The organism is Bacillus sp. SRB3LM (assembly GCF_015712745.1).
Lineage (GTDB): Bacteria > Bacillota > Bacilli > Bacillales > Bacillaceae_G > Bacillus_A > Bacillus_A thuringiensis_K.
On the sequence record NZ_VWVQ01000114.1, the window covers coordinates 115344 to 173014 of the forward strand.

The window sequence follows — 57671 nt, forward strand, 5'->3', positions numbered from 1 at the left end:
TGGAACAATATATTGGAGAATCCAAATTACTAACAAGACAAGAATTCGAGAGACGCCAAGCGTTATTAACGACTGCAATGAATCGTCGTAATGAAACAGGCATTATTGTTTACTTTGATTTCACTTCCTTTAGTAAATATACAAAGGAAAGTGTTATGGACCGTGTAGCTTCTTTATTAGTTGAAACGGTAAGGAATGATTTTGACCTTACTGCTGAATATGATAATAATACGCTAGTTATTTTATTACAAAACACAAATGAAGCTGGTGCTGACATTGTAATGAACCGCCTAAAACCAAAAATGGAGCAATGGCTTGCTGCTGAAGCAATCAAAGATATAAAAATTTCACGCGAGCAAATTGGAAACAAAGGACAGACACTGTTATGATGACTCTCGTTATACTTCTTTTATTCCTTCTGTTTTGCGTACTCGTTTTTTGGATTAGTATCACATTTTCAATTAAATATGTACTTATTTTTACGGCCTTTCTATTCTCTGGCTTACTCGTTTACTACTCTTTCTTAACAATCGCGGGCTTAATTCACCGAAATAGTAAACGAAAAGATCGTACGCTAGAACATTATCCGAGCGTCGATATTTTCATACCTGCCCATAATGAAGGCGTCGTTATTAAAGATACTTTAGAGGCGATGGCAAAGATTGAATATCCAGGAAAGCTAACTATTTATTTATTAAATGATAACTCTCAAGATGAAACACCTGAAATCGGAGATGATTTCGACAAAGCTTATGCTCATATTCGTCATATTCGTGTTCCTCCCGGTGAACCGAAGGGTAAATCACGTGTACTAAACTATGGGCTTAGTATTTCAGATGGTGAGTACTTCTGTGTTTACGATGCAGATAACCAACCTGAACCACACGCACTGCGAATGCTTGTAGAACACGCTGAAACAACTGAAGATGCTGTTGGAGCTGTTGGACACGTTCGTACAGTAAACGAAAAAAGAAACTGGTTAACGCGAATGATTTCGCTAGAATTCCAAATCTTTCAGCTCCTTATGCAATCTGGACGCTGGTTACTATTCCAAACGGGCTCGCTGACAGGAACAAACATGCTTCTTCGTCGCTCCGCACTAGAAGAGCTTGGTGGCTATGACCCTTACGCAATTGCAGAAGATGCTGAATTAACATTACGAATTACACAAAAAGGTTATCTCTTACCAATCGTCCCAGAATCAGTTACTTGGGAACAAGAACCAGAGCATTTAAAAATTCTTATTAAACAACGTACACGTTGGCTCCAGGGAAATTTATATATTTTAGAAAAAATGTTCTCATCATTAAGTTTCTTTAAAGGAAAGCTGCTTGTTCATTCCTTACAACAAGTTCTAGTGTATGTTGTATTTTGGCTATTCCTAATCATTTCGAACGTTTGGTTTGTAATTGGGCTACTCGGGATATTCCAAATTCAATATAGCATTCCGCTACTATTTATGTGGTATGTCGCATATATTACATATGTTTCTCAATTATTTAGTGCCCAGAGTGTCGAACGAACCTTTACACCGACTAATATTTTTATTAGCGTTATTATGTACTTTACGTACGCACAGCTCTTTACGTACTTATTTATTCGTAGCTTAATCTTATACTTACGTGCAAAGAGCAAGAAACAAGTCATTGGCTGGGATAAAACAGTTCGATTCAAAAAAGATAAATAATAAAAATAAGCACAGAGCGCCATATGCTCTGTGCTTATTTATTGCCGTATAAATTATATATCAGACAATACCCCTTAGCTGAAAGTAATTTCACGTCCATCCCCCAACGAACGATCGACCTTCATTTATATACGAAAAAGTGATTGCTATTTTTGTAGAACCAATTGCTTCTCTTGCTGTTCTTTGCGCGTTTCAGTCTTAGGTTCCGTGCTTTCTTGGACACTACGATGTGCCACACGTTTCAAACAAATATGCTTCCACTTTCTTTCGTAACGTTTCATTATTCTAGATGTCCCCCTTGAATGCGCTTTAAAACTATTTGAAATCGCTTACAGGAAATAATATAGCACATATATATAAACGTGACAACACATTTCCGACAATTTTTTGTCAAAAATATGAATAGAATTTGAAAGATATCGAAAATTGTCGAAACTAATCGATTTCCCTTCGTATAAAAGGCATACTACTTATATGATAAAGTATTTTATTTCCCCTACCCGCATTTCAAATTCCTTCTATATAAAGTGAAACTTTAATTAGCCATCACCAATCGGGCTTTTACAAGTAGCTCGACTTATTTGCTTTTGCTGAATTTTGAGGTGGTGTTCTTACTGCTCGGCAAATAGAGGTATAAAAAAAGAGCTGATATGAAATCAGCTCTTTTCCTTCTATTATTAATGACGCTTCCTACGTCCTTCTTTTTGTAACTCTTTAAATAATGCTGCCATCATAAAGAAAATAACAAAGACGAACGGGAATGCTGCAATGATAGCTGCCGTTTGTAAGGCTTCTAATCCACCAACATATAATAAGATAGAAGCTAGCGCGGCTAGAACGATACCCCAAATCATTTTAATGCGATTTGGTGGGTTTAAACTACCATGTGTCGTTAACATCCCTAAAACGAATGTCGCAGAATCTGCAGATGTAATAAAGAATGTAGAAATAAGAAGAATCGCTAGAACAGATAAAGCTGATCCAAAGCTTCCCATCTGATCAAACATAGCAAACAATCCTACTTCTGTTCCCATCTCTTTAATTTTTTCAAAGATATGTGCATCACCAAACAGCTCCATATGAATACCTGTTCCGCCGAAAACAGAGAACCAAAGGGCACCAATTATTGTCGGTACGAGTAACACACCGATTACAAACTCACGAATGGTACGTCCTCGTGAAACACGAGCAATAAACGTACCTACGAACGGTGACCATGCAATCCACCATGCCCAATAGAAAATTGTCCACGATTGAATCCATTGGTTTCCACCTTCGTCTAATGGACTTAAACGGAAGCTCATGCTTGGCAATTCTTGAATGTAAGAACCGATTGTTGAAGTGAAGTAATTCATAATAAAGTTTGTTGGACCCGCAAATAATACAATAATCATAAGTGCAAACGCAAAAATAATGTTCGTATTACTTAAATATTTAATTCCTTTATCAAGACCTGTTTGCGCAGATAACATAAATAATACTGTTACGATTGCAATAATAACTAACTGAGTCGTTAATGAGTTCGGGATAGATGTTAAATAACTAACACCACCTGCAATTTGTTTCGCCCCGAGACCTAATGACGTTGCAACACCAAACACAGTTGCGAAAACAGCTAACACATCAAATGAATGAGCAATACGCCCGTGTTCCCCGCCCTTAAATAACGGACCTACTGTCGCACTAATCGTACTTGCTTTTCCTTTTCTAAAGGTAAAGTAAGCAATACATAACGCTACAAACGCATATAGTCCCCAAGGATGTAATCCCCAATGGAAAAATGAAAAACGCAGTGCAAGGCGCGCACTTTCCTCAGTTGCACCTTCTCCAAACGGAGGTGCGTATAAATGATTTAATGGTTCGGCAACGCCCCAGAAGACTAAGCCGATACCCATACCAGCACTAAATAACATAGCAAACCATGTCATATAACTATAATCAGGTTCGTCATCATCTTTACCTAAACGAATAGAACCGTATTTCGAAACAATTAAAAAGATAGACACACCTAAAATAATAGAAACGGAAATAATATAAAACCACCCGAACTTACTAACTAATGCAGTTTGAATTGCGGTTGTTACATTTCCTAAGCTACCTTTTCCAATAATAGATTCGGGAATAATCCCCCAAATTGTAAATGCAATACATAATGTTAATGAAACGATGAATGTTTTTGTCAGTTTCCTCATCAAATCCCCCTTCGTAGGTTTCGTTTTTGTAAATAACATAAATTCCGATATGTAAAATCGGATAGAAAACTATAATTTTGCGGTGATTTTCTTACTTTCACCTTCACCAATTCGAATTCTTATGGACAGCCTTACCTTTCGTATAACCTTTTCACTCTGCAAGAGCTACAAGTTAGAAATACTACTGTCAAATTGTGTGAGAAAAACGCGGATAGGAATGTATTTTCCTAAAAAAGGATGTGTTACATATGTAAAAAAGGGCAAAGTTCTTCCTTGCAACCCTTTCGTTTTGTAACAATTATGCGGTTTTTTTGCTAGTATATAGCACGTGTTTCTAGCTTCACAAACAAAATGTTTATGTTTATATAACTATATTACCCATAAAACGGTAAAATACTCAAGGAATGTAATCGTTTAGTAAACATCATGTAACACCCTTGTAATATTTTTATTTACGTCGAAAAAAACATGTTGTATTAAATATTTCGAATATAACTAGAAACCTATGAGTCATATAGAATGAAAAACGCTTTCCTATATTTTTTGTTATATTACAGGATATTAACGACTGATTACGAATGGTTTGTAATTGTGTGTTTTCCCCAAATCCGAAAAAATCTGTTGCTATAATGAGGACACGAAAACAAACGCAATGGAGGCTATCATGAAAAAATTAATTGGTATAGCAACAGCAGCAGTTTTTGGTCTTGGGATTTTCACATCATCTGCTAATGCAGAAACTGTTGTAACAACAGACGTACTAAACGTACGCGAAAACCCTACTACGGAATCAAAAGTTGTCGGTAAATTACTAAACGGTAATAAAATAGATGTTCAAAATACAGAAAACGGATGGTCAAAAGTTACTTTAGACGGTAAAGACGCATTCGTAAGTGCAGAGTTCACAAAAAGCATCTACTACGTAACAGCTAACGTATTAAACGTACGTGCTGAAGCGAACACAAACTCAGAAATTCTTGGAAAGTTGAAGAAAGACGATGTAATCGAAACAACGAACCAAGTACAAAATGAGTGGTTACAATTTGAATATAACGGGAAAACAGCTTATGTTCATGTTCCTTTCTTAACAGGTACAGCACCTGTGATTGAGAAACAAGAAACAACTGCCCCTGCTAAAGCTGAAGCACCAGCTAAGGCTCAAACACCTGCAGCACAAGCAAAACCAGCTGCTAAGCCTGCTGTGAAAGCTGCTGAAACTAGCACACCATCTGGTGGTCGTGAGTTAACTGTGGTAGCTACAGCATATACAGCTCACCCGAGCGAAAACGGTGGCACATATGGCGGCCGTGTATTAACTGCAATGGGTCATGATTTAACTGCGAATCCAAACATGAAAATGATCGCTGTTGACCCGAAAGTAATCCCATTAGGATCTAAAGTATGGGTAGAAGGTTACGGAGAAGCTATCGCTGGAGATACTGGTGGTGCAATTAAAGGTAACCGTATCGACATCCTGCTTGGATCAGATAGTGCTGCTCAAAAATGGGGACGCAAAACTGTTAAAGTGAAAATTTTAAAATAACCAATGACTGCTGAAGCCAGTTCTCCTTGTTGAGAGCTGGCTTTTATTTTTTTATAATACATATAAGGAGGTTATATCCATGAATGTAGAAGCAAAAGTAGACTGGATCGGTACACCAAAACCGTATATATATAAAGATGAAGTAGCATACGACGCTACTTCCATTGACTTTTCACTCGCTGGTGATGACAATCGGTATAAATTAATTATGCTCAAGTCTGAAGAAAATACACATCACAAATTTGTCCGATATGGAATCAAACCTGGCTCACAAAAGCCATTTCCTATCGACATTCCATTTGAACAAAACATGTTACCAATTATAGAGCAAATATTACATGATCCGTATGTACAAGCGATATTAAAGGAAACGCACTCATAATTGTAAAAAAAGATATCAACGATTTTTCAATTATATCTATCATAACTTACGATATATCAACGGTTTGGCACGAAATATTGATTTAGCTACAAAATAAAGAGGCTGTTCAATATTGAACAGCCTCTCTCATATTAACGAGTTGGACCAGATACATCTTCTGATTTCAACGTATTATTTGCACCAAGAGAATGATACAACATCTTTCCATTTCCATTCACAGTTACAATATGTTCGTTATTAAAACTTTTGAACTTCACAGATCCATCACCGTAACGAATATGATACTCTTCATATGTCGTTACTTTATATTTCGTAGCACTTTGACGCTCTACATTACGAACTTCCATCGTTAATAAGTCTTCTGTAATTCCTTTTTTGTGTAAATACTGTATATAATCACGGTCTTCCTTATACGATTTCCCGCTCTTATCATAATTATTTTCAATTAAACTAAAATCATTTAATGAAATTGCACGTACGTTATCATAAATATGATTTCTTACAAATTCGCCCACTGTTGAACTTGATGTTTCTTTCGGGAATTTTAAGTAATACGTGCTTTGGTCTCCAATTTTAACACTTTCAGATTTCATCACACCAAAATCAGTAGTTTTCTCTAAATGTACTTCTACTGTTTCATCTGTGGATACAGGGCCAAGCTTATAACTTCCATAATTTAATTTTCCACGTTTTTTCCCATTCACAAATACAGTTGCATCACTTTCATCAGAAGAAATACTTACATGCTTGCCTTCAAGCGATAAATCCACTTTCACCTTCTCGCTCTGTTCATCCGCTAAATCTACTTCTTTCTCTGTTTCTAATTCAGTAAGTTCTGTCTTCGCCGTTGCCTTTACAACATATGTACCTGGGAAGTATGGCCCCAACTCTTTCGAAGTTTTATCACTAGAAAGCTCTGTTTCTTTTTTGTCATTCACATATATTTCTGCGTTTTTTGCAGTTGTACTAACGCTCATATAATAAGATTTCATGCTGAACTTATACTTTGGATATAAGAACCACTCTTTTCCCTCTTCTACTATTTCCCCGTCCTTAAATGAAGGTTTATCTTTTGTTAACTTTTGATCTACTGTCTCTTTCTGTAAATAAGAAAGTAATTGTTTGTTGTAAGAAGGATTCTCTTTTAAATAACGCATGTACGCTTTAATATCCTCTGTCTTAATCTTTAAGCTTGAATCATTCGCTTTTACAAACTCATCAATTGCATTAATATCTTTCTTTTGGAATGCTTCAATCATTACATTTACTTGCTTTTCTTTTGAAAACTTATATGCTCCAAATTTATATGCCCCAAATAATAATGCAGCAATAATGGCAAAACCAATGATTAAAAATAAATTTTTCTTACTTTTCACTGGTTTTGTCTCGCTTTGTAATTCTGTATATGAAGCAGCAGTGTTATCAACGATTACTTCTACTTTACTCCCACACTCAGGACAAAAGTTCAAATGGTCTGCAACATTCTTTTTACATGTTCCACAAAACTTCAACGTGCTCTCCTCCTATTTTTTAGCTAATTTCATTCCAGCAAATGCCGCTACATATGTCACAATAAGACTAAACAAAGTTAAATATATAAATGAATTTTGCATAGATAGTACTGTTCCACTGGTTCCAAATAAACTTGTTACAGTTCCTGAAACATTAATTTGGAACTTAGAAATCATATTCATTACAATCATCATAATTGTGTAAGAACCACTGCATACCGCTAATGTAATATATATATTGGCAGTCGGTAATTTAGCTAACTTTCTTCCCGCTCTAAACATAAAGAACAACGGAATAATAAGCAGTAATAAACCGTAATGGAATACGTTATTCACTTTATCAAATTCTGCAAGGCTTTCCTCATTTGCTCCTTTTGAAATCAATATCTCTCTAAGCTCTACGCCATTTACAGAGACGCCTGATATAAATGAAAACGATAGTGTGCTCTCATATGTATTTGATTTCTTACCAATTCTAGTAAATTCCTTACTAAGTGCTGGACTTGATACTTCTAACGGCGCAAAATGAGCCATACTCCATAATTGAGGTGTTAACTCTAATGCTAATAATGTACTTTCAGATTTTAAAGTTGTTATTTCTTTTAATGGTTCAATACCATCTTCCTTACTTACTAACGCCATAATACAAACCGCTACTGCTGTTACTAAAAGTCCTTTTATCATAGCTGAAACACCGTAATAAACAGACGCTCCATATGGCATTAACTCTTGAAATGCTGCTGCCATATTGTTTTTGCTTGTATGAGCAATAAATCCTAATAAGGTAAATAATGTCCCACATACAAAACCACTCAATAAACTCTTAATCGCTGAATAGCCAACCGTAATCTTACCTGCTTCTGAGAATGGAATTGCAAAAGATTGTGATGCTATAAAACTTATAATGAATAAAAAGACTCCATAAATAATACCAACTGTTGCTGCCATAAAGATTTGATCTTTAATCGTTTTCGCAACATGCTGTTTCCCTAACCAAATTCCTGTACCAGCAAAAATAATAAATGGAATGATTAATAATAATGTAAATGGAGTATGCCAAGATAAAGAAAATATCAATCCACTATCATCGTTAGCTGTAAAACCAAGTAAATGATAACTTAACATCGTAGAAGTTGCACTCGAATAAAAACTTGGCAACATTTCTAATTCTTTCGCAAATTTGCTAAACATCTCACTTAACATAGAGGCAAATAATAAACTACCAATCCAACCAGCAATTAACATGAGAATACTTGCAACAGCCCCACCAATCAAACCTTTTTGTAAAACGGCTTTATCTGCTTTAAATTCAACTTTAGGAGCACCATCCATTGTAGGCAATTTTACAGATTGTTCTTTTTTCTTCACAACAGATAAAGAATACCCACACTTTTTACAATATAAATTTTTTTGGGCATTTTCACTGCCACAACCTTTGCAGTATTTTGCAGTATCTTTTTCTAATGTTACTGCATCTATAGCTCCTGCAATCTCCATACTACCTTCATTTGGGCAATAATTTACTTCTTCACCATGTTGTTTTCCACATGTGCGACAATACATTTAATTCACTCCCCACTTTGCTTAATTCCACAAACTGGACAGTAAGTAGATTTTTTATCGATATGCTCATTACATGAAATACAATTTACCGTTTCACCTTCATTTTCTACTGCTAACATCGGATTAGGCTTTCCACATGAACCACAAAACTTATCATTTATTGATAAAGGTCCACCACATTCACATGTAGCTTTTTCACCTTGTTGTTTTTGCAATTCAACAATGCGCTTTCTTGCTTGATAAATAGCTACATCAAATTCTTGAACTGGAGCAATCATTTCTTTTAAGCTCGCTTCATTTACTCCACTTCCTCTTAATTGAACATACACTTGCTGTCCAACCTCTAATAGAACCTCTGCTTTTTTCTGAATTTGCACTTGCATTCCCTTTTTCAATTGAGCAATTTCTTGTGCAACTTGCAACTTCATTTTCCCTTGTTCTATTCCTTCTTGTAACTTATTCATTCCACTACCTAACTTCGTCTGTAAATCTGACAAATTATTTCTCCTCCTATACGTATATATTAATATACGAAATTAACATTTTATATATTACCATGATTTTCAAGTTATGTAATCCAAATTTCATTTTTTCTGTTTTGAGCATTTTTTGTTTATAATGGTAAAGGAAAGAAATATGTGTACGGAGGAATATTATGCTGCAACACTCAATTACGAAAGATGAAATTATGATGATTGCGAATGAGTTCGTTCAAGGACTAGATCCACAGCAAACAGCTGATCAGGAACATGTCGCTACAGCTCGGCACCTATATCGTAGTGGTGTTGTCTATAACGTTGACTTTGATGGTTATACACTATCAGGAACTGTAGATGCGGAAGGCAACGTATATAGCGTTCATATTCCGATTCGTAACGTCGCTGAAAGTTATTGTGATTGCTTCGCACCAACACAATGTGAGCATATGCTCGCTGTATTACTATCTGCAGCGTCTAGTTTCGGGCAAGTAGGAGATGTATTAACTTTATTTAAAAATAATACGAAACCTTCCCTTCCTCCTATTCGAACTGCAAGACAAGTATTGCAATCATCAGCTTTTGAAGAAACGGATTATAAAAGTTGGGAATCTTATTTTGAAAAAGAATATGAATCATTTAAAAAAGAACAAGCTCGCCTTACTTATAAACAAATGTATTTTCTTATGAGTATCTTTACAGATTTCTATACGAAACTTGAGCGGAAAGCTCCGCGCGTCATCGCCATACATGAATTATTCAGGTTACACGCAGCACTGTACTGCTTTCAAAAATTATTAGAAGAAATTCAGGCATTCGAAGCTAACAAAACGTATTCTTATCACCAACCTGTTAATGTCATTCGCCTATTTGTAGACAAAGTGGAATCCATCGTTCGGGACTTACAATCAGAAGCGATTCCTTCAGAGTCTGAAATAATTTTGCAAGAAACAGCTCGTCTTGTTCATGAAGTATTCTTCTCTACCGACGCTTATACGCAAGAACGATTTTTCATTTATCGCCACATATGGAGTGAACTTTTAAACAATAAAGAGAAAATACAAGAAGAAGAAAAACGAATCGATACGAAAATCAATCCACTATCCAAAGCGTTAGCGTCTTCTCATCTTCTCTTTTTAAATGACGAAGATCTACTAGCGATGGACTTACTAAAAAAACAGCCTGCTTCTGTTGTGAGTCTATACTTCTATTGGTTAGAAGAACTATTAAGTGCCATGCATTGGGATCGTGCAAAAAACTGGCTTTCCTTTACGTATAAACAAGTAAAGAAAACGATCCAAGATCACGAAAATACGATTTTCATAAAAGATGTCGTTCGGCTATTTGTAATCATGTATGAAACATATGCAACACATACAAATGAACAAGCTGGTTTCGAAATGATCTTACAAGAACTATTACCGTATAGTTTCACAAACTATGAACAGTACGTACTCGCGAAAAAACAGTATCGTACATGGGCAGAGCTTCATCTCCTATATGGATTTGAAGCAATTGAGCTGTTGAAAGAGCCACTGAAAGATATTGAAAAAGAAGCGCCAGAAGTGGCACTTCCTCTTTATCATCTTGCTGCTGTAGAGGCGATTGAAGAACGAAATCGTAAATCATATAAACGCGCAGTTCGTTACTTAAAGAAATTACGTACATTGTATAAACGATTAAAACGTACCGATGAATGGGATGCTTTCATTATTCACATCGCCAATCTCCATTCACGTCTGCGTGCACTACAAGAGGAATTACGGAAAGGAAAATTAATCGATGATCAATCAAACTGAAGTAACAATTAGGCTCCAGCATGTTAGTCAAGGTTGGTTCCTTTGGGGAGAAGATGACAGCGGTACTCCATTATCCGTAACAAGTTGGAAACGAAATGCATTCACATGGCACTCCACTTCTTTCTACGGTACTTCTCTAAAAGAAGCAACCTTCGAAGGAAAACAAGGTGTGCTACTAACAAATGCACAAGCCTTTGAATACATTGCAAACAAACCAATGAATTCATTTGCACATATGCACATAAACGGACCTATTACAGCACTTACAAAAGATGCAAATGAATTATGGAACGCCTTTACAAGTGGTAGCTTCGTACCAGATATGAATCATTGGCCTAAACAGCCATCTTGGAAAGTTCAAAATACACCAATTGAAGATGACACATTAGCATCTCTTTTCTCAGCAGCAGTTAATGAAAGCATATTACAAGATAATCGCTCAAATGACGGCTGGGAAGATGCTAAAAGGCTATATGAACATTACGACTTTACGAAAAGACAATTGGAAACAGCACTACATGAAGAAGATTGGCTTCGAAAAATTGGTTATATTGAAGATGATCTTCCGTTTACAATCGGACTAAGACTACAAGAACCACAAGAAGAATTTGAAATGTGGAAGCTTGAAACAATTGTGACACCAAAGCGCGGGGCTCATCGCATATATGTATATGAAAACATCGATTCCTTACCGAAAAGATGGCACGATTACGAAGAACGGATTACAGAAACACAAGAAGGTTTTAGTAAGCTCATACCGTGGTTAAAAGAAGGAGATACATTCCGAAATGAGCTCTTTGAAACAGAAGCTTGGAACTTCTTAACAGATGCAAGCAACGAATTACTTGCAGCCGGCATTACAATTTTACTACCATCATGGTGGCAAAATTTAAAAGCAACAAAACCGAAATTACGTGTCCAGTTGAAGCAAAATACAGCACAAACACAATCGTTCTTCGGTATGAATACGCTCGTTAATTTTGACTGGCGCATTTCGACGAACGGCATTGATTTATCAGAAAGCGAATTTTTCGAGCTCGTTGAACAAAACAAACGTCTATTTAATATAAACGGTCAATGGATGCGACTAGATCCAGCCTTTATCGAAGAAGTAAGGAAACTCATGAACCGTGCCGATAAGTACGGACTAGAGATGAAAGATGTCCTGCAGCAACATTTATCAAATACGGCTGAAACAGAAATTGTAGAAGATGATAGTCCGTTTACTGATATTGAAATCGAACTAGATGGATATTACGAGGAATTATTCCAAAAGTTGCTTCATATTGGAGATATTCCAAAGGTAGATGTCCCTACTTCACTAAACGCAACACTTCGTCCGTATCAACAACACGGTATTGAATGGTTATTATATTTACGAAAGCTTGGATTTGGAGCATTGCTAGCTGACGATATGGGACTCGGGAAAAGTATTCAAACAATCTCTTACTTACTATATATAAAAGAAAACAATCTCAAAACAGGCCCTGCATTAATCGTAGCGCCGACATCTGTTCTTGGAAATTGGCAAAAGGAATTTGAGCGTTTCGCACCAAATTTACGTGTCCAATTACATTACGGAAGTAATAGAGATAAGGGCAATTCATTTGAAGATTTCCTTCAATCAGCAGATGTTGTATTAACATCTTATGCATTGGCTCAACTCGATGAGGAAGAACTGACTTCATTATGCTGGGATGCTGTTATTTTGGATGAAGCACAAAATATTAAGAACCCACATACGAAACAGTCGAAAGCAGTACGAAACTTGCAGGCAAATCACAAAATCGCTTTAACTGGTACACCAATGGAAAATCGCCTCGCTGAACTTTGGTCCATTTTCGACTTTATTAATCATGGATATCTCGGAAGCTTAGGACAATTCCAACGCCGCTTCGTCACACCGATTGAAAAAGATCGTGATGAAGGAAAAATCCAGCAAGTTCAACGGTTTATCTCACCATTTTTACTGCGCCGAACAAAGAAAGATCAAACAGTCGCATTAAATTTACCAGATAAACAAGAACAAAAAGCTTACTGTCCTCTTACTGGTGAACAAGCTTCCTTATATGAACAACTTGTTCAAGATACACTGCAAAATGTAGAAGGATTAAGCGGAATTGAAAGACGCGGCTTTATATTACTTATGTTGAACAAGCTAAAACAAATTTGTAATCATCCTGCTCTTTATTTAAAAGAAGAAGAACCACAAAATGTCGTTGAACGCTCTATGAAAACAAAAACGTTAATGGAGCTCATCGAAAATATAAAAGATCAAAATGAAAGTTGCCTCATCTTCACTCAGTACATCGGCATGGGAAACATGCTAAAACGTGTGCTAGAAGAAAAATTCGGCCAGCGTGTTCTCTTCTTAAACGGTAGTGTACCGAAAAAAGATCGCGACAAGATGATTGAGGAGTTCCAAAACGGAACGTATGACATTTTCATCTTATCCTTAAAAGCTGGCGGAACAGGATTAAACTTAACCGCTGCCAACCATGTCATTCACTACGATCGTTGGTGGAACCCAGCTGTGGAAAATCAAGCAACAGACCGCGCATATCGTATTGGTCAAAAACGATTTGTTCATGTTCACAAACTTATTACAACAGGAACATTAGAAGAAAAAATTGATGAAATGCTAGAAAGAAAACAATCTCTAAACAATGCAGTCATCACAAGCGATAGTTGGATGACTGAACTATCAACAGACGAACTAAAAGAATTACTTGGTGTATAAAGTGAAACTTTAATTAGGCTAATTACGTAGAGTTTTACTACCCGCAAAAAAAGCGCTAATCTCGAAATGAGATTAGCGCTTTTTTCTATTCCAAAACCAATTACTTATTATAATCCCCGTTAACCCGCCGCACGTATCAAGCAATGAATCTTGCCACATTGGTGTACGGTCTCCCGTATACCATTGGTGAATTTCATCAAATGTTGCATAACCCGCAACGAAAAGAAGGGCATATATAAAACATCTTTTCCTCGAATAACCTGATCGATGAAAAGCGTAATAAATCAATGAACCTAGCATAAAGAACACCATAAAATGAGCACCTTTACGAAGGAAAAACTCAATAAATCCGCCTACACCTTTATTCGCAATACTAACCGGGGTTCCTCCACCATAATCGATAGATACCCATGAAAAATGCTCTTTCACAAATTCAACATTTACATATTGTTCAATATCTGAACGCATATCCTGCTTTTTATATGGTTGTGCCGAAGAATAGAAAATCAGCCCCATCCATAGTAATACAGGAATCCAAAATAACCATTTACGATTCATTATCCAGAATTCTCCTCTCTTAATCTTTTAAGGGTACCAAAAAAAAGAAAAAATTTCACGCCAAAACATGACATTCACGCCCTATTTATAAAGTGAAAGGAGGTGATACACATGGCAATTGAAACAATCGTAATGGATTTAACTTTACGTCTAGTATTAAACAACGGATTAGATAAGAACGGCAAAACAGTTTTCAAGAGCAAACAATTTAAACGTGTTAAAACAAATGCGAGCTTAGATCAAGTACACAACGTAGCTCATGCTCTAGCTTCCTTACAAGCATCACCACTTCACGCTGTACAACTTGTAAGCACATCAGATCTTTCTAAACTATAAAGTAAAACTCAGATCAATGGGGATTTTATTCATCCCCATTGATTATTAGCCCGCAATTTAACCGGCAGACCCGAATCCCGTAAATAGCGGGATAAATACAAAGGAGGGAATAACACATGCAAGTACTAGAGTTGATTTTCGCGAAAGAAGATGGAAAAACAGTCGTTTTTTCTATCGATACGCCCATCACACCAATTGATGCACAAGTCGTAAATCAAGTAATGGATACAATCCTTGCCTCATCTGTATTTTCATCCATTGATGAAAATACAAGAAAAAAGGGAGCTCGCCTTATAGAAAAAAATGTATCTGAAGTTCCAATTACTCTATAAAATGAAAAAGACGAATCTGCATCATTTTGCAGATTCGTCTTTTTTCTTCGGCATTTCAATCGGAATAAAAATCTTTGAGAAACCGACGCATACGTACTTATAATGTTCTTCACCTATATCAAACTCAGTCGTATATGTTGAGAAGAATATATAATCATTTCGCTTCGTATAATGATCAATTAATAACCCAACTTGTGGCTCAACATACTTTTTAGCTAACTTTTTACCGGCCGATGCCAAGTCGCCAAGGAGACCCTCTTCATTCTCTTTTTGAACTTCATCTAGCTTCTTACTCACATCATTACGCTTCATAAACTGCTTCGCTGCCCATTCTGTATATTCTCCCTTACTCGGATTACTGTTTGCTAAATATACTAGGAGAACGACAACTAAAGCCATAATAATATACTTTTTCTTCATACTATATCACCGCCTACTCTTTTCTATTTTCATATATATGTACAAGCGATGCAAATTAGAAAGACTATCACCTATTGATTGTAAACGAATAGCCAAAATTTACAATATGAAATAGAATATTCACAATTAATTTACTTAATTTATATATAATTATATTCAGAATGAAAATTATAAGGGAGGATATAGAATTATGGATAATGAAAACAACATTTTTATTTCTAGTTCTACAATGATGCTTGAACCATGTAAACACCCTTATTACCGTACAAAAATTATCGACAGTAGCGGAAACCATCTTTACTCCTGTCAAACTGCTCTCCAACTTATACAGAAATCTTGTCTAACAAATATTCATTCTACTTATCAAGGGAGACGTAATGCCGTAAAAACAAAATTTAAATTTAAACAAAACGTTCCAATTCCGATCAATCATAGAGAATATATTTGTGCTTTCCCAACAGAATCTCCTGCTTCTCCAAATTGTATTTGGCTTTTCTTCAAACATGTTCATACAATAGAGTTTTTCAAAAAAGCTAAACAAGCTAAAATTCATTTTTCAAACGGAACTACCGTAACGATACAAATTAGTTCCCATAAGTTAAGTCAGCAATTATGGAAAGCTGGATATGTATTATCCCAAATGAACATGCAAGATTCATCACCTTAATAACAAGTAGAATGGAAGGTAGTATCTCCTTACCTTCCATTCTATTTGCTATTTTTATCCTCTTACACTATCTCGCATTTTCTCGATTGCTTGCCGATACATCCATCTTACTTGATAATATGTCATTTCCGTCTCTAAAGCGATTTCCCCCATCGTCTTCCCTACAAAAAAGCGTTCAAAAATAATATACTTCTCCTTCTCATCTAACACGCTCATAAAATCCTTCACTCTTATTTCAACATCCTCAAAATGAAAGATATCCTCATACTCTCCTACACATACACATCTCTCCTGCACTGCGAACTCTTTCTTCAATCTCTCTAATATATAACCTCGCACCGTTACAACTGCATATGCAGGGAAACATCCCTTCTTTGCATCAAATCTTTCATACGCATGCCAAAGACCAATTAAACCACATTGATAATACTCTTCATAATCTTTACGAATACCTAATTTCTTTATTTGATTTACAATCATCCCTTCATACAAAACAACTGCCTCTTTAAAAGTCGCTGGCTTCACACAGTACCCGTTTCTAAAAGGTATACCTTTCTAGTATTCCGCGGTACCTTCACAATATAAAAATAAAGAAAAGCTTTCACTGTGAGTAATTTCAAATACTACCGACGGAATTTGAAATTACACTATGTAGTATTTGAAATTTTGTTGGTGGTATTTGAAGTAAGGGTAAAAATAAAGAAGGTGACTCCTTTGAAGAGTCACCTTTTTCTAAAAGAATAAATTATGCACCAAATTTTGGAGCTAGACCACTTAAACTAGTAAATCCAACTGAAAGAATAAAGAAAATAACAATTAAAATCGTTGCTTGTTTTTTACTTAGTCCAGCCGTAATATGTAATCCTAATCCCATTACAACTAATGCCCAAATATTGAAAACTTCGAATGATGAAGCAGCACCATGAGCAACTGTACCTGGCTCAAATAAAGTTGCTAAACTTGTATAAGAAGTTTCAATATCTCCACCAAGAATCATTCTAATAATAAAGTTCACAATTGCACCTAAAATTGAAATCGTATATGTGTAGACATAAATAGATAATAATTTCATGTATGAAGTATCATTACTCATAAACATCATAATCACTTTATAAATAGCTGCCGCAATGAAGAACCAAATCGCAGTACCAAATAGTCCACCAACAATACCTGCTCCTATTCCGAAGTAACCAACAACTTTAGCCGCTTCGGCATCAGGTACCTCACTCATTACATCAGGATGATTCATTACTTGATACATGCTAATCCCTGCAATTACAGCTGTTAATATAATGAAAAGGAAAAATGCCCCCCAAACCGGACTTTTCGTCTTCATTCTCTCAAACTGCTCACCTGGAGAAGTAATCATTCCTAATAATGATGGCTTCTTCGCACCTACATCTTGCGTATTAATATTTGCTTCCATTATAACGCCTCCTTCTATTTATATAACCCGTTCTAACGGGCGGTTCACTTCCTCATATAGAGGCTACGAACCGCCCACTAGAACGGTAATGTGTAGTTCTACTACACTATTAATTACTCATAACGCAATGCTTCAATTGGATCTAATTTCGCAGCTTTGTTTGCTGGAATTAATCCAAAAATAATACCGAGTGTCATTGAGAACAGTACGCCTCCAACGACAACTTCCCATGAAACGAGTGGTGGCCATTTTGCGAATGTAGAAACGATATATGCTCCGCCATACCCAAGACCAATTCCGATTAAACCACCTAGAAGTGTTAACATAACGGCTTCAATTAAAAACTGTAATAAAATTTTACTACGTGTTGCTCCAAGTGCTTTACGTACACCAATTTCACGTGTACGCTCCGTTACAGATACAAGCATGATGTTCATAACACCAATTCCACCAACGACTAATGAAATACCAGCGATACCACCGATGATCATTGTCATAATACCGGTCATTTTCGAAATACCTTCTTGAATTTCTTTTAAATTCATAACTTCATATTTACCAGTTGCATCAGTCGGTTTACGACTATTTAAAACATCTGCAGCTTTTTTACCTGCTTTTTCTAGATTATCTACATTTTTTGCTTGAACAGAAATATTTTGAATTTCATCTTTCCCATACAATGTCGGCCATAATGAAATTGGAACTAGTGCTTCTGATGGTCCCATTCCCATAAACTCATTATCTGATTTGTAAACACCAATAATTTGCATCGGTTGACCTTTCATTTCAATAATTTTACCGACTGGATTGGCATCCTTAAACACCTTTTCTTCCATTTGTTTACTAATCATAACAACGTTATTACCTTGATCCACATCTGATTCTTGTAAAGAACGTCCCTTTAACAACTTTACTTTATTTACTGCAAAATACTCGCTATCTAATCCAGTAATACTCACCATTTCTTTTTTATCTTCAATATCAAGTGGTTCCATGCTGGAATTTGTTGTTACCACATGTGAAATTTCTGGAATTTTTTTAATTTCAAAAATGTCTTCTTCAGTTATCTTCGGTGCTTCTACCATTCCCATACCGAAAGGATCGTTTATATCTGCACTATAATGAATCGGAACCGTTTGATTACCTGCCCCAACGAACTGCGATTTCAATGCAGCTTCCCCGCCTTGCCCAATCGCAACGACAGTAATAATTGAACCTACCCCGATAATAATACCGAGCATCGTAAGAGCTGAACGCAATTTATGAGCTAAAATAGAAGAGAGGGCAATTTTTATACTATCTAGTAAACTCATACCGCACACCTTCTATCTTCTGTAACTTTCCCGTCCCGCAGTACAATGCGGCGGGAAGAATACGCTGCTACTTCCTCTTCATGCGTAACCATAACAATCGTCGTGCCTTCTGCATTAAGCTTCGTGAAAATATCCATAACTTGTTCACCAGACTTCGTATCAAGTGCACCAGTCGGTTCATCGGCCATAATGAACGTTGGATTATTTGCAATCGCTCTTGCAATCGCTACACGCTGCTTCTGTCCACCTGATAACTCATTTGGTAAATGATGCACGCGATCTGCCAATCCAACTTTACCTAGCGCCTCCAAAGCACGCTTGCGACGCTCTGCTTTCTTCACGCCACCATATACGAGCGGAAGCTCAACATTTTCCACTGCTGAAAGACGAGGTAGTAAATTAAAATGCTGGAATACAAAGCCAATGTATTCATTACGAATTAAAGCAAGCTTTGACTCGTCTGCTGTTAAGATATTCACGTCATTCAGCATATATTCACCTTCTGTTGGACGATCTAAACAACCGATAATATTCATAAGCGTCGACTTACCAGAACCAGACGGTCCCATAATCGAAACGAACTCACCGCTCTGAATTGTTAAACTAATACCATGCAAAATCGGCACCGCCAATTTTCCTTGATAATACGTTTTAGCAATATTATTTAACGTAATCATTTCTCTTTCACTTCCATTCCGTCATACACATCGTCGGAAGGATTTTTAACCACCTTTTGCCCCACTGTTACGCCTTCTACAACCTCTGTCCAGTCTCCATCAGTAGAACCTTTTTTCACATTTTGTTTACGAAGCTTTCCTTTTTCCTCAACATAAACAAATGCATCATCGCCTTTTTCTACAATGCTTTTACTTGGAACAGCAATCATCGTCTTATTCTCTAAGTTTACTTGCAGAGAAACGTGGTAACCTGGAGATAAACCATCTTGACTATCAAGGCTAGCTTTATATGTATATTGGGACATATTTTGAGTTGCTTCACCCATGCCGCCAGCTTGCGCCATCTCTGCACTTGTTGGGAACTCACTTACCTCTGTAATCTTACCTGTCCACTTCTTCTTATTATTTGCTTTTGCAGTTACAGTGAATGTTTGATCCTTTTGAATTTGTGACTTTTGAAGCTCAGTTAACGTACCTTGAACTTGGAATGGATCTTTAGAAGCTACTTGTAAAAACGCTTTTCCTTGACCACCTAACGCTTGAGGTGAACTTTGTGCCGCATCTTTATCTAACTTTTGAACAACACCAGCAAAATTACTATAAATCGTAAGTTCTTTCTGCTTCTTACTTAACTCTTCTTTCTGCAACTTCCCTTTTTCTTTCTCAAGATCAGTTGTCTTTTGAGCTATCTCTAACTCGTTTACTTGCTCGTCCATCGGATCCGTTACTTCTTTCCCAGCTCCGCTATCTTTCGCCTTCTTAATTTCTTTCTTCAATGAATCAATCTTCTTTTTCCCTTGATCATAACGCATATCCGCCATCTTCTGATCAAGCTCAGCTTGCTTCATTTGAAGATTAATCTCTTCATTGTCATAAGAGAATAATTTTGTACCTTTTTCTACCTCTTGCCCTTCTTTTACCTCAATATCTTTCACTTTCCCTTTGGTCGGATCTGCATAGAAGCTTTCAATATTACCAGGCTTCACCTGACCAGAAATTAACTTCGTATTATTCAGCTTACGCTCTGTCACTTTCTCAAAACTTACAGCATCAGCATTTGTTGATGCACCCTTCTTCTTACCTTGCATAACAAAAATATTAATTGCCGCTACAATAACAATTAGTGCAATAACCCCAATAATAATCCATTTCTTCTTCTTGTTTGGAGTACGAACCGTATTTGGTAACATAGTCTCTCTCCCTTTTATGACTTAATAGTTTAATATAAAAATTGTATAAAACTTTCTGAAAATATATTACATATTATTTCAATGTTTTTACAAAGTTTTACACATCCATTTATATTGTAACAAAAATTCCAATGATTAGAAATATGACATTATATCTTTTAAGATAGATTTAAGGAAAGATTATATTATATAGAAAAAGCCATCCAAAATAATAATTGGATAGCTTTTTCAAACAAAATATTACGCTACTTTAGGATCTTTTCTCTCATGTCCACGTTGAACAATAAATAAGAAGATTGTTGATAAAACCGCTCCTGTTAATAGTAAGATGAAACAACCATCCCAGCCAGAACTATCAACAATAACACCAATTGCTGCGTTAGCTACAAGACTTCCGCCTACATAACCGAATAGACCACACATACCAACTGTCGTACCAACTGCAAATTTCGGTACTAATTCCATCGCACTTAAACCGATTAAGAACTGTGGTACATAAATTAAACAACCGATAATAGAAACTGCAATACTTACAACAAGTACGCTAGTTGCTTGCCAATATATAAACGTACCAATAACAACTCCAACCATACTAATAATACATAATGGCATACGTTTTCCTTTAAATAATTTATCACTTAAAAAACCAACGATTAATGAACTTGGAATTGCCATACCTTCAAAGATTGCATATGCCGCATGCGCTTCTGCTTTTGAAAATCCTTTAACTGTCGTTAAATAAAGTGGAACCCAGTTAATAACACCGAAACGAATTAAATAAACAAAAGCATTCGCAATACATAAGAACCATACAAATTTATTTTTCACTACATACTTCATTAAAATTTCTTTTGGTGACATCTTGTTAGCATTATCTGCTTTTTCAAGATTTTCATAGTCATTACGATACTCATCAATTGGAGGAAGACCTTCAGATTCTGGTGTATCCTTCGCATTGATCCAAACAAGAACTGCAATTACCATTGCGATAATCGCAGGGAAAATAAACACGCCGCCTTGCCAATGATTTTCACCGAAAATACCTACACCAATTCCGACAAGTGGTGGCACAAGCATTCCACCAACGTTATGTGAAATATTCCAAAGGCCTGTTTTCGTACCGCGTTCTTTCTTCGAGAACCATTTCGTCATAACAATACTACAAGGTGGTGCTCCCATACCTTGTACAATACCGTTAACAACAAGTAATGTAACAATCATCCCAAATGATGATGCAAAGCCGAAACAAATATTTACAAGCCCTGATAAGAATAAACCGACTGCGATAAAGCGCTGGGCGAAAGCTTTATCTGATAAATTACCCATAAAGAACTTACTAAATCCATAAACAATTGCCATTACTGAGCCTAGTAGACCAATTTCAGCTGTACTAAAACCATATTCTTGTACTAAATACGTACTTGATAACGTAAAGTTACTACGAACTAAATAATAAGCAGCATATCCAACTGAAATCCCGATTAACACACGAATACGTAGTAATCGATATACACGGTCGATCATATCCGCTGGCAATCTTTCAATTGCAGGTGCTGGCTTGAGCCATTTAAACATATATTTTCGTCTCCTTTTCTCACTTCAGAGAGAGACGCTGTCTATTCCATATCTCGATTATTCCGCTATTTGATATATTTTGGTTCGTCCTTCTAACCGGCTGTCCTTCTATTTCTTTCTCATTCTTCGCAAACATCGTTGGTACGCCAAACGACACTTTTTCTAAAATGTGACCCGCTTCTTCTGATAAACAATAATCAATAAATAAATCCGCAATAATACCACTCGGTGCACGTTTTAGTTTAGAAATCGCATTAACGGATAACCCTGTTTGTTCAGGTTCGTTACTTAAAATAGGAAAGCCTTGTTTTTGAAGCATTCTCTGATCTCCCATAAAGTTGATGCCTATCATATATTCACCGCTCGCAACAAGTTCTGCTGGGATGTAACCATTCACTGTTACTTCTCCAACTTGTTCTGCCAGATTCTTCACATATTCCTTCGCTTCCTCTTCACCTAACGTATCAATAAGTGATTGAAAAAACGTATATGCTGTACCTGAAACATTTGGATCGGGCATGACAATCTTTCCTTTATATACTGGATTCAATAAATCTTTCCATCTTAACGGATACGAGAGACCGAGCGGCGCTATTTCCTCGTTCCACCGCTCTTTATTAATCGCAATTGCCAGCTTCTCCACTTCATAACCGTACCAATAACCATCTTTATCTTTAACAGTTTTTGAAATACGATTTGCATGTTGGCTTATCACAGGAATAGAAAGATTTTTTTGCTTCATCATTTGATGCGCATCTACTGTACCGCCAATAATAATATCCGCCTTCGGATTTCCAGCTTCTTCTTCCACTCTACGAAGAAGTTCTTCTGTTGAAAGACGAATAAATTCATACGTACATCCGCGCGGCTTACAAAATGATGAAAGTAACGCTTCACCAACTTCCTCACGAGCCGCTACATACGCAACAATATGACGATCATCCAAAATAGGGAGACCATTTTTACTATATTTAATAGAGGTTGTATCTCGAGAGCAACTAGACATCGCTCCTCCAATTACTAGCAAAAAGAAGAAAAAGGCTATCTTTCTCATGACGCATTCTCCTTTACGAATAACTCTGCTAGAGAGCCTTTCATATACATGACATTCCCGTTATTATCACCGAGATATTGCACAACAAAGTACGATGGATACACAGAAATCGTAAGAATATCTTCATGATCATTCTTTACACGCTTACCTGTTTTATAAGCTGTAATATAAGCAATCGGTTCATTCTGTGATTGTAATAACTTCTGAATTTCTCCGTAATCTGTAATTTGCTTTGCGTATCGAATAGAATCAAGTATGTGCGTAAGATTGATAGTACGTACCACATCACCTTGACGTACTACGACATCCTTTGCTGAAGCAAAGAAATCACTAATACGCTCTGGCGTGTAATACAGGCTTAATAAATACGTTTGAAGTGCTGAAATCATCGGATCCATGCCATTCTTTCCATATACATTTTCCCCATACTGGAACAAGTCACCTACTGCAAAAGTACGCTTATGTCCATTCAAGTACGTTACTTCTCCAGTAAATACTTGTTCTTGGCTCTTAACGTCCCCAGGCTCTATTCGAATTCGGTCAAAGAATGAAATAATCGTATGCAAACGAACTTCATCCGTTACAACGATTTCTCCCCACTTTTCATGTCTTACTTTCACTTCAATTGGAAGAGATTCATTCACCCTTTGTAAAACGGCTTGTTTATCATTTACAATGTTGATTCGATTATATATTTGCTTCTCCATAACATAAAACAAAACAAGAGAAACAATCATACAAATGACAAACATAAGAATTTGAAATGATAGCCTTTTCATTTCTGCCTACCTCCAAGATAAAAAAACGTTGTTTCGAAAATACCGCATAATTGTTTCATAAATGTATCATTTAACCGCTTTCAAGTTTTTTATGTCTTCCATCCTTCTCGGAAGCAAAAATGTAATGAATATTGTAGTACCTATTTCTTCACTACTCTCAATCCGCATGCTTCCGCCCTGCTTACTCATAATCTCCTGACAAATATACAAACCATAACCATTCCCGTAACTAGAAGGAAGTGCCTTTCCTTTCGGAGACTCATTCCACTCTGCAAGCACCACTTCATCTATACCGATGCCATCATCATGAACAAAGACCTTCGCCTCATGCTCATTTATAATTACATTCATACGAATGTGCGAAGCATCACTATACTTAATTGCATTATCAAGCACATTTAAGAAAATTTGCTTCGTCTTATCAAAATCCGCAACAACATGTACATCCGTTAACTCATTTATCACTGCAATTTCAAACTGATTTAGACGAGGCTTCACAATTGAAACTGCTTCTTCTGCCAATTCCTTTATGTTCACAACTGTAGGTGATACTTCAAACGTACTCGTTCCATATTTCGAGGACTTAAGCAATTCCTCTACAAGTGATAATAAACGCTCACTTTCCACAGCCACATAACGAAGACTTTCCTGTACATCTTCTTTCGATTGTAACTTCGGAATTAAATCAACATAACCGATAATTGCCGTTAGCGGTGTTTTTAGCTCATGTGTAATGCGGTCTAGGAAATCTTTCTGCTTCTCTTTCTCCTCCTGCAATTGCTTAATATGCAGCTCAATTCCATCAGCCATCGCGTTAAAAGATGCTGAAAGCTGAGCGATTTCCACGTACTCATTTAACTCAATCTTACTCTTATAATCACCATTCGCGAGCCGCTGTGCCATTTGTCTCAACTGATCAATTGGTTTATGAAGAGACTTCGCCAAACGAATCGCAAAGAAAATACCGGTAGCTACTAAACAAAGAGACGTCATTAAGAAAGTCCAGCTCACATTTGTTAAAACTTCCTTCTCACCCGTTAACTCATTTATAAAACGAATACTTCCAATGACATCGTTTCCATAATAAACCGGGCTTGAAAACAAAAGAATAGGAGCTGGATCCGCCTCCTCAAAAACATAAGACTTCTTTCCCTTCAAGGAACTCTCAATATCGATGTTACGGTGAAGCAATGCTCCTTTTTGTGTATCTGCAACAACATCGCCATTCTTCCCGATCATCTGCACACGGACATCCATACGCTTCGCTAAATACGACGCAATTAAAAGTGAATTAGGACCAAGCGTATCCACTTCTGCTTCCTTCTCTAAATAATTCATCGTATAAATTTGTGCTTCTACACTTAACTTTTCTAAAGAATCTGCTGCGTTATGATACATATTCTTTTCTAACGTAATATAAACAACTGCATATAAAAGAACAAAAATCGGAATTAACAGCCCAACTATTCCGAACACCATATTTCGCTTTAAAGACATACCATCACCACTTAACAATCCAGTTTATAGCCAACGCCATAAATTGTCTTAATATATTCCCCGCTCGTCCCAAGCTTCTTTCGAAGTCTCTGCACCATAATATCAACTGCTCTCGTATTTCCGATATACTCAAACCCCCATACTTTCTCAAGCAACTCATCCCTCATAAACACACGCTGCGGATTTGAAACAAATAACTGACATAAATTAAACTCTCGGTACGTTAACTGAATCTCTTGTCCACTCACATGTACCTTTCTTTCCTTAGGACAAATCACTATCTCTCCAGCCTCAATTACTTCATGGCTTACAGCGGTCTCCGTCTTCTTTACACGCCGCGCCATATTCTTAACCCGAAGAATAAGCTCCGCATAATTAAACGGCTTCGTCACATAATCATCAGCACCAAGCTGCAATCCAAGCAACTTATCATTCATCTGACTCTTTGCTGTTAACATAAGCACCGGAATATCCCTATCCCTCTCACGGAACAAACGAAGCAACTCATACCCATCCGTATCCGGAAGCATAACATCCAAAATCAATACATCCGGCCCTTCATTCCATCGCTCTAAAGCTTCTCTCCCATCAGCCGCTGCCAATACTTCATAACCTTCCATCTCCAACTGCATCCGAATCAAATTACGAATACTCGATTCATCATCAACCACAAGTATTTTCATCATTCTCCTCCTTCCATCATGTATTATAGTACAGTTTAGTATAGCAAAAATCTTATAAAAAAAGAGAGGGTATTGTCGAACATATTTTGTCGACGATACCCTCTCCCCTTTTATTATTTAGCTACAAAATAATCCGTTACATATTGTGCCCAAACTTCATGACCTTTAGCAGTTGGGAAACCGAATTCTTCTTTTAAATATGGTAAGATAGCCTTTGTCGATGCATCCGGCCATGCTCCCCAATGATCAATGTATGTATAATTATTTTGCGTTGCAAATTGTTTTAATGCTTCAATTGCTTTCGGATAATTCTTCGCACCATACACTGGATTTGATGGTTGAATCATAATCGTAGCACCCTTTGCACTAGTAGAAAGTGCTTGAACGAACTTCTGTGTATTTGCGACAGAGTTCCCATTACCAGTTTTACCGTTATCAGTAATAAATGGTGGCTCAAATAAAATCACATCTGGATTCTCTTTCGCAATCTCTTTATCACGCTTATTCGCGATTAACTCTTCTGTGCTTTCACCCTTATATTCCTTTACAGTCACATTCCATAAACCTTTACCGTAAGCAGTTTCTAAATTAGACGTTAACTTAGCTGCCCAAGCACCTTTTTCAGATGAAGAAGCTTCATCACCAACAATAATAAGGTTTACTGCCTTTTTATCCTCAGTAGCTTTCTTTAACTTCTCTTTCACTGCATCTGGCAAGTTCTTCGCATATGCTTCATTAAAAGATAACTTCTTATCTTGTTTCTTCTCTTCCTTTTTCTCTTCTTTTTTCGCTCCGCTATCTTTCACTTCAGCTTTTGTTTTCGTTACTTCACTCGTTTGTCCCGTTGCATTTGCAACTTTCTTATTCCAGTACAATTTACCGCTCACAATCGAAGCAACAAACAATACAAAAACAACAAGGACAAGTACTGCTTTCTTATTCATCGATTCACCTCATCTATTAATCTCACAATATATAATACTAATATAAATCCACGCAAAAATAAACCCAACTCCTTCCAAAGGAGTTGGGTTATTACATACTACTTAGTCACTTCAAGATGCGCTCTTAATTTATTCGTTAAATCTTGTTTTGCAGCATCTGGAACATAGTAGTACCAAATACCATCAGCCGCTATGTGGCCGTCACCTGGGATTTGGATATCTTCACTATTCTGCAGACAATCTTTATAATTCTTTTGCATATCAAACATTTGATCTTGCGTTAAATTTGTTTTCACGTTCTTTTGGATTGCTGTTAACACATCACCATAACTTGCTAGCGAAGAGAAGCTTGCGCCTTTCTTAATAACAGCTTGCATTACTTGGCGTTGGCGCATTTGACGACCAAAATCGCCTCGTGGGTCTTCTTTACGCATACGAGTAAAATCCAAAGCTTCGTCACCATTTAAATGAATATTTCCCTTTACAAAATGATGCTTACCCTGTGTAAATTCCAAATCATTATTTACATCTACGCCACCGACTGCATCAACAATATCTTTAAACCCTTCCATATTCACTTCAATATAATAGTTAATAGGAACATTTAAGAACTTTTCTACGGTTGCTACAGACATGTCTACGCCACCAAATGCATAAGCATGATTAATTTTATCACTTTTGCCTTTTCCGACAATCTCTGTATATGTATCTCGAGGGATACTTACTGTTTTCATTGAATTGTTTTTAGGATTTAATGTAATAACCATTAAAGAATCTGAACGCCCTTTGTCTTCACCACGCTCATCGGCTCCCAATAATAAGATAGATACAGGCTCAGATTTGTTAATTTTTTCTTCTTGTTTATTAACTTGATCACGTTTTAATGGCTTATGAACTTCATCTAATGTTTTTGAGACTTTTGAATATACATTATAGGCATATACTCCACCACCTATAATCATTACTACTATAATCCCTAGTATCCATAATAGGATTTTCTTTTTCATAGTTTTAACCTTCTTTCTTCAGGCACTACTATCAAATTATTATGATGTCAAAATACATTATACATGTAATTGAATTTTGAATCCAAGCTATATTGATAGCTGGATGAAATTTTTAACACCCTTTAACAAACCTTCTTGCTAATAACCTTTTAATATCCACTCTTATTCTCAGATTGCCATCTCCAAGAATCTGCACACATTTCTTCTAATCCGCGTGTTGATTCCCAGCCTAATTCACGCTTTGCTTTCGACGCATCAGCAAAACATACTGCTACATCACCTGAGCGACGCTCTGTGATTTTATAAGGAACTTTCTTGCCCGAAACTTTTTCAAACGCTTCAACCATCTCTAGTACACTATAGCCCATGCCTGTGCCCAGGTTATAAGCATCTACTCCTGTTGTACTCAGTACTTTCTCAAGCGCCTTTACGTGACCATTTGCTAAGTCCACAACATGGATGTAATCACGGACTCCCGTTCCATCTTTCGTTGGATAGTCATTTCCGAATACACTTAATTCTTTTAACTTACCTATTGCTACTTGCGTTACATATGGCATTAAGTTATTTGGGATTCCATTTGGATCTTCTCCGATACGCCCACTCTCGTGTGCACCAAATGGATTGAAATAACGAAGTAGTGCGATACTCCATTCTGCATCTGCAAATGCTACATCACGCATAATTTGCTCAATCATTAATTTCGTTTGACCATACGGATTTGTTGCACTTAATGGAAACTCCTCCGTAATCGGTGACGTTTCCGGGATACCATATACAGTTGCAGATGAACTAAAGATTATCTTCTTTACATTATGTTTCTGCATTACTTCACATAGCACTAACGTGCTTGTAATATTGTTATGATAATATGTTAATGGAATCGCTACTGACTCCCCTACAGCTTTAAATCCTGCAAAGTGAATAACTGCTTCAATTGCATTTTCTTCAAAAATTGCGTCAAGCGCTTCGCGATTTAAAACATCTTCTTTATAAAACTTAAATTGTTTTCCTGTTATTTCTTTCACTCGATTTATAGATTCTACCGAGCTATTCGAAAGGTTATCCACTACTATAATTTCGTAACCACTATTTAGTAATTCTACACATGTATGACTACCAATATATCCTGCTCCACCTGTTACAAGTATAGACATCATGAAGCCCCCTCTCTCAGAGCCTATTTCCTTACTCTTTTATGAATTCCTTAATCATTTGCTCTCAAAAACCTTAATGTTCATTAGAATATCTATTACATATCACAAAATTTATCTAGTTCTAACTATTGAAGTTATTCTTCTAGTTATATTTTTCATTTCAGATTTTTCAAAGATATAGCCACTACACAATATTACAAGAACACCGTAAATAGCTACCATCATTGCATATAAAAACCAAGTTATATACCCGCTAGGTTCCATCTCAATAAAATAAAACGGTACACAAATAATTATTAATGAACACATTATATTGATCCATCTAAAAATTGTAGATTTTACAGGCAAACTTGTTATTTTTTTTGGCACAAAAAATAGCAAATCAATATCTCTATACACATTGGAAAGTATCGCCGCCACTAATACCCCAATAATTCCCCAGTAAAAAGATAAAATAATACCACCAATTAAAATAAGACACGCTTGTATTGTCACCTGTACCCTTGTTTCCTTATACATTCCAGCAGATATAACAAGCATACCTTGTGGAACCTTAAGATTATAAAACAAACCATTTAATACCATCAAAAAACCTATAATAGTGTTATCGTATACTGCATCTGTAATCCCTTCTGTATATATCCGGATAAAAGGCATAATAGTTACAAAAGCGACTCCATATACTATAGTTATCAACCCATAATATACAAATTCAAACTCTCTAAAAGCACGTTGCAATGTACCTTTTTCTTTTCTTGCAATTACATCTCCAAAAGAAGCGGATAATCCACTCATAAATATCTCAAGTATCCCGCCGATTCCTAACATTATTATATTAAAAATGGTATAGATACTTACTAATGTCAAATCTTTAACAAAAAGTGTAAGAATTATTACCGGGCTACTTTTGTATATAATGCCTAGTATCTGTTGATATAAGGCATCCCATCTTTTATCTAAAACAGCAGTATTTGGTTCCACTTTATAATCTATATACTTATATTTTATTTTGACATAAACCATAAGTATAATTGACCGCAAGAATATTGATAATAATGCTATTGTTTGAAGTAGCACTATGCCAACACCTAAACGGGCTAGAATAACAATGATGCTTGTATTTATAATTATATAGGCAATTGTTGCATAAGAAATCACATATGCCCTCTGATCAGCTGAAATAATTGCTCTGTATTTTGATAGAGTAAAAAACTCCAATGCCCCATTTACACCTAAAACTAAAACAAGAATTCCAATATTAATAGGGGTTAAAGCCTCCGTCTTTACCAACATTGGATAAATTATTGCTAACCCCAATGTTAAGGAAACAAATATATATCCAGCTTGCGTATAAAACTTATTCGCTGCAGAAACTACGGCATTAATTGCATTATGATTATTTTCGGCTAATGGTTTATACAACGCATATACAGTAGCAGCAGATAATCCCATCTCTACCAAATAAAAATAAGACACAAATTGATTAATTGAAGACACTAATCCATTAACTTCCGATCCATAATAATGCAACATAACTTTTGGTGTAATAAAACCCGCTAACATAACGATTAGCTGACATAATGCCATTGAAACAGAATTCGCAAAAAATTTCCTTGTTCTATTCATTAGTTATCTCCACGAAGAGATCTCTCAATAAATTTTATAGATATATTTCTTTCAGATTCTAATAATGCATTAGCTTGATCAAATTCAATCTTTTCACTGCATAAAGTTTCTTGAAACACCTCAGTTAATCTATGCTCCAAATTTAGTTTTTGTAATAAACCTAACATTCTTCCTCCTCGAGTTTTATGCGGTATTGTAACAAACTGTTTATTAAAATTAACTGAAAAGGCTGTACCATGGAAGGAATCTGTAACCACAAACTCTGCATTTTTTATAAGAGATAAAAATTCAATTGGCCCAGCATTATACAATACAGTATGACTATATTTATGCTTTATATTCTTTCTTTTTCCTGAGATTTCAATTACTTTTATCCCCTTGTACTCAGCTATTTTCTTAGCCATTTCTCTAGTTTCTTTATAATCAGCTAAAGTGTATAACAGCACATATTCCCCGTAATTCGCATTACTTGGAATTACATTCCACTCTTCCTTACTTAGCAATAACGTTGGGTCTAAAACGACCTCAATATTTTTGTCAGTGCACTGAGTCAAAAGATTTGCAGCCTCTCTCTCTCTAACTGATATTGAATCGACATTCCTTAAGGCCTCTTCAAAAATAGTAATTTCCCCTTGGGACAGAGTACCTTTACCTAAACTAGCCGCATAAGATATCACTTTACTAGCTTTACTTTCTTTAATTCTTCCAAAATATACTGGATCAAACCCATCTGTTATTTCAAAATTCCAGACTTGATCACTGCCTAAAAATACATAATCAGCATCTAATCCAACAATATCTTTACTAACTTCATATCGATTTTTAGATAGATTTAAATATTCTTTTTCAAATAAACGAAACTTACTTCTTTTGTTTAAATAGCTTGGTAAGGAAAGTATTGTACTTATCAGCGATTTAATAGTGTTAGTATTAATAGGAGCATAAGTTGAATTAATTGCCTTTGGTCTGTAATCTAAAATTTCCACATTATCAACATACTGACGTAATATTTTCTGTAACGCATATACTTGTAAAACTGCTCCATAGTTTGGTACAAAATGATATGTTATTATTTCTGCCTTTTTCATTTTTTCCTCCAGTATTTTAGATAATAAAAGAAATAGTACACTCTCGCTGAGAATGCTGTCATAATTATATACATCTTTTGTCTTTTTAAAAGATGTTTTGATTTTAAAGACTTCTTGAAGTTCCTTCTAATTATCTCTGTAAATAATTTATTATATTTTTCTTCTGTTGTATCAGCATTAGCAGCAACTACTAGTAAATGTAAAACTAATCTAGTTTCTATATCTGAAACATAATCGGTTAACCCTGGTATTTTTTCACTTACATATTTTTCAGTAATTGGTGCAATTTTAAGAGCCGTTAATTTTCTATCATTTATACGAGATTTACTAGCACTTCCCTCGTGTAACATATAATGATACAAAGTCTTATGACATATAGAAATAGTATTGGATTTATCAATTATTCTAAACAAATATTCCCAATCTTCCATTGCATGAATATGAGTATTCAAATATAAATCCGTTAATACTTCTTTCTTAAACATGCAAAAGCAAAGTGAAGCAATAAATGAAAACTTCAAATGCATTTCTAAGGCTTCTTCTTTCGTTAACACATTATTCTCTTGTAAGATAGTACCATTAGAATATACAATTCCATCACTAAAGTATGAATCACATACACATATATCAGATTGATATTCTATTATATTTTGTAACATCATATCGAATGCATTTGCTTCTATAATATCGTCTCCATCAATAAATACAATAAAATCTCCTGTCGCTCTCTTCAGACCTTCATTTCTTGCAGAAGAAACCCCTCCATTCTTCTTATGTATTACATAAATTCGATTATCTTTCCCAGCATATTCTTCACAGATATTTGCACTATTATCACTTGAACCATCATCAACTAATATTATTTCAAGATTGTTATAACTTTGTTGCAACAATGAATTAAGACATTTTGGCAAATATTTTTCAATATTATATACAGGAACAATCACGCTTATTAAATTCAAATTCTAGTCCCCCCAGACCCTGTTAAAAGATATTTATCACAATATGATATTATTGTTCCCCAAAATATACATAAGAAAATAAAATATGTTGGATAAATAATTAAATGGCTTGTGAGTGACATTATTAACGCTAATGTAATAGAAGATATAAAAGGTGCCGCATATTTTGATTTCGCATTATATAGCTTTATTGCATATTTAATTAAGTTATAATATATTCTTAAGTAAATATATATACCAATTAATCCATAATCATATAAAATCTCTAAGAAATCATTGTGTGCACTATATTGAGGGAATGAATCTATATAAACAGCATTAAAACCATGTCCGAAAATTAAGCCAGGAACACTTGATTGTTTTATCATCTCCCAAGTGCGATTCCATATCTCTATTCTTCCAGACCCTTGATCATCAAGCATAGTTTGAATCCTATAAATAATATTCACATCAAAAAACTCAACAATATAATTAGAAAAAGCATAAATGAATATCGTACCAATAGCTCCTGATAGAATTGAAGTAATTACTAGTCTACTATTTTTCGCATGGATTTTATAATTAACAAAATAATATACTAAAATTGTCCCTGAAAAAGCTAAAAATGCAGTCCGTTTAACTGATAAAAGTACACAAACAAGAATCAATAAAATTGCAGTGAATTTTAAAAGTTTCTTTTCCATCATGAAAACAAAAGGCATGAGGAATACACAATAATAAACCATACTGATTAAAGCTGTATCCTGTATTTGACTAAATTCTTTAATATTAAAGAACATAAAACAAAATATTGGTAATAATATTATCGTGGCTTTGACTAGCATATTACCTTTGTGTGAATAATAATTACAAATGTATGCAAGAGAAAAAGAAGCAATCCAAAAATATGTCTGCCCCAATATATTGACTATATAAGAAAATGAATATTCCATATATAAATTTATTGTTGGTATAAAGCTAAATACTACAAACAAAAGCATTAATGCCAACATTCTATTGACTTTATTCATCCGTGTTAATAAAAAGATACATAAAGATAGTATACCTATGAAGGTTAATCCTATCATTAACTGATCCTTAAATGGTAGTTCGTTCAAATAAACAGCTCTCATATTACTAATAGATATATATCCTATTAGCAATATAACCAAAATAAATTCTAAGTTTCTATTTGAGTATTTAAAAGTTTGCAAGATACTAGTTCTCCATTTCTTTTTTAAGGCACTCAATATAAAAATTTTCAAGCCATTTGGCATTTTCTTTTATATCATATCCTGAATCCTTTATGTCTTTTTGTTTATCTATTCTATTGTAGTTAAGTGCAGTTTTTATTATACAATCTGCCCAATACTGTGCTGATTTGTTGAGCGAAATAAATTCTGTTCGATCTGTAACGGATACTTCTCGAGGAATTTTATCAGAAAAGAAGCATTTTATTCCAGAAGTTTGAGCCTCAATACATACTACAGGAAAACCTTCATGAAAAGATGGTAAGATAAAAGCATCAAACGCACTTAATATTACATTCACATCATTTCTTCTACCTAAAAAGTAAACATGGTTTTCGATTCCTAAACCTCTTGCCAATTCTTTTAAATTCTCATCCAAATCTCCTTCACCCACAATAACCAGACAAGAATTATTTTCTCTTGCATATATTTCTTTAAACATTTCCAATAAAAAAACATGGTTTTTTTCTTCAGATAATCGTCCCACATTTCCTATTACAAATTCCCCTTCAATATTAAGCTCTTTACGTATTTTGTCCCTATTAATTTGCGAAAATGAAAATTTGTTAGTTTCAATTGCATTTGGGAGTACCTTTACATTACCTTTTTTAAAAGCAGTTTTCCCAAATATATATTTACCCGCCTCAATTCCACAACTCATATTATACGTAGAAGTGAAATTATTTAAATATATACCTGCCATCCTTAAAAATGGATTCATTAAATTTGAATTATCGACCGAAGTAGAATGAGAATGTGCTATTCTAACTTCAATTCCATGCCTTTTTGCATAATACAATGGAATAAATGACATATAATTTTGATGGGCATGTATTATGTCATACTTATTCCTTTTTAATATCTCTAATAATTCATCTCTATATTTCTTGAACCCTTGAGATTTTGGTGTTAAATGATAGATTGTCGATCCCATTTTTTCGAATTCTCGACCTGTTAAACCTACACTATCAAAGAACATCGCAAAATCAAATTGGACCTTGTCTCTATCCATATATTTATAATAATTTAGTAACATCATCTCGATTCCACCAGCATCTAAGCCAGGGACCAAATGCAAAATATTTATTTTTTTCATTTCTATACCTCCTTTATAAAACATTACAATGATTATTTGACCAATTTTTTTATTATCTTTCGTATAATACCAATCAAAATATATTTTAAAATTGATAAAAGCAAAATAATATTTATCTATATTTCAAATAAATTTTTAATAACTTAGCCGTAAACATTACTCCAAAAAGCTGGACTAACACCTTAACGATTCTTACTTTTGGATTATTACTCCAAGATAGCAACCATGAATGAGCATTTAAATCCTTTTTCAATACTTTCTTATCATCTTTCTCTAAATCACCATAATTAGCTAATGCTATTGTGTATTCATAAGCCATAAAAGCGTTTAAATACCTCTGATTTTTATTATTATCCAACTGGTCTCCTTCAATATCCTTACTCCATTTATTTATAATATATAACAGAGACTGTACATTATTAATATTGACTGTATTGGTAATAGAACCTTTTCGATTCTGGCGATAAAAATAGTACATTGCTTCACAGTAATCGTACTTTTCTGCAACGCATAATAGCTGCACAACCCAATCTATATCTTCTGATAGCAATCCTTTCTCAAAATAAAGATCATTCTCTATTATAAGCTTTCTCTTGATTAGCTTTGTACAGGCACTACCAGGGAACTTTGCTAATTCACAAATGTGTCTCATAACCTCTTCATAAGTCTTTTTGTGTATACTTTCTTTCTCATATCCATCATTCATAGGCACTATTGAACCGTCTTCAAATACCTTTGCAGCCTCTAAAAATACAACATCAATATCAGGATTTATTTCTAAAACTTTATTAATTTCGGTAAGAGAATTTTGAGCAATATAATCATCAGAGTCAACAAAAAGAATATAATTCCCCCTTGCAATTTTCAATCCCGTATTTCTAGCATCTGATAATCCACCATTTTCTTTATTTATAACCTGAATAAATTCATAATTTGAAGCATATCTTTCGCAAATGGTCTTAGATCCATCTTGCGAACCGTCATTTACAAGAATTATCTCGTAATTATGGAATGATTGCCCTAAAATACTATCTATACATTGACTTAAGAATTTTTCCACATTATAAACTGGAACAATTATGCTAATCTCTGGTATATTCATTTAATTAACTCCCTAATTGTCATGTTAACCACTTTTTCCTTATCAAAAGCTTTCTCAATATATTTTTGTGAAGCTTGTCCCATGGTTACTTTGTCTTTATAAGGCAATTCAATAAACTTTTTAATTTTTTTATATAAATCCTCACTACTTTTAGCTGATACTAAAAAACCACTTTTATTATCTATTACAGCTTCTTTGCAACCAGCAATATCGCTAGTAATTAAAGGTCTGCCCATCGCTCCACATTCAAGCAAAGTATTTGCCATACCTTCATGATACGATGGAAGTACAAAACAATGAGATTGTTTAATAAATGGTTTTACATCCCTCTGAAACCCGTGATACTCAATAAACCCTTGTTGTTGCAATTCTGTTATTAAATCTTTATAGTCATCTTCAAATGGACCAATAACGTCAAAAATTACATTATCATATTCATCTTTTATACGTTTTACGACTTCAAACAATTCATCTATGCCTTTTTCTTTCATAACTCTTCCAATAAATAAAAAGCGAATTTCATTGTCATTCGGATACTCACTAAATTGATACTCATTTAAATTAACTCCTGCCCCATTTAACTTAAATGAATTACCAATTTCCGTGATATTATTTTTTATGAAAACCCTCTTATTCTCTTCATTCTCAAAAAAAACTACTTTAGCTTGTTTACAAGAAATTTTATATAAAATTACTATAAGTTTTTTTAATAGACCTTCATTTTGAAATGCCGTTCCTAGACCCGTAATATTTATAGCGTGTGGAATCTTCATAAGCCTAGACACTATACCACCATAAATATTTGGTTTAATTGTATATGTCATAACCATATCCGGCTTAATCTTCATTAATATCTTTATATACTGGACTAAAAGCTTAAAATCCGTAAATGGATTTATTCCTCTTCTATCTACTCTAGTTTCAACGAATGTACACCCCATATCAATTAAAGGTTGTACTAAATCTCCCTTAGGTAGTGAAATATATATCTCATTTCCTCGATGAATTAATTCTTGAATTAACTCTTTTCTAAATTTGTATAAACCAACATCGTTATTCGCTAATATTAAGATTTTTTCCATCAGTTACTCTCCTAGCTGGAATTCCTATGTAAGTTCCAGTTTCAGTTATATCTTTGATTACTACAGCACCTGCACCAATCTTACATTCGTTAATAATATTAATATTATTGATTACTACACTCCCAATACCTAACCAAGTACCCGATCCAACCCTTACTGTACCAGCTAAATGCGCACCTGGTGATATATGAACATAGTCATCAATTTTATTGTCATGATCTATTGTAGAAGCAGTATTAATAATGCATCCTTTTCCAATTTTGGTACAACAGTTAATAACAGCACCTGCCATAACTACAGTTCCTGCTCCTAAGTAAACTTGTTCTCCAATAATTGCACTTGGATGAATTAAGACTGGTATAATTGCTCCTAAATCCTCAAGTTCTTCCTGGACCTTTTTGCGTACAACATTATTCCCAATGCCAACAAAAATGTCATAATCCTCTATGTATTTCGAAACACTTGTGGATTTATCAATTATTTCTATCCCCATTGAAGTTTTTATATTTTCACTATCATCAAGAAAGGCTATATATTCCCACTTTTTCATCTTTAATGCAATGTCAGCTATAACCCTTCCATGACCACCAGCACCTATTATAAGAAGTTTTGTGTTCATAACTCTATGCTTCCTTTACTATTCCCTTTAAATGGTTCCATAGTAGCTGCCGTTTGAGAATTAATCCCTTCTCTAATGAAGACCTTCTTAATAGTTAAAAGAATAATTTTCCAATCCATAATAAAATTCATATTTTCCACATACTCAACATCGTAATTAAACTTTTCTTCCCAACTAATAGCATTACGGCCATTAACTTGTGCTAATCCTGACAAACCAGGCCTAACTTCATGGCGACGCTTTTGATGTTCATTATATAGTGGTAAGTACTGAACTAATAAGGGCCTTGGCCCTATAATTGACATATCACCTTTAAAAATGTTAAAAAGCCCCGGTAATTCATCTAGTGATGTCGAGCGTAAAAATTTACCGAACTTAGTGAGCCTTATGCTATCAGGTAGTAACTCACCATTTTCATTTTTTTCATCTGTCATTGTTCTAAATTTATACATTTTAAAAATAGTTCCATTTAATCCTGGTCTCTCTTGTTTAAATAATACCGGACTACCCAATCTTGTTTTTACAAGAAAGGCCACTATAAGGAATACTGGACTAAGCATTATAATAGCAATTAAAGACAGTATAAAATCCATCGGCCTTTTTATAAACCTACCATAGATGCCAACTTTAGAACTCCTCATTATGCTATCCACAACCCTTTAATAATTTTCACAACTTTTTCTAGATCTGCTTCTGTCATCTTCGTATCGCTTGGTAAACATATACCATTCTCAAAAAGTTTTTCTGATACATCTGTACCAACAAAATCATATTTCTCAAAGAACGGTTGCATATGCATTGGCTTCCAAACCGGTCTAGATTCAATATTTTCTTTTTCAAGGGCTTCCATCACATCTATTGGACGGATCTTACCGTTTAGTGTCATAGAACTTAGCCAATAGTTTGGTTCATTCCACTCATTACTAGGCATAAATTCAATTCCTTCAAGATTTCCTAGTTCTCTCTTATAAAAATCAAATATGTATCTTTTCTTTTGAACCCTTTGATCTAATACTTTAAGTTGCCCTCTACCAATTCCAGCAACTACATTACTCATACGATAGTTAAATCCTAATTCACTGTGTTGATAATGTCTTGCCTGGTCTCTACTTTGAGTAGCCCAAAACCTTACCTTTGAAACTCTTTCTTCATCATTAGAAACAAGCATACCGCCACCAGAAGTAGTAATGATTTTATTACCATTAAAAGAAAAAATACCATACTCTCCAAAACTACCTGTATGTTTACCTTTATAATAAGTTCCCAAAGATTCAGCAGCATCTTCAATTAAAGTAACATCGTATTTTTTACAAAGTTCAACAATCTTATCCATATCCGCAGACAGACCATAAAGGTGAACTACGATAACCGCCTTTACATTTGGATACTTTTTAAAAGCCTCTTCTAATGCTTTAGGACACATATTCCAAGTTTCATAATCGCTATCTATGAAAACAGGAATAGCATTTTGATAAATGATTGGATTTGCTGTAGCTGAGAATGTAAGTGTTTGACAAAAAACAACATCACCTTCTCCTACTCCAGCCGCTTTTAATGCCATATGAATTGCAGCTGTTCCAGAAGATAGTGCCGCCGCTGCATTAGATCCTACTTTCATAGCTAATTCTCTTTCAAACCCATTTACATTTTCCCCAAGTGGTGCAATCCAATTTGTATCGAAAGCTTCCTTCACATAATGCATTTCATAACCTTCATCACTCATATGTGGTGATGAAAGAAATATTCTGTCTCCCATTTTTAAAACTTCCTTCCCTTGAATTAATTTTTAAGATTTACTTTATTATTTGCAATATCTAATAGTCGTTCTCTTATTTCTTCTTTACTAATTCCTTCAAAGTCATTCATAAACTGCCTTAAAATCCCTTGATCAATTAAAACAGCCTTTCCTATATGAATTTTAGGGAAAATTTGTTCTGGATGAATTTCACCTTCATTTAATAACTCTTCATACATTTTTTCACCTGGTCTTAATCCCGTAAATTCAATTCCGATTTCTTCAATAGAAAATCCTGAAAGGGTAATTAAATTTTTAGCTAAATCTACAATCTTTACTGGAGCTCCCATATCTAGCACGAACAATTCTCCGCCCCTAGCCAGTGTGCCTGCCTGAATAACTAATCTTGAAGCTTCTGGTATTGTCATAAAGTAACGAATCATATCAGGGTGAGTAACAGTTACAGGTCCACCTTTTTGAATTTGTTTCTTAAATAGAGGAATTACACTTCCCCTACTTCCAAGAACATTACCAAATCTAACCGCAACAAAACGTGTACCAGTACTAACCGATGCCATATGTTGCACAATCATTTCTGCAAATCGTTTTGTAGCTCCCATTACATTTGTTGGATTTACAGCTTTATCTGTAGAAACCATAACAAATGTATTCACTTTAAACGTATCTGCCGCTTCAGCTACATTTTTCGTACCAAAAATATTGTTTTTCACAGCTTCTTCTGGATTACGCTCCATTAAAGGAACATGCTTATGTGCAGCTGCATGATACACAATATACGGTTCATGCTTTTTCATTATTTCAAAGATTTTATGACGATCTTGAATATCAGCGATTTCTGTTGTAATTTCAACTGTATCTTTATATGTAACTCTCATTTCCATTTCGATATTATAAATGCTGTTTTCACCATGTCCTAAAAGAACAATTTTAGCTGGTTTATATTTCATCACTTGACGACAAATTTCTGATCCAATTGATCCACCAGCACCTGTTACTAAAATTGTCTTACCACTAATTTTCTCTCCAATTCCTGCATCATCTAATTGGATTGGCTCTCTTCCTAATAAATCTTCCACTTGTACATCACGGAATTCATTAACAGAGAGTTTCCCATCTAATAAATCTTCAAGCATCGGCACAATTTGTGTTTTCGCCTTCGTTTTTCTACACTTCTCAAAAATCTCGTTTATTTGACCTCTATTTAATGAAGGAATTGCGATAATAATATGTTCTATGTCATTATCTTCTACAATTTCTTGAATGTGATTTGTTGTACCAACAACCGGCACATTATAAATCTCCAATTTCTGCTTATTTCTATCATCATCAACAAACGCAATTGGATATAAATCTGCTTCTTTATTATGTTGCAATTGACGCACTACCATTGTTCCTGCTGAACCTGCACCAATAATTAATGTTCGTTTTTTATCAGTTGCTTTCGCAATATATGTATCACGGAACATACGCCATACGAAGCGAGAACCACCAATTAATAATAAATGTAACATCCATGCAATAGCTAAAATTCGAACATAAATATCATGATTTATAATTTGTTGAACAATTGCTGTTACTAAAATTGATAACGTAATTGCTTTAAATATTTGTTTTAATTCTCCAATACTTGCATATTCCCACGCCTTGTTGTACAACTTGTAAATAGCTGCAAAAACATGATGACTACACAATAATGTAATAGAACTAATAACTACTGTCATAGGAATTTTGTTTAATACATTGGGATGTATAAACCAATAACTTAAATACACGGCAGTTAATACGATAAATGAATCTAATAAAATTAATAATGAGAGCCGTTTTCGATAACTCAATATACCTGTTCCCTTCTTTATATAATTCTTATCTTACTCATAATAAAAAAGGACATTCTATTATGAATGTACCTCTTCCTTTTTTACAAGTTCTTTCATATATTCCATTAACTCAACTTTTAATTCTTCATTTTGAAGTGCCATTTCAATCGTCGTCTTAATAAATCCAAACTTCTCCCCAACATCGTAACGTGTACCTTCGAAGTCATACGCAAATACACGTTGAACTTCATTTAATCGTTGAATTGCATCTGTCAATTGAATTTCCCCACCCGCACCTGTTTGTTGATTCTCAAGAAACATAAAAATTTCTGGTGTTAATACGTAACGCCCCATAATTGCTAAATTAGATGGTGCTGTACCTTCTGCTGGTTTTTCAACAAATTGACGCACTTGATAACGGCGATCGCTTTGTTCAATCGGATCGATAATACCGTAACGATGTGTTTCGTTTTCAGGCACTGTTTGTACACCAATAACTGACGACTGTGTACCTTCATATTGATCCATTAATTGACGCAAACATGGTGTTTCTGCTTGCACAATATCATCACCAAGTAATACCGCAAATGGTTCATTTCCAATAAATTTACGTGCACACCATACTGCATGTCCTAGCCCTCTTGGTTCTTTTTGTCTTATGTAATGAATATTAATTTTTGAAGAAGCTTGTACTTTTTCAAGCATCTCATACTTCCCTTTTTCTAAAAGGCTTTTTTCTAATTGGAAAGAGTGATCAAAATGATCTTCAATAGCACGCTTTCCTTTTCCAGTAACAATAATAATATCTTCAATTCCTGATTCTATCGCTTCTTCTACTATGTATTGAATTGTTGGTTTATCAACAATTGGTAACATTTCTTTCGGCATCGCCTTTGTTATCGGTAAAAACCTTGTCCCCAGTCCCGCAGCTGGAATAATCGCTTTTCTTACTTTTTTCAAATCTAGTACCCCCCCCAAACACATTGTTATATCCATATGTAACAATAACAAAAACCCTACTTATAGGGTCGTCTTTACAACTCCATAAGTAGAGTTTCTAATATAAATAAATTATGGGCATCTAACCCATCCTCACGTCATACTCCCGACGACAAGCGTCTAAGGTAGGTTCGAAATAAAAATTTCTACCCACAGCACGACCGAGTGCCCCCATTGATAACGGTTAGGAGACATCACCAGTTCCTTATTTAAAAAATACCGAACAATTTTTTACGACGAATTTGTTCTGGATCTTCTTTGTAAATTGCCTTCCCGCTAATTAATAAGTACGGATTTTCTTTCAAATCACTCATAACACTCGTTCCAAATTCTTTCACAATTAGTTCATAGCTTTCTGCTAAATGAAATCCTCTTGACGTTGTGTTATGTGCATCTGAAGCGACCATATGTGTTAAATTATGTTCCACAAGCTGTAGTGAGAATTTTTTAATCTTTTTACCAAATTTCCCAAGTAAACTACCTGCTGTCACTTGTGTTAATGCACCTTTATTTACAAGGTTATATAACTTATCTGGTCGCTCGATTAACTCGGCATTACGCTCTGGGTGAACAATAATTGGAATCATTCCCTTTACACGTAATTCATATAATAATTGTTCGGCATAACGAGGTACGTGATTCGATGGAAATTCAATGAATATATATTTATTTGTTTCATTTAAAGTAACAATTTTACCAGCTTCATAGTCTTCTAATAAATCACCATATAACCGGACTTCTTGCCCAGGTAAAATAGTAAGTGGAATATTATGTTGTTGTAGTTCATCATTTAGTTGTTTTACGTGATGAATAATTGGGGTACGTTCATTTACATATTTTCCATTTTGATGGTGCGGCGTTGCGACAATGGTATGTATTCCTTCTGACACGGCTTGTTGTGCCATCGCTAAACTATCTGTTACTGTCTGTGCACCGTCATCGATACCAGGTAAAATGTGACAATGTAAATCTATCATTTGTTTCATCCTCCCTCTCTCCTATAAACATCTTTTTTCCCTTGAATATGAGATATCGCTCATATTCAAGGGAAAAAAGGAGATATGTTTTTACCATATCTCACTTTAAAACTAGTTTGCACCGTAATAATAATATAAGCCGTTTTCACGTTCACGGTCGTTTAGAACGACACCTAACAATTTACCTTTTGCAGAATCCAATAATCCTTTTGCTTTTACTGCTGTTTCTTTCTCTGTTGATTCACTACGAACAACAAGAATAGAAGCATCACATACATTTGCCATAATTTGCGCATCGGTTACAGCTAAAATTGGCGGCATATCAAAAATAACTAGATCATATATACTGTATGCTTGTCCAAGAAGTTCTTTCATTGACTTTGAACCTAACAATTCGGCCGGGTTTGGTGGAATTGGACCACAAGCTAAAAAATGTAGATTATCAACTAATGTTGTTTGCACACAATTCTCTAAACGTTCACTATGTGTTAGTACGTTCGTAAGTCCAAAAATATTATCTACTTGGAACATTTGATGCATTGCTGGTTTACGCATATCTGCATCAATTAATAACACCTTTTTTCCTTGTTGAGCAAACACAACTGCCATATTCGCTGTCGTTGTCGTTTTCCCTTCACTTGGGTTTGCAGACGTGACCATTAACGAATGTAAATTCGTATCAATAGCTGCAAATTCAATATTCGTTCGAATATTACGATATTGTTCTGAAATTGGTGATTTCGGTTGTTGATGAGCAATTAATTGACGGCGTTGACGATGATTTTTTTTCTTTTTAAATAAATTAAGAGCCAATTGTTTGTCCCCTCACTTTTCTTGATGATGGAGCGTGTGATTTCACGTTCATTGTTTCTTCATCCATACGAGCTACAATTCCTAATACTGGTAAGCCAAGTAAGTTTTCCACATCTTCTTCTTTTTTCACTGTGTTATCTAAGTACTCTAGTAAGAATGCAAGACCAACTGAAGCCATTAAACCAACAACGAAAGCAATTGCCACATTTAACATTGGACGTGGTTTAATTGGAGATTGATTTTCTGCGACTTCTGCTTTAGATAATACTGTTACGTTATCGACGTTCATAATTTTTGCAACTTCACCTTTAAATACATCTGCAGTTGCATTCGCAATATCGCGAGCTAGTTTTGGATCTTTATCCTCAGCTGTTACAGAGATTACTTGTGAATCCTTTTCATTTGCAACATTAATCTTTCCTGTTAGCGCTTGAGATGTCATATTTAAATTTAATTTTTCATTCACTTGTTCTAAGATTACTGGACTTTTAATAATAACCTTATATGTATTCGTTAATTGAATATTCGTTTGAATTTCACCGGCTTGAATCATTGCCCCTTCTTGCTTCTTCTGGTTAACAAGAATTTGCGTCGAAGATTGATAGATTGGTGTCATGAAGAAAAAGCTAATGATAGCACTTACAATAGCTGCACCAAAGGCGATTACGAGGATCATTGCTAAACGTTTTTTTAAGATATGAAATAACTCTTTTAAACTAATTGTTTCTTCCATAGGTTCCTCCAACTTTCTAAAATTTACACATAGGAAAAATTATAACATATAAATCTTACATTTTTTATTTTTAATAATTCAGTTCTATATTTGTTCACAAGAAACAAGTTTAATCTTACAAAATAATCTTAAATATGACAACACATTCCAATGATTTCCCAAAAATTTTATCATATCATGCTTTTTACACTGTATAACTTGATAAATAATTTTCAGAAAACAAAAAAGCCAACAAAAATTTTGTTGGCTTTTTCATATTTTAGTAATAACCATACTGCTCTTTTTCTTCTCTTTTATCATTCAAAACAACACCTAGTAGTTTTCCTGATGCTTTATCTAATATTTGTTTCGCTTTTACGATTTTATCTTTTTCCGTCTTTTCACTTCGTACAACGAGTACGATTCCATCACATTTATTCGCAAGTATTTGTGCATCCGTAACCGCAAGGACAGGTGGTGTGTCAATTAATATAATATCAAACATGTTATATGCTTCTAGCAACGCCTCGTCCATTGCCCGGCTCCCTAATAGTTCTGCTGGGTTTGGCGGGATTGGACCCGCTGCCATTAAGTATACGTTCTCTATATCTGTTTTTTGAATGCATTGCATAAGTTTTGCTTGTCCTGATAATAGGTTCGTTAACCCATTTGAACTATGAATAGCAAATAAGTTTTGTATCGTCGGCTTACGCAAATCAGCTCCAATTAATAAAACTTTCTTTCCTTGTTGTCCGAAAACAACTGCTAAATTTGCGATTGTTGTTGTTTTCCCATCACCTGGATCTGCTGAAGTAACAATAATAGAACGAACATGATTATCTACAGATGTAAACTCAATGTTTGTACGAATGTTGCGGTATTGTTCTGTAATACGCGATTTAGGCTCTTTATGTGTAATTAATTGTCGTATTGGTTTTCTTTTCTTTCTCCCGAACATATTCATAATCTCCTTTTGTGAAATGCGACATTTCCCTTTTCTCTCTCTTATGCTCGATTTCATACGTCTAATTAATATTCTTGCTGAGTTCCCCACATTTCATCATAATCAATAACCTTCTACTTTGTCTTATTTAAGTACCTTAACAATATGACAATGCCCTTATTTCTTTATTACCTTTATCACTTATCCTATTTTCTAGATAAATAATAAAGTAAGTATATGGTAATTACCATCTATTTACAAGATATTTTCTGATTAGTTTGTATATTATCGTTTCATCGTTATATAGCAGAAATTAAAAAATCCCCTTGTCTTTTCACAAGGAGATTTTTCAGTACTATCTATTCTTTTTTATCACCAATCGCAAATGTAATTTCTGCCTCACATGCAACTTCACCATCTACTGTTGCGATTGCTTTTCCTTTTCCAATTGGGCCGCGTACGCGTGTCATTTCTACTTCTAGACGAAGCTGATCACCTGGGCGTACTTGTTTTTTGAAACGGCAATTGTCGATACCTGCAAAGAAAGCAAGTCTTCCGCGGTTTTCTTCTTTCTTTAATACTGCAACTGCTCCGACTTGTGCTAATGCTTCTACAATAAGTACACCAGGCATAACTGCATAGTCAGGGAAGTGTCCGTTAAAGAATTCTTCATTTGCGGATACATTTTTAATCCCAACCGCTCTTTTCCCTTCATCTACTTCTAATATTTTATCAACAAGTAAAAATGGATAGCGGTGAGGAATGATTTCTTTAATTTGTTCTATATTTAGCATGTAACAATCGCCCCTTTTGTAATATTGGTCTTACCACTTGGACATATTGCTATTATCCCATTTTGTTTATTGTTTGTCATTACAAAGTAACATTTTATATTTAGCACAACTTCCTAAAAAAAAATGCACACACTCTATTCCATTAAAATAGTTGCACATTTTTGCAACTGACACGGAGGTAGAAAAGAGTGTATGCCCAAATTAGGGAAAGGCAATATGTATTGAAACATTATTTGCCTTAATGTCGTATTCGACTCATTATATTATAAACGTTTTCAAATAAGGAAATATTAAATTTAACCATATATATGAATATTTTACCTGTTTCCTTCATATTTCTCTATTTTCCTTCCATTTTCGCAAAAAAACAAAATATAAAAATATAAAAACGAAAAAAGAACTAAGGCATTAGCCTTAGTTCTTTCAAATTATCTCAAAGCACGCTTTGGTAATCTGTCGATATTCTCTAACATAATACCTGTACCAACCGCAACGCAGTGCATTGGGTTTTCAGCAATTAATACCGGTACTTTTAGTTCTTCTGCTAGAAGCATGTCAATACCGTGTAGTAAAGCTCCACCGCCTGTTAGAATAACACCGCGGTCGATGATATCTGCAGATAATTCTGGTGGTGTGCGCTCTAATACGCCTTTTGCAGCTTGTACAATAACAGCTGCATTTTCTTTTAATGCTTCTGTAATTTCTTCAGAGCATACTGTAATTGTACGTGGTAAGCCTGTTACCATGTCACGTCCGCGAATTTCAAGCTCTTCGCTACGTGCACCTGGGAATACTGTACCAACTTTAATTTTAATATCTTCTGAAGTACGTTCTCCAATTAATAGCTTATACTTACGTTTAATATAGTTTAAGATCTCCATATCAAACTTATCGCCAGCCATTTTGATAGAGGAAGAGGTAACAATATCACCCATAGATAGTACAGCGATATCTGTTGTACCTCCACCAATATCAACAACCATGTTACCGCTTGGTTGGAAGATTTCCATACCAGCACCAACTGCGGCTACTTTTGGTTCTTCTTCTAAAAATACTGTTTTACCACCTGAACGTTCAGCAGCTTCACGAATTGCTTTTTGTTCTACTGATGTAATATTTGTTGGACAACAAATTAAAATACGAGGTTTTGAAAAGAAGCTCTTTACGTCCAATTTGTTAATGAAATACTTTAACATTGCTTCTGTAATTTCGAAATCTGCGATTACACCATCTTTAAGCGGACGAATTGCTACAATATTACCAGGCGTACGTCCCACCATACTTCTCGCTTCTTCACCGACTGCTAATACTTTACCACTATTACGATCAATTGCCACAACAGATGGCTCATTTAATACAATACCCTTACCTTTAACATGAATTAATACGTTAGCCGTACCTAGGTCAATTCCGATATCTCGCGCAAACATTCCCGTTTTTTCCTCCTCGATATTCAAAATCAGGTTACACCCGAATTCTTTTCACCTAATTTCTGATTTTATCATAAATTTAACAGAAACGTAATATTCGCAAAAAGAATTCTTCTGAAAAATATTACCGAATGTGAACGGAATGTTTGCTACTGTAACATTATTGACGTACAGGCTTCTCTACATCTTCTTTTCTATACTTTTGTTTTGTTGCTTCTCCACCTCTTAAATGACGAATAGACTTATGATAATCAAGAATTTCTTTCACTTCATTTGCGAGCTCTGGATTAATTTCTGGTAGACGTTCTGTTAAATCTTTATGGACTGTACTCTTTGATACCCCAAATTCCTTTGCAATGACACGCACTGTCTTTCTTGTCTCCACGATATACTTACCAATCTTGATAGTTCTCTCTTTGATGTAATCGTGCACACCACTCGCCTCCCTAATTTGGATGTGAGAAGGGTGAAATGAGCCTCGCTGCATACGACTAAGAAGTAAGTGTGAGTGCTGTTTGTAAGCGTTAAACATTCTTGGATTTATAATGAAATAATTCACGATTTCTCACCTCAAACACTCTCTTTGCTTTGGTTTATACCATTGTATTGCCCGCACTACTGATATATGCTACATGTTCACTATTTTTGCGGACTAAGTTAAGAAAAATTACGTTTTTTTGTGAGAAATACGTTAACAGTGACTATTTTGGCGAAAAAAAATGACACCTTATATATAAGGCGTCATTCTTCTCTTTCAAACTCTTCTTCTAATAATTGATGGTGGGGAACCTCTTTCTTACCGGCAATATAATAATATAAAGTGAATAAAACAAACAATAAAATAATAGCAGTCGACAGAACAAACAAAAATGACACAGTATCCCCTCCCTTTTGTAATATATATTCGAGAATCTCGTCATTTTTCCTTGTTATTGCAACTTTTTTCTCGAAATTGAGTATTTTTATATAAAAATAAAAAAATCAGCTCCCCTAGTGGGAACTGATTTTTTCACTTTCTTATTCTTGTGAAGAAGAATCGTTAGATGATTCTGTAGAACCATTTGTTGATTTTTCTTCTTTCTTCGGTTCTTCTTTTTTGTCACTAGTTGAACCGCTTGTTGATTTCTCTTCTTTTTGAGACTTGTCTTCTGTTTTACTTTCTGGTTTCGTGCTCGTTGACTTCTCTTCTTTTTGAGATTTGTCATCAGCTTTTTTACCAGAAGCATTCGTAGCCTTTGCAGCACCTGCATCAGCTTTAATTTCTGTTACTGATTTATTTAAGTAACGTTCAGGGTTCACAGCCACATTGTCTTTACGTACTTCAAAGTGAACGTGAGAACCTGCCTCTTTATTCATTGCACTTAGACCGGATGTTCCTAATACTTCACCTTGTGCAACTCTTGCACCTTTTTCTACTTTCACACTGCCTAAGCTTTGATAAGATACCGCTACACCATTTCCACTATCAACTGTTACAACATAACCAAGAAGTGAATCTTTTTCAGCTTTCGTTACTGTACCACTTAAAGCAGCAGCAACATTGAATTCTTTTCCATTCTTCGCAGCAATGTCAATTCCTTTGTTCGGGGAATATGTGTTGTTATAAAAGACAAGTGCTTTTTCTTGTTCCGCCTCAGTTGCTGCATCTTCATAGAATTTCTTCTGTACGACTACTTCCGCATTCGCGGCAGCTGGCATTTTCACTACTTCTGAAGATTTTGTTACTGGTACTGCTGGATCTTCCGATTGTGTATACGGTGTTGCTTGATCGTGGTTTGGAGTCTTCTTCGGATTAGCTCCTTGGAACCATAGCGCAACCATTAAGATTACCGCTGCACAAGCAATGTATAGTGCCGGAAACACCCATCTTTTTTGAAATAAATGTACTACCTTTTGCGACTTTTTATTATTTCTTCCTCGCATTCCATCATCACCTCAGCAATCATTTTGAACAATATTCACGTATCCTATACAACGTATAACTAATTACTTTTCGACAAAATCTGTAAAAATATGTATGAGAATTGCAAAATTTCCGAGGAAATGATAGAAAAAAGAAAAAACTGAGCAATTTTGGCTCAGTTTTTAATCTAATTGTTTCTTTTTGTAAACAATAATACAAAGAATGATAAGGCATATAGTCCAAATTGTATTGTTTAAAATATGTTCTTGAATCGCAATAAATCCTTCTCCCTTTATAACTTTTTGCAATGCTTCCATAACATGATTTGTTGGAAGAAGATTAACTACTTTTATAATAAATTCATTCTTAACCATTTCCTTTAACATCGGCCCCATTATGAATATTAGAAAAATCGGGAGCCCCACTATGGATGTTTGTGCTATATTTTGGGATAGTAAGCCAACTATAGTACCTAAAACAACACATAACAATGTTCCTATTAAAATAATAATAACTAGCATACCAATATTTCCTTTAAAAGTATCTAAAATCACTAAACTAATAAAACTAGATGCTAGTACAAAAAATACAGTTAATACACTTTTCCCTAAAATAACTTCTATTGGACTTGCTGGAGACAACATTAATACTCGTAACGTGTGTTTTTCCTTCTCCTCTGCAATAATAATTGCTTGCACATAACTTCCCACCATGGTAATCGTCATTACAATAATAAAACCTGCAAAGAACTCTTTTATAGAATCCATATTACTATAGAATACAGCAAGTAGAATAGGTAATAGCGCCATTAATATAACTTGTGAGTTTTTACCTGCATCATTTATTTCTTTTCTTACAATAGCCGAAAACCGTCTCATTGAAAATGTCATTATAATCCCCTCCCAGTAACTTCAATAAAAATATCGCCTAAAGTTGGTTCGTGTGAATGAATGGATAGTAATTCTCCTTTGTTCATCCATTCTGAAATACGTTTTGCACCTAATTCATCTTTTTGTACCATTTCTTTCTTCTTATCCTTTAACACGACTTGTATTTGATCTTTCGCGTATTGTAAGCGAAGGTTCTCCGGTGTATCAAGTGCTACAATCTCTCCGCCACACAGGAAGGCAATGCGGTTACAAAGCGTTTCTGCTTCGTCCATGTTGTGAGTCGTTAAGAAAATCGTCGTTCCTTCTTTATTTAAGTCTTTTAAGATTTTATGAATATTTTGTACGTTTACTGGATCAAGTGCAGATGTTGGTTCGTCTAAGAAGAGAATATCTGGTTTATGAAGGATTGCTCTCGCTAGTGTGACGCGTTGCTTCATTCCCTTTGATAATTTTTTTACTGTTGTTTTTTTATCATCTAATAAATTCACTTGTGCTAGTACTTCATCGATTCGTTCTTTTTTGCAATCGTATAAGTCACAAAATAATAGTAAGTTATCATAAATGCTAAGTCTTTCATATAAGCCGCTGTTATCTGTTAAAATACCAATTCGTTTGTAATCGATGCTACTTGGCCCTGTAATATCTTTCCCTAATACTCTTACCGTTCCAACACTATGAAGCAATTGAGAAGTTAAAATTTTTACTGTTGTCGTCTTACCAGATCCACTCGGTCCGAGGAATCCGAATATCTCTCCTTGCTTCACCTCAATATTTACATTTCGAAGTGCCGTTTTTTCGTTGAAACTTTTCATTACATCTTTCATTTCAATTGCCAATGTCATTTCTTCATCCCCTTTGTTTTTCTTCTTTATAGATGAAAGTCGCTTTAGCGCTTTTCGTTCGTTTGTTTCGCTTTTCTTGACTCAATCATATGAAAAACAAAGGATAGGCGCATTAAAATACCGGTAAAAGGAGTATTTTTACCGGTGAATGAATCGCATGTTGAGCTTATTGGAGCACTTTTATAGTCCAATAACACCTTTTAATTCATCCATTCGTCCTTTTGAAAGCGGGATTGAACTTTTTCTTTCGTCGTCTAAAATTAAGCTAAAACTGTTACGAGTCCAAGTAATCACTTCTCGCACTCTTTGTAAATTCACAAGGTACGAGCGATGACATCTAAAGAAACCAAAACCTGTTAATCTCGCTTCTAGTTCACTTAATGTTAATGCACATACGAAATCGCCTTCACGAACGTGAATATGCGCTACTCCGTTTTGCGTTTCAATGAAATGGATTTCCATCGGATCAAGTAAAATGATTTTATCGTTCACTTTCGCAGGTATTCTTTCTAACTTCATTTGCGGAATCATTTGAATGACTTTTTCTTCACCGACTTCTTCCACTTCCTCTTGTTCAATTTCTACTTTTTTCACACCATCGTTGTTTAATATGTATACATCCTCTGTTAACGAAAGGGCATCCGATAGGAAAGATGACGTAATAAAGATTGCCTTTCCTTGCTCTTTCATTTTCATAATCGCTTTTCGAATAATAACCGTACTCTCTATATCGACATTTTGCTCTGGCTCTTCCAAAATGATTAAATCCGGATTATGAATCATCATTCGTCCAATATGAAGACGACGCTTCTCTGAAAATGATAGTTTTTCTATTTTAACGTTTAGTTTATCTAGGAGACCAACAGACTGCACAACTTCTTCTATACTTATCTTTGATTCATAAAGCCCTAATAGAAATTTGAAGTATTCTTTCACCTTCAAACGATCATATGCCTCGTCTTTCAAAAAACAAAAACCGATGCGGGAATAATTTTTCTTTCCAATTGCTTCTCCTTCAAACAGTACATTGCCAGTCGAAGCTTCTTCTTCACCAATAATAATGCGGTGTAACACTTTAGCTGTATGATTATTGCATTGCAAAACAATACATTGTCCTTTCTCAACCTTTAGCTCAATTGCCGGTAACTGGTTCGTCTTCCCTAATTGTTTCAACTCTAGTAACGCCATTTCATTTCCCCCAAATGCCTTTTTATCCTATTATATCAAACAGTTAATGGAAAATTATGATATTTTAAACAGAAAAAATAGATGCCAGAGTTCTGACACCTATTTCTTCACCATCAATTTTCCTTCATAATCATTCATCGTCTTTATTTCAACGCCTTTATAGTAATGAGCGACGATATCTGTATATTTCTTTCCTTCCGCTGCCATGCCGTTCGCCCCGTATTGACTCATACCAACGCCGTGACCGAAGCCTTTCGTCGTAACGATGATTTTATCTCCCTGTTGTTTCCACGTGAAATCAGACGAACGTAAATCTAACTTTTCACGAACTTCTTTTCCTGTTAATGTTTTCCCTTGAAAAGCTACATCCTTTACGCGCTTTCCTTCCGTAAGGTCTTTAATATTTCCAATCTTCCCGTCTGCTAGCACTTTCACACCGAGACGTTTTTGAAAATCAGCTACTGTAAATGTTTGCTCGCTCGTAAACTTTGGAGAGGCTTGATCCCACGGACTATCTACACTTTTCAAGTACGGATAATCATTTCCCCAATAGTCAGCTGCATTTTCTGTTCGACCATTACTCGTTGAAAAGAAGGATGCTGAAATTGGTTTTCCATCATACGTTAAAACTTGTCCTGCTGTTTTCGAAACGGCTTCTTCGATTTTCTTCAAATTATTTTCGTAGTTATTGCCCCATTGCTTCTTCAATTCATCTTTGCTTTTGTACACTTGATCTTTCACCGTATCTGTCACGTCCGCATTATTTTTCTTCCCTCCGCTTAGCATACGTTGTACTACAAATGTTCTTGCTGCTAATGCCTGTGCCTTTAGTGCCTCTATTTCAAAACTGGCATTCATCTCAGAAGCTACTACACCTGTCACATACTCCTCCATTGGTAATGATTCTACCTTCTTTTGTTTCTCACGATATACAGCAACTTGAACAGCTGTATCCACTTTTCCTGGAGCTGGTATGCTTTCTATCGCTGGAGGAGTTTTAGAGGCCGTTTCTTCCCCTACTTTTGCTTTCGCAAATGGAATAACAAGGGCTGCAGGTACAATGATAACGAGCGCTATTAAGAGCGCTACTGTAATAAAAAGTGGCTTTGAAAATTTCATCCTATTTTCCTCCAATATAAAAGCTTTACTCCATTCATTCTTATGGAACAACTCTTTCTTTTAGAACATACTTAAGGGGAAGAGTATAAAACGGAAATTTTCTAAATATTTTTACTGGTACGTGCATAAGTATAGAATTTATTGACTATAACAGTAATAACCCAAAAAAATAGCCCCTATGTCAAAAGACATAGAGACTATTTTAATTAAGCGTGAAGATCAGAAACTTCTTGTTCTTTCACTTCTTCTACTTTTTCGTTTACACGTTCAATAGTTGCACCTAATGCAGCTAATTTCTTATGGAAGTTTACATAGCCACGGTCAAGATGTTTTAACTCAGTTACACGAGTATAACCTTCTGATACTAAACCAGCTAAGATTAATGCAGCTGCAGCACGTAAGTCAGTTGCTGCTACTTCAGCACCTTGTAAGCTGTTTGGACCGTTCATAATAACAGAACGACCTTCAATTTTAATATCAGCATTCATACGACGGAATTCTTCAACGTGCATAAAGCGGTTTTCGAATACCGTTTCTGTAATCATGCTTGTTCCATCAGCTTGTAGTAATAATGCCATCATTTGTGATTGCATGTCTGTTGGGAAACCTGGGTGAGGCATAGTTTTAATATCAACCGCTTTTAACTTATCTGGGCCGATAACACGTACACCTTCGTTTTCCTCAATAATTTTAACACCCATTTCTTCCATTTTCGCTGTAATTGAGCGTAAATGTTCAGGTACAGCATTTTCAATTAAGATGTCTCCACCAGTAATTGCTGCTGCAACCATGAATGTTCCCGCTTCAATACGGTCAGGAATAATAGAGTGGTTTGCACCATATAATTTATCAACGCCTTCGATACGAATCGTTCCAGTTCCAGCTCCGCGTACTTTCGCTCCCATCGCATTTAAGAAGTTAGCTAAGTCAACGATTTCTGGTTCTTTCGCTGCGTTTTCAAGAATTGTTGTCCCTTTTGCTAATGTAGCTGCAGACATAATGTTTTCTGTCGCGCCTACGCTTGGGAAGTCTAAGTAGATTTTAGCTCCTTTTAGTTCTCCCTCAACATATGCCTCAACAAAACCGTTACCAACCTGTACTTTTGCTCCCATTGCTTCGAAGCCTTTTAAATGTTGGTCAATTGGACGTGAACCAATTGCACATCCACCAGGAAGTGCAATACGAGCACGACCGTTACGTGCTAATAATGGTCCCATTACTTGAACAGATGCACGCATTTTACGTACATATTCAAATGGTGCTTCAATGTTTAGTTCTTTAGAAGAATCGATTGTTACTTGATTATTTTCAAATACGACTTCAGCATTTAAATGACGTAATACCTCATTAATTGTGTATACATCAGACAAAACTGGTACTTCAGATAGTACATTCTTTCCATCACTCGCTAATAGGGCTGCAGCGATTATAGGTAATACAGCATTTTTTGCGCCCTCAACACGCACTGTGCCGTTTAACCGCTTTCCGCCACGGACGATGATCTTTTCCAAATTATTCCCCTCCGTGTCCTTTTTTCAGTATCTATTCACTCAATACTCAGAAGTTATGATCGGTGTGCCAACCACAATTGTATCTTTGTTGTCCGTAGAACGTATTGCTATTTGCACATTTATTTTCTCTCTATTTGTTGAAAGAGCGTCATCCCACTTTTTATTGTATGCGGAGACTGACACAAATGCTCTTTCTTCTACTTGTTCGATCGCTCTTGCTGAAAGATCTTTCAAAACCTGATTGGTTTTATTTTGCAAAACACCTTCAATCTTATCATTCAGTACACCTTGAACACAAGTGTAAATTATAGGTTTTTCACTAAAAATTTTATTCATGTTTTGAACATACTTCGGGTCCCATTTCGCCCCACTCACTTCAAAGATAATGAAAGTGTTTTCTTTAGTATTTTCTTTACTCCAAGTTACTACTACTCGTTCTTCATGAGAAGCAAACTTTTTATAGGATGTAGCTTTATATCCATCTGGAGATTGCTCTACTTCCCACTTTTGAATATTTGCCTTTTCCTTCACATCGTTTAACAACTTTTGAAACGTATGTATGTTAGAAATTGTTTTTGTTTCTCTTGCTAACCATGACCATTTTTCTACTTTAGCATCATTTTTCTCTAAAGCCTTGATCATGCTCTCCATTTTCTGTTCATCGCTTATCGGTTTCATCTCTCTATATCCAACCAAAAATAAAACAACACTAAGTGCAACAATAAGAATGGCTTTAAACTTCAATTTCATCCCCTCCTATCCCCATTGTTAACGGAGATTTGAGGTTCTATACACTTACTTTACTAAATACGTTAAACTCTTCGAATAGCCTAAATAATCAAGGAAAAAGTTACTTACAGATGTCCCAATTGCAATTGTAATTAAGATGAGTAATACTCGCGTCTGCAGCACTTTTCCGGACTTCATTAAACGCTCAATGTGAATGCCTTGTAAGGCCCACCACGTAATGGTAATAAACAATAAATGCGAAACAATGGCAATCAGTGCTTGTTGCCCTAAAAGTTGTGCCAAAAAATCGACCCCTCTTTACTCAGCTACTACTTATGAAAGAATATAAAAACGATACCATAATAAGTAGGAGCTACACTTTTTCAAATGCACATAGACATCTTACATTTTACATCGTGATTTTCTTTCCAAAAACGTATATCTACATTACAAGTTAACACAAAATAAAAAGCGCAGAGTACTGACTCCACACCTTTTATTTTCACTATTGTACCACGTTCCCTAAGAAGAAGAAATCTTTCATTAATGGAAAATATTCATAAAAGAAATTGTACCCAATCATCGGCATAATCCCTAGTATTACAATCGAAATTGCACAAAGACTCATAACAACCTTTATATTTAACGGTAACCGTATTCTCTCTTCTGTCTCTCCGGTGCGGAAAAACATTTGTTGTAAAATACGGAAATAATATACGAATGAAACAACTGTCGTACCCATCATAATCGAAGCTAGTACGTAATGTGCTGGCTCTACATGAAGTGCGCCTAAAAAGATGTTAATCTTTCCAATGAAGCCAGCCGTTCCTGGTATCCCAGCCAGCGATAAAATAAAAACTGTCATCATTATCGCTGTAAATGGCGACCTTTTATATAAACCTGTGAAAATCGTTATATTTTCCTCATCATTTTGTA

General features: G+C 35.1%; 57 protein-coding genes (2 of these 57 cut by a window edge). 9 read left to right on the plus strand and 48 right to left on the minus strand.

The annotated features are described in order from the left end of the window. On the plus strand, positions 1 to 389 hold the 3' portion of the coding sequence (locus F3I02_RS32935) for a dGTP triphosphohydrolase (protein ID WP_196478825.1). It extends 367 nt beyond the left edge of the window; the window shows 389 of its 756 coding nt (coding positions 368-756); its start codon lies beyond the left edge, outside the window; the stop codon is at positions 387 to 389. Beyond that, entirely contained in the window at positions 386 to 1687 is a 1302-nt protein-coding gene (locus F3I02_RS32940; RefSeq protein ID WP_000988751.1) for a glycosyltransferase family 2 protein, read from the plus strand. Before F3I02_RS32935 ends, F3I02_RS32940 begins: the two co-directional genes overlap by 4 nt. Positions 1688 to 2364: 677 nt before the next feature. Here the strand turns inward: F3I02_RS32940 and opuD are convergent. After that, positions 2365 to 3879: a glycine betaine transporter OpuD gene (opuD, locus tag F3I02_RS32945; RefSeq protein WP_001230114.1), complete on the minus strand. Its 1515-nt coding sequence runs from the start codon at positions 3877 to 3879 to the stop codon at positions 2365 to 2367. A gap of 664 nt (positions 3880 to 4543) precedes the next feature. Here opuD and F3I02_RS32950 point away from each other — a divergent pair. Together F3I02_RS32950 and F3I02_RS32955 are read left to right on the plus strand one after the other, a co-directional pair. Further along, positions 4544 to 5422, plus strand: a complete 879-nt coding sequence (locus F3I02_RS32950) for a cell wall-binding protein EntA (protein WP_000733340.1) — start codon at positions 4544 to 4546, stop codon at positions 5420 to 5422. A gap of 79 nt (positions 5423 to 5501) precedes the next feature. Continuing rightward, on the plus strand, positions 5502 to 5804 hold the full coding sequence (locus F3I02_RS32955) for a DUF3910 family protein (protein ID WP_001100117.1): 303 nt from the start codon (positions 5502 to 5504) through the stop codon (positions 5802 to 5804). Positions 5805 to 5935: 131 nt separating this feature from the next. Here F3I02_RS32955 and F3I02_RS32960 read toward each other — a convergent pair whose 3' ends face one another. Genes F3I02_RS32960 through F3I02_RS32970 form a run of 3 tightly spaced genes read right to left on the minus strand, consistent with a single transcriptional unit; the run spans position 5936 to position 9375 of the window. Further along, the gene (locus F3I02_RS32960; RefSeq protein ID WP_046946611.1) at positions 5936 to 7315 is read right to left on the minus strand and encodes a zinc ribbon domain-containing protein; all 1380 of its coding nucleotides are present in this window, start codon (positions 7313 to 7315) and stop codon (positions 5936 to 5938) included. A 12-nt stretch (positions 7316 to 7327) separates the two neighbouring features. Next, positions 7328 to 8878, minus strand: coding sequence for a zinc ribbon domain-containing protein (locus tag F3I02_RS32965; protein WP_000271638.1), 1551 nt, complete (start codon positions 8876 to 8878; stop codon positions 7328 to 7330). 5 nt (positions 8879 to 8883) lie between these two features. After that, positions 8884 to 9375: a zinc ribbon domain-containing protein gene (locus F3I02_RS32970; protein ID WP_196478826.1), complete on the minus strand. Its 492-nt coding sequence runs from the start codon at positions 9373 to 9375 to the stop codon at positions 8884 to 8886. Positions 9376 to 9533: 158 nt separating this feature from the next. Between F3I02_RS32970 and F3I02_RS32975 the strand changes: the two genes are divergently transcribed. Together F3I02_RS32975 and F3I02_RS32980 are read left to right on the plus strand one after the other, a co-directional pair. Then, positions 9534 to 11153 (plus strand): SWIM zinc finger family protein, encoded by a 1620-nt coding sequence (locus F3I02_RS32975; protein WP_000939138.1) that lies wholly within the window; start codon positions 9534 to 9536, stop codon positions 11151 to 11153. Beyond that, entirely contained in the window at positions 11137 to 13893 is a 2757-nt protein-coding gene (locus F3I02_RS32980; protein ID WP_196478827.1) for a DEAD/DEAH box helicase, read from the plus strand. The genes F3I02_RS32975 and F3I02_RS32980 overlap by 17 nt, the downstream gene beginning before the upstream one ends. A gap of 72 nt (positions 13894 to 13965) precedes the next feature. Here F3I02_RS32980 and F3I02_RS32985 read toward each other — a convergent pair whose 3' ends face one another. Further along, entirely contained in the window at positions 13966 to 14451 is a 486-nt protein-coding gene (locus F3I02_RS32985; RefSeq protein WP_001080709.1) for a VanZ family protein, read from the minus strand. Positions 14452 to 14562: 111 nt separating this feature from the next. On the opposite strand from F3I02_RS32985, the gene F3I02_RS32990 reads away from it, so the two are divergent. Together F3I02_RS32990 and F3I02_RS32995 are read left to right on the plus strand one after the other, a co-directional pair. Beyond that, a complete protein-coding gene (locus tag F3I02_RS32990) occupies positions 14563 to 14787 on the plus strand; it encodes a DUF1659 domain-containing protein (protein ID WP_000963861.1) in 225 nt (74 codons plus the stop codon). Positions 14788 to 14903: 116 nt separating this feature from the next. Beyond that, positions 14904 to 15119: a DUF2922 domain-containing protein gene (locus F3I02_RS32995; protein ID WP_001197590.1), complete on the plus strand. Its 216-nt coding sequence runs from the start codon at positions 14904 to 14906 to the stop codon at positions 15117 to 15119. Positions 15120 to 15140: 21 nt separating this feature from the next. Here the strand turns inward: F3I02_RS32995 and F3I02_RS33000 are convergent, their stop codons facing one another. After that, complete coding sequence (locus tag F3I02_RS33000) at positions 15141 to 15539, minus strand: DUF4359 domain-containing protein (protein ID WP_000731405.1); 399 nt, start codon at positions 15537 to 15539, stop codon at positions 15141 to 15143. Between the two features lie 190 nt (positions 15540 to 15729). On the opposite strand from F3I02_RS33000, the gene F3I02_RS33005 reads away from it, so the two are divergent. Then, positions 15730 to 16206, plus strand: a complete 477-nt coding sequence (locus F3I02_RS33005; protein ID WP_000368311.1) for a competence protein ComK — start codon at positions 15730 to 15732, stop codon at positions 16204 to 16206. Positions 16207 to 16260: 54 nt separating this feature from the next. On the opposite strand, the gene F3I02_RS33010 is transcribed toward F3I02_RS33005, so the two are convergent. The 42 genes from F3I02_RS33010 to nuoN all read right to left on the minus strand — a co-directional run. Continuing rightward, positions 16261 to 16731 (minus strand): sigma-70 family RNA polymerase sigma factor, encoded by a 471-nt coding sequence (locus F3I02_RS33010; RefSeq protein WP_033690027.1) that lies wholly within the window; start codon positions 16729 to 16731, stop codon positions 16261 to 16263. A gap of 220 nt (positions 16732 to 16951) precedes the next feature. Next, positions 16952 to 17632 carry a YknW family membrane protein gene (gene yknW / locus F3I02_RS33015; RefSeq protein ID WP_000387920.1) on the minus strand — a complete coding sequence of 227 codons (681 nt, stop codon included), beginning with the start codon at positions 17630 to 17632 and terminating at the stop codon, positions 16952 to 16954. Between the two features lie 113 nt (positions 17633 to 17745). After that, positions 17746 to 18945, minus strand: a complete 1200-nt coding sequence (locus F3I02_RS33020) for an ABC transporter permease (protein ID WP_000054349.1) — start codon at positions 18943 to 18945, stop codon at positions 17746 to 17748. Further along, a complete protein-coding gene (locus F3I02_RS33025) occupies positions 18942 to 19622 on the minus strand; it encodes an ABC transporter ATP-binding protein (RefSeq protein WP_000631624.1) in 681 nt (226 codons plus the stop codon). Before F3I02_RS33025 ends, F3I02_RS33020 begins: the two co-directional genes overlap by 4 nt. Further along, entirely contained in the window at positions 19619 to 20812 is a 1194-nt protein-coding gene (locus tag F3I02_RS33030) for an efflux RND transporter periplasmic adaptor subunit (protein ID WP_000937328.1), read from the minus strand. Before F3I02_RS33030 ends, F3I02_RS33025 begins: the two co-directional genes overlap by 4 nt. 240 nt (positions 20813 to 21052) lie before the next feature. After that, positions 21053 to 22387, minus strand: a complete 1335-nt coding sequence (pgtP, locus tag F3I02_RS33035) for an MFS transporter (protein ID WP_000477602.1) — start codon at positions 22385 to 22387, stop codon at positions 21053 to 21055. A gap of 19 nt (positions 22388 to 22406) precedes the next feature. Next, positions 22407 to 23441 (minus strand): ABC transporter substrate-binding protein, encoded by a 1035-nt coding sequence (locus F3I02_RS33040; RefSeq protein ID WP_001225641.1) that lies wholly within the window; start codon positions 23439 to 23441, stop codon positions 22407 to 22409. Then, on the minus strand, positions 23438 to 24220 hold the full coding sequence (locus F3I02_RS33045; protein ID WP_000826612.1) for a DUF3919 family protein: 783 nt from the start codon (positions 24218 to 24220) through the stop codon (positions 23438 to 23440). The genes F3I02_RS33040 and F3I02_RS33045 overlap by 4 nt, the downstream gene beginning before the upstream one ends. Positions 24221 to 24286: 66 nt before the next feature. Then, on the minus strand, positions 24287 to 25717 hold the full coding sequence (locus F3I02_RS33050; RefSeq protein WP_000054017.1) for a HAMP domain-containing sensor histidine kinase: 1431 nt from the start codon (positions 25715 to 25717) through the stop codon (positions 24287 to 24289). Between the two features lie 11 nt (positions 25718 to 25728). Beyond that, positions 25729 to 26400 (minus strand): response regulator transcription factor, encoded by a 672-nt coding sequence (locus F3I02_RS33055; RefSeq protein ID WP_000699556.1) that lies wholly within the window; start codon positions 26398 to 26400, stop codon positions 25729 to 25731. A 113-nt stretch (positions 26401 to 26513) separates the two neighbouring features. Further along, the gene (locus F3I02_RS33060) at positions 26514 to 27344 is read right to left on the minus strand and encodes an SGNH/GDSL hydrolase family protein (RefSeq protein WP_196478828.1); all 831 of its coding nucleotides are present in this window, start codon (positions 27342 to 27344) and stop codon (positions 26514 to 26516) included. A 98-nt stretch (positions 27345 to 27442) separates the two neighbouring features. Continuing rightward, on the minus strand, positions 27443 to 28351 hold the full coding sequence (gene tagU, locus F3I02_RS33065) for a polyisoprenyl-teichoic acid--peptidoglycan teichoic acid transferase TagU (protein ID WP_196478829.1): 909 nt from the start codon (positions 28349 to 28351) through the stop codon (positions 27443 to 27445). A 149-nt stretch (positions 28352 to 28500) separates the two neighbouring features. After that, positions 28501 to 29508 carry a UDP-glucose 4-epimerase GalE gene (gene galE / locus F3I02_RS33070; RefSeq protein ID WP_196478830.1) on the minus strand — a complete coding sequence of 336 codons (1008 nt, stop codon included), beginning with the start codon at positions 29506 to 29508 and terminating at the stop codon, positions 28501 to 28503. 111 nt (positions 29509 to 29619) lie between these two features. Then, a complete protein-coding gene (locus tag F3I02_RS33075; protein WP_196478831.1) occupies positions 29620 to 31134 on the minus strand; it encodes a lipopolysaccharide biosynthesis protein in 1515 nt (504 codons plus the stop codon). Next, a complete protein-coding gene (locus F3I02_RS33080; RefSeq protein ID WP_000708852.1) occupies positions 31134 to 32222 on the minus strand; it encodes a polysaccharide pyruvyl transferase family protein in 1089 nt (362 codons plus the stop codon). Before F3I02_RS33080 ends, F3I02_RS33075 begins: the two co-directional genes overlap by 1 nt. Continuing rightward, on the minus strand, positions 32219 to 33184 hold the full coding sequence (locus tag F3I02_RS33085) for a glycosyltransferase family 2 protein (RefSeq protein WP_144465609.1): 966 nt from the start codon (positions 33182 to 33184) through the stop codon (positions 32219 to 32221). The genes F3I02_RS33080 and F3I02_RS33085 overlap by 4 nt, the downstream gene beginning before the upstream one ends. Further along, a complete protein-coding gene (locus F3I02_RS33090) occupies positions 33181 to 34377 on the minus strand; it encodes an O-antigen ligase family protein (RefSeq protein ID WP_196478832.1) in 1197 nt (398 codons plus the stop codon). The genes F3I02_RS33085 and F3I02_RS33090 overlap by 4 nt, the downstream gene beginning before the upstream one ends. 4 nt (positions 34378 to 34381) lie before the next feature. Further along, the gene (locus F3I02_RS33095) at positions 34382 to 35509 is read right to left on the minus strand and encodes a glycosyltransferase family 1 protein (RefSeq protein ID WP_196478833.1); all 1128 of its coding nucleotides are present in this window, start codon (positions 35507 to 35509) and stop codon (positions 34382 to 34384) included. A gap of 112 nt (positions 35510 to 35621) precedes the next feature. Next, the gene (locus F3I02_RS33100) at positions 35622 to 36611 is read right to left on the minus strand and encodes a glycosyltransferase (RefSeq protein WP_196478834.1); all 990 of its coding nucleotides are present in this window, start codon (positions 36609 to 36611) and stop codon (positions 35622 to 35624) included. Then, the gene (locus tag F3I02_RS33105; protein WP_196478835.1) at positions 36608 to 37693 is read right to left on the minus strand and encodes a glycosyltransferase family 4 protein; all 1086 of its coding nucleotides are present in this window, start codon (positions 37691 to 37693) and stop codon (positions 36608 to 36610) included. Before F3I02_RS33105 ends, F3I02_RS33100 begins: the two co-directional genes overlap by 4 nt. Continuing rightward, positions 37665 to 38312, minus strand: a complete 648-nt coding sequence (locus F3I02_RS33110) for an acetyltransferase (RefSeq protein WP_196478836.1) — start codon at positions 38310 to 38312, stop codon at positions 37665 to 37667. Before F3I02_RS33110 ends, F3I02_RS33105 begins: the two co-directional genes overlap by 29 nt. Then, on the minus strand, positions 38309 to 38953 hold the full coding sequence (locus tag F3I02_RS33115) for a sugar transferase (RefSeq protein ID WP_061661099.1): 645 nt from the start codon (positions 38951 to 38953) through the stop codon (positions 38309 to 38311). The genes F3I02_RS33110 and F3I02_RS33115 overlap by 4 nt, the downstream gene beginning before the upstream one ends. Continuing rightward, positions 38953 to 40068, minus strand: a complete 1116-nt coding sequence (locus tag F3I02_RS33120; RefSeq protein ID WP_000502778.1) for a DegT/DnrJ/EryC1/StrS family aminotransferase — start codon at positions 40066 to 40068, stop codon at positions 38953 to 38955. Before F3I02_RS33120 ends, F3I02_RS33115 begins: the two co-directional genes overlap by 1 nt. A gap of 23 nt (positions 40069 to 40091) precedes the next feature. Beyond that, on the minus strand, positions 40092 to 41903 hold the full coding sequence (locus tag F3I02_RS33125) for a polysaccharide biosynthesis protein (RefSeq protein ID WP_196478837.1): 1812 nt from the start codon (positions 41901 to 41903) through the stop codon (positions 40092 to 40094). 60 nt (positions 41904 to 41963) lie between these two features. Further along, the gene (gene bpsC, locus F3I02_RS33130) at positions 41964 to 42845 is read right to left on the minus strand and encodes a UTP--glucose-1-phosphate uridylyltransferase BpsC (RefSeq protein WP_196478838.1); all 882 of its coding nucleotides are present in this window, start codon (positions 42843 to 42845) and stop codon (positions 41964 to 41966) included. A 248-nt stretch (positions 42846 to 43093) separates the two neighbouring features. Next, a complete protein-coding gene (locus tag F3I02_RS33135) occupies positions 43094 to 43861 on the minus strand; it encodes a tyrosine-protein phosphatase (protein ID WP_196478857.1) in 768 nt (255 codons plus the stop codon). 111 nt (positions 43862 to 43972) lie between these two features. Continuing rightward, a complete protein-coding gene (locus F3I02_RS33140; protein WP_196478839.1) occupies positions 43973 to 44674 on the minus strand; it encodes a CpsD/CapB family tyrosine-protein kinase in 702 nt (233 codons plus the stop codon). After that, a complete protein-coding gene (locus tag F3I02_RS33145) occupies positions 44664 to 45407 on the minus strand; it encodes a YveK family protein (protein WP_196478840.1) in 744 nt (247 codons plus the stop codon). Before F3I02_RS33145 ends, F3I02_RS33140 begins: the two co-directional genes overlap by 11 nt. Positions 45408 to 45666: 259 nt before the next feature. Beyond that, positions 45667 to 46344 (minus strand): CpsD/CapB family tyrosine-protein kinase, encoded by a 678-nt coding sequence (locus F3I02_RS33150; RefSeq protein ID WP_196478841.1) that lies wholly within the window; start codon positions 46342 to 46344, stop codon positions 45667 to 45669. 344 nt (positions 46345 to 46688) lie between these two features. Then, entirely contained in the window at positions 46689 to 47123 is a 435-nt protein-coding gene (gene fabZ, locus F3I02_RS33155; protein ID WP_000931959.1) for a 3-hydroxyacyl-ACP dehydratase FabZ, read from the minus strand. 428 nt (positions 47124 to 47551) lie between these two features. Continuing rightward, positions 47552 to 48553 carry a rod shape-determining protein gene (gene mreB / locus F3I02_RS33160; RefSeq protein WP_000457978.1) on the minus strand — a complete coding sequence of 334 codons (1002 nt, stop codon included), beginning with the start codon at positions 48551 to 48553 and terminating at the stop codon, positions 47552 to 47554. Between the two features lie 160 nt (positions 48554 to 48713). Continuing rightward, entirely contained in the window at positions 48714 to 48986 is a 273-nt protein-coding gene (spoIIID, locus tag F3I02_RS33165; RefSeq protein WP_000544012.1) for a sporulation transcriptional regulator SpoIIID, read from the minus strand. 308 nt (positions 48987 to 49294) lie between these two features. Further along, the gene (locus F3I02_RS33170) at positions 49295 to 49429 is read right to left on the minus strand and encodes a hypothetical protein (RefSeq protein ID WP_000008901.1); all 135 of its coding nucleotides are present in this window, start codon (positions 49427 to 49429) and stop codon (positions 49295 to 49297) included. Between the two features lie 141 nt (positions 49430 to 49570). Beyond that, positions 49571 to 50476, minus strand: a complete 906-nt coding sequence (spoIIQ, locus tag F3I02_RS33175; protein ID WP_001214926.1) for a stage II sporulation protein SpoIIQ — start codon at positions 50474 to 50476, stop codon at positions 49571 to 49573. 162 nt (positions 50477 to 50638) lie between these two features. After that, entirely contained in the window at positions 50639 to 51346 is a 708-nt protein-coding gene (locus F3I02_RS33180) for an ABC transporter permease (RefSeq protein WP_000144435.1), read from the minus strand. Then, the gene (locus F3I02_RS33185; protein WP_196478842.1) at positions 51346 to 52188 is read right to left on the minus strand and encodes an ABC transporter ATP-binding protein; all 843 of its coding nucleotides are present in this window, start codon (positions 52186 to 52188) and stop codon (positions 51346 to 51348) included. The genes F3I02_RS33180 and F3I02_RS33185 overlap by 1 nt, the downstream gene beginning before the upstream one ends. A 180-nt stretch (positions 52189 to 52368) precedes the next feature. Next, the gene (locus F3I02_RS33190) at positions 52369 to 53376 is read right to left on the minus strand and encodes a LytTR family transcriptional regulator DNA-binding domain-containing protein (protein ID WP_196478843.1); all 1008 of its coding nucleotides are present in this window, start codon (positions 53374 to 53376) and stop codon (positions 52369 to 52371) included. Between the two features lie 99 nt (positions 53377 to 53475). Continuing rightward, complete coding sequence (spoIID, locus tag F3I02_RS33195; protein WP_000672650.1) at positions 53476 to 54495, minus strand: stage II sporulation protein D; 1020 nt, start codon at positions 54493 to 54495, stop codon at positions 53476 to 53478. 206 nt (positions 54496 to 54701) lie between these two features. Then, the gene (gene murA / locus F3I02_RS33200) at positions 54702 to 56006 is read right to left on the minus strand and encodes a UDP-N-acetylglucosamine 1-carboxyvinyltransferase (protein ID WP_000411274.1); all 1305 of its coding nucleotides are present in this window, start codon (positions 56004 to 56006) and stop codon (positions 54702 to 54704) included. 39 nt (positions 56007 to 56045) lie between these two features. Further along, positions 56046 to 56750 (minus strand): YwmB family TATA-box binding protein, encoded by a 705-nt coding sequence (locus F3I02_RS33205; RefSeq protein ID WP_175423373.1) that lies wholly within the window; start codon positions 56748 to 56750, stop codon positions 56046 to 56048. 51 nt (positions 56751 to 56801) lie between these two features. Next, entirely contained in the window at positions 56802 to 57038 is a 237-nt protein-coding gene (locus tag F3I02_RS33210) for a DUF1146 family protein (protein ID WP_000057889.1), read from the minus strand. 202 nt (positions 57039 to 57240) lie between these two features. Beyond that, positions 57241 to 57671: the final stretch of an NADH-quinone oxidoreductase subunit NuoN gene (nuoN, locus tag F3I02_RS33215; RefSeq protein ID WP_374058669.1), read on the minus strand. Its footprint extends 1084 nt past the window's final position; the window shows 431 of its 1515 coding nt (coding positions 1085-1515); its start codon lies beyond the right edge, outside the window — the gene reads right to left on this strand; its stop codon occupies positions 57241 to 57243.

Bases quoted from the DNA above. Each gene is read 5' to 3' on its own strand.
- tagU (WP_196478829.1), bottom strand. From the start codon at position 28,351: ATGAAAAAGAAAATCCTATTATGGATACTAGGGATTATAGTAGTAATG.
- F3I02_RS33030 (WP_000937328.1), bottom strand. From the start codon at position 20,812: ATGTTACCAAATACGGTTCGTACTCCAAACAAGAAGAAGAAATGGATT.
- F3I02_RS32940 (WP_000988751.1), top strand. From the start codon at position 386: ATGATGACTCTCGTTATACTTCTTTTATTCCTTCTGTTTTGCGTACTC.
- F3I02_RS33180 (WP_000144435.1), bottom strand. From the start codon at position 51,346: ATGACATTTTCAATGAGACGGTTTTCGGCTATTGTAAGAAAAGAAATA.
- galE (WP_196478830.1), bottom strand. From the start codon at position 29,508: ATGTCTATACTTGTAACAGGTGGAGCAGGATATATTGGTAGTCATACA.
- F3I02_RS33110 (WP_196478836.1), bottom strand. From the start codon at position 38,312: ATGAACACAAAACTTCTTATAATAGGTGCTGGTGGTCATGGAAGGGTT.
- F3I02_RS33025 (WP_000631624.1), bottom strand. From the start codon at position 19,622: ATGATTACGTTAAATAATATTGCTAAAACGTATTATCAAGGAAAATTG.
- F3I02_RS33095 (WP_196478833.1), bottom strand. From the start codon at position 35,509: ATGAAAAAAATAAATATTTTGCATTTGGTCCCTGGCTTAGATGCTGGT.
- F3I02_RS33040 (WP_001225641.1), bottom strand. From the start codon at position 23,441: ATGAGAAAGATAGCCTTTTTCTTCTTTTTGCTAGTAATTGGAGGAGCG.
- F3I02_RS33150 (WP_196478841.1), bottom strand. From the start codon at position 46,344: ATGTTCGGGAGAAAGAAAAGAAAACCAATACGACAATTAATTACACAT.
- F3I02_RS33020 (WP_000054349.1), bottom strand. From the start codon at position 18,945: ATGAGTTTACTAGATAGTATAAAAATTGCCCTCTCTTCTATTTTAGCT.
- spoIID (WP_000672650.1), bottom strand. From the start codon at position 54,495: ATGAAATTTTCAAAGCCACTTTTTATTACAGTAGCGCTCTTAATAGCG.
- F3I02_RS33075 (WP_196478831.1), bottom strand. From the start codon at position 31,134: ATGAATAGAACAAGGAAATTTTTTGCGAATTCTGTTTCAATGGCATTA.
- F3I02_RS33060 (WP_196478828.1), bottom strand. From the start codon at position 27,344: ATGAATAAGAAAGCAGTACTTGTCCTTGTTGTTTTTGTATTGTTTGTT.
- F3I02_RS32980 (WP_196478827.1), top strand. From the start codon at position 11,137: ATGATCAATCAAACTGAAGTAACAATTAGGCTCCAGCATGTTAGTCAA.
- F3I02_RS33050 (WP_000054017.1), bottom strand. From the start codon at position 25,717: ATGTCTTTAAAGCGAAATATGGTGTTCGGAATAGTTGGGCTGTTAATT.
- F3I02_RS33045 (WP_000826612.1), bottom strand. From the start codon at position 24,220: ATGAAAAGGCTATCATTTCAAATTCTTATGTTTGTCATTTGTATGATT.
- F3I02_RS33135 (WP_196478857.1), bottom strand. From the start codon at position 43,861: ATGATAGATTTACATTGTCACATTTTACCTGGTATCGATGACGGTGCA.
- F3I02_RS33055 (WP_000699556.1), bottom strand. From the start codon at position 26,400: ATGAAAATACTTGTGGTTGATGATGAATCGAGTATTCGTAATTTGATT.
- mreB (WP_000457978.1), bottom strand. From the start codon at position 48,553: ATGTTTGCGCGAGATATCGGAATTGACCTAGGTACGGCTAACGTATTA.
- F3I02_RS32990 (WP_000963861.1), top strand. From the start codon at position 14,563: ATGGCAATTGAAACAATCGTAATGGATTTAACTTTACGTCTAGTATTA.
- F3I02_RS32975 (WP_000939138.1), top strand. From the start codon at position 9,534: ATGCTGCAACACTCAATTACGAAAGATGAAATTATGATGATTGCGAAT.
- F3I02_RS32955 (WP_001100117.1), top strand. From the start codon at position 5,502: ATGAATGTAGAAGCAAAAGTAGACTGGATCGGTACACCAAAACCGTAT.
- F3I02_RS32985 (WP_001080709.1), bottom strand. From the start codon at position 14,451: ATGAATCGTAAATGGTTATTTTGGATTCCTGTATTACTATGGATGGGG.
- F3I02_RS33100 (WP_196478834.1), bottom strand. From the start codon at position 36,611: ATGAATATACCAGAGATTAGCATAATTGTTCCAGTTTATAATGTGGAA.
- F3I02_RS33105 (WP_196478835.1), bottom strand. From the start codon at position 37,693: ATGGAAAAAATCTTAATATTAGCGAATAACGATGTTGGTTTATACAAA.
- F3I02_RS33190 (WP_196478843.1), bottom strand. From the start codon at position 53,376: ATGGCGTTACTAGAGTTGAAACAATTAGGGAAGACGAACCAGTTACCG.
- F3I02_RS32950 (WP_000733340.1), top strand. From the start codon at position 4,544: ATGAAAAAATTAATTGGTATAGCAACAGCAGCAGTTTTTGGTCTTGGG.
- F3I02_RS33145 (WP_196478840.1), bottom strand. From the start codon at position 45,407: ATGGAAGAAACAATTAGTTTAAAAGAGTTATTTCATATCTTAAAAAAA.
- F3I02_RS33120 (WP_000502778.1), bottom strand. From the start codon at position 40,068: ATGGGAGACAGAATATTTCTTTCATCACCACATATGAGTGATGAAGGT.
- F3I02_RS33115 (WP_061661099.1), bottom strand. From the start codon at position 38,953: ATGAGGAGTTCTAAAGTTGGCATCTATGGTAGGTTTATAAAAAGGCCG.
- opuD (WP_001230114.1), bottom strand. From the start codon at position 3,879: ATGAGGAAACTGACAAAAACATTCATCGTTTCATTAACATTATGTATT.
- F3I02_RS32965 (WP_000271638.1), bottom strand. From the start codon at position 8,878: ATGTATTGTCGCACATGTGGAAAACAACATGGTGAAGAAGTAAATTAT.
- F3I02_RS33080 (WP_000708852.1), bottom strand. From the start codon at position 32,222: ATGAAAAAGGCAGAAATAATAACATATCATTTTGTACCAAACTATGGA.
- yknW (WP_000387920.1), bottom strand. From the start codon at position 17,632: ATGGAAGCAAATATTAATACGCAAGATGTAGGTGCGAAGAAGCCATCA.
- F3I02_RS33005 (WP_000368311.1), top strand. From the start codon at position 15,730: ATGGATAATGAAAACAACATTTTTATTTCTAGTTCTACAATGATGCTT.
- F3I02_RS33000 (WP_000731405.1), bottom strand. From the start codon at position 15,539: ATGAAGAAAAAGTATATTATTATGGCTTTAGTTGTCGTTCTCCTAGTA.
- F3I02_RS33185 (WP_196478842.1), bottom strand. From the start codon at position 52,188: ATGACATTGGCAATTGAAATGAAAGATGTAATGAAAAGTTTCAACGAA.
- fabZ (WP_000931959.1), bottom strand. From the start codon at position 47,123: ATGCTAAATATAGAACAAATTAAAGAAATCATTCCTCACCGCTATCCA.
- F3I02_RS32995 (WP_001197590.1), top strand. From the start codon at position 14,904: ATGCAAGTACTAGAGTTGATTTTCGCGAAAGAAGATGGAAAAACAGTC.
- spoIIQ (WP_001214926.1), bottom strand. From the start codon at position 50,476: ATGCGAGGAAGAAATAATAAAAAGTCGCAAAAGGTAGTACATTTATTT.
- pgtP (WP_000477602.1), bottom strand. From the start codon at position 22,387: ATGTTTAAATGGCTCAAGCCAGCACCTGCAATTGAAAGATTGCCAGCG.